The following is a 57,671-nucleotide window of genomic DNA, read 5'->3' as shown; positions in this document are numbered from 1 at the left end:
ACCAATCATGTCGGCAATATCAGTGGCTTTGGCAAAGTTAATCTTGATGATTTCCGACTTAAGCTCACCCAGCTCTTCTTCCAAACGAGATTTCTCTAGCGCTTGTTGCTCTCTAAGGTCGAGCTCAGCTTTAGGTGCCACCAAGATAACGTTGCCATCAACACGCTTATCTAGCCCCTTAACTTGCAAGATAATGTCGAGAACTTGCTGCCAAGGCACACCATCTAAACGTAAAGTCAGATTACCCGCGACTGAATCAGAGACAACGAGATTGAAATCGTTGTAATCAGCAATAAGCTGCAGAACATTTCGTACAGGGATATCTTGGAAGTTAATCGATATCACCTTGCCTTCTTTTTCTAAAACATTTTTCTCTATTGTCACTTCATCGATAGTAGGCTTACTTATCACTACCTCAATAAAGCGACCTTTTAAGTTGTATTCATATTGATAGTCACCAGCGATCGTTGCCAACAATCGAGTACTGGGCGTTTCCTTGTACACCTCAATACCTTCGACTAAGGTCGCGAAGTCCTTCACATCCAGTAGGTAAAGCTTATCGTCATCGACCTGAGTATTGAGTAACTCGATACTTAAACCTTCCTGAGCACGTTGAACATCCACCACAGCAGTGCTGGTTGCCAATTCGATAATGATGACGGCGTCTTTCCCCTTGTTGACCCTAAAATCAATATTATCCAATTGATTAGGCAAGCTCTCAGCATAGCTGAATACGCTAACCCCCAACATCACAGACACAACTAGGCTTTGCAGCCCTTTATTTATTAACTTACTTAGTCCTTTAATCATATTTACATCTCATATCCACATCATGTGACATTGGTTTACTTCAGAGCGAGCCTAACGTTGCGCTTATGCCAACAACCTAAGCCATCTGGAAGGGTTTCATTAATCTGTACGTACTGGCTCGTCACCTTAGTAACTCGACCATTGTTTAAGCCAATAAACTGACCTTTTTTCACATTGACCACGTTCCCTTTTGGGGTTTGTACTAACCCTGAAACGCTTGTTCCACTGCCCATTACGCCTCTTAAACGCAGCTTACTCAGCGGGTATTTTTCTAGCTTGCCATTGCGAGAGCGTGCGCTCGGCTGCCAGCAGTCTTTCTTCACCAAGGGTTGATTTTGCACCATGGCTTCTTTAGGAAGTTCAAAGGGAGGACGAAAGGTGCGCCGCTGATAAGTTGCCGCGACAAACTCCGTAGCAGGAATGAGGTGCTCTACCTCTTTTCTCGCCTTAGCTTCAACTTGCACCACAAAATCTTCTAACGACTCCTGGTTGGCTTTACAGCCTGAAAGCACAAGCAGTAACAATAGGGAAAAAAAGACGCTACTGAATTTCATCATTCACCTCCGATTTAAACTGGTAGGTATAAGCTCGAACCCTAAAATGTAGCGTGCTGCTTTCTTGGCTAACTCGCTGCCAATTCACGTCATCAAAGCTAATAATACGTGGCAGCTTTGCGATGGCTGCTGAGAAATCGCCAATCTCATGGTAGTCGCCGGTTAGCTCAATATTGAGAGGCAACCGATAGAGGAATTCTTTGTTCTGCTTTTGCCCCCAATCAATGCGCGTGAAGGTCAGCGCATTATCCAAACCAAGTTCATTCACTGAGGCCAACATACTGGCAAGTTCCTTTTGAACCGGCAGCTGCTCTAACAGATAGTCATAGCGACTGGTTAGCTCATCCAACTGACTCTGAAGCTTAGGCAAGGCTGCCACCTTATTCGCTTTTATCCTCAAGGTGGCTTTCAAGGTCTGCTCTTGCTGCTTCATCTGCTGCAGTTCATCATCTAAAGGCAGCACATACAGCCAAGTCCCAACACCTTGAATCAATACCATCAACAACAGAATCACGAGCAGCTGGGGCAACAGCGGCCATTCGGTGATCTCATCAGCATCGAGATCTTGCCAGCTCATCCTATTTTGCCAACTAATCCGATTTTGAACGTTAGCCATGATTCGCCCCCTTATCTTTTATGTTCGCGGTCGTGTTCTCTGCGGTTGCGTTGTCTAAAGAAACAGGGCTAAACACAAAAGAGACCTTGAAGGTCTGAAACTCTTTATTGAAGCGCTTGCGGTTATGGATAATAGAGTGCATCTCGACCCCTTTAAGAGAATCAGAACGCTCTAGATTGTCCAACATTGTGGCGAGACGAGCCGTACTGTCGCTGATACCTGCCATCTCAATCTCTTGACCATTCATCTTTATCTTGTCGACATACACACCCTCAGGAATGAGATCCGGCATTAGATTCATAAAGTCGGTGGTCTTATTGCGACCAAACTGCAACGATTCGACCACATCAAGTCGAGTCAGAATGGCTTTGTGTTCTTGCTCTGCGACTTTTAACGACTGAATTTGTCGGTCGAGCTCGGCAATATATTGATTGAGATAATTGAGGCGAGCTTGCTGTTTGGCTTGTTGACCTTGAAAATATTGGCCAACGGCCCATTGCCCAGTAAGAGCGATGATGACGCCAAGAATGACCAGATGGATAAAACGCTTTTTGTGCTGAGTACGAATTTCATCACGCCACGGCAGCAGGTTAATTTGATGCAACATGCTTCTCTCCTTGCCATTTGAGTCCACTCATCGCCATACCCGCGGCAATGCCAAAGTGTTGCCAGTCCATCGGCAGGCGGTGCCGCTTCGCCACTTTGTCCTCAAATAACGATAAAGGATTGAGCGATTCACAACTCATCTGAAAATGGCGCTCAAGATCTTCAGCTACCATCGGAATGCTGGTTCCTTCGCCCATCAGCCAGATCCCGGATATCGGCTCAAGCGCATTCACTGAGGAATAGAGTTGCAACTGTCGCTTAAGCTTTTCAACCAAATTGACAATAAACCGATGTGTGTCCTCTGCGTTGCCGAACACGCCTTCTGTATAACTGGGGCTGTCAGTACCGCGAAGATCTTGAGTACCAAAGGCGATGTCTTTATAGAAAGGTGCTGAATCCTGCGGGATAATGCCTAACGATGTTTGATCAACTCCCACGTCCACCAGCAACCAGTTACTTTTTTCAGGATAAAGGCGTGAAGCCAACTGCCAAATATTGAGCAGACCATGTGCTTGGGTGTCGATGACAACAGGTTTAAATCCGGCTTTATTTAAAGCATCCGCTCGACTGTCTACAACTTCCTTACGAGTCGCATATATCTGATAGCTAGTTGTCGATCCTTTACCAAATCGTTTGTCTTCCAGCTTTACAAAATCTAAACTCAGCTCCTCGATAGGAAAGGGAGATTGATGAGCAAAGGTTTGATAGATAGAAAACTCTTTTTCTCTGTCTTCTAACTCACTCTCTATTTGCAGTACTTTGCTGATCACCGTGTTATCGGGTACCGAAATGGCGACGTTGCGACAGCCAAAAGGCAGTCCTTTCCTAAGTTCTTTAAGTTTCTTAACAGTTTTCTGATACTCCAAAGTATAGTTAGCTGTAAAAATGTCGTCCGAAATCGGCAGCTCTTTGTATCCCACCAGGGCATACAACTCCCCCACGGGTTTTAGTACCACGGCTTTGATGCTGTGATGATTTATATCTATACCTGTAATTAATGATGAACCCATGTGACCTAGCTCCTGAAGTGCCAAGCATTTCGTTGATTATCTAGGGGTTGTGATTATTAGTTAAATAAGCGTTAATAAACGAAAGCTAAGTTTTTAACCTAGAGTACAAGGGTTTGCTGCTTATCAGCCTTAACTAATCAGGGATTATCCGGTGAAGTTCATAAAGCGATTATTCATATTTACATTGATTTGCATGATTCTTGGAGTCAGTACAATTTTCGGGTTTTATTATTACGTAAAACCAGAGTTGCCTGATGTTGCCACTTTGCGTGACGTAGAACTCCAAACGCCAATGCAAGTCTTCAGTCAAGACGGTAAATTGATCTCTCAATTTGGTGAAAAGCGTCGTAATCCCGTGACTTATGACGAGATTCCTCGCCACTTAGTTGAAGCTTTGATTGCTACCGAAGATAGCCGCTTCTACGAGCACCCTGGTATTGATCCAATTGGTATCACTCGAGCAGCACTCGTGGTTGCTATGTCCGGTTCAGCCAAACAAGGGGCAAGTACCATTACTCAGCAGCTTGCGCGTAACTTCTTCTTATCTAATGAGAAAAAGATCATGCGTAAAATCAAAGAGATCTTCATTGCGATCCACATTGAGCAACTTCTGAGTAAAGAAGAGATCATGGAGCTTTACGTAAACAAGATCTTCCTTGGCCACCGTTCATATGGTTTCGGCGCAGCAGCGCGTGTTTATTTTGGTAAGGATCTTCCTGAGCTCACCTTAAGTGAATTGGCTACGCTTGCGGGCATGCCAAAAGCACCTTCAACTATGAACCCTATTTATTCTGTTGAGCGTGCGACCAACCGTCGTAACGTGGTATTACGTCGTATGCTAGACGAAAAATACATCACTCAATCAGAGTACGATGAAGCTCGCAGTGAAGAGCTTATCTCGAAATATCACGGTGCCGAGATTGAACTGAGCGCGCCGTATGTAGCAGAAGTTGCACGAGCTTGGATGGTTGAACGCTATGGTGAAGCCGCTTACACATCAGGCATGAAGGTTTACACGACCGTTGATTCAAAACTGCAAAAAGCAGCGAACCAAGCCGCGATTAAGAACCTACTCGGCTACGATGAGCGTCACGGTTACCGTGGTGCTGAAAAAGTATTATGGCAAACGGCGCAATCAGCTTGGGATCATGAACAAATCGTTAAGCACCTTAAATCTCAACCAACCTATGGTGACTTAGTACCAGCAGTTGTAACCGCTGTTGATTCGAAAAGCGCTCAAGTTTGGGTTAAGAACCAAGGTGAAGGCACTATCGAGTGGCAAGGCATGAATTGGGCGCGTAAATTCCTAACGGACAACCGCCAAGGTCCAGCGCCTTCTCAAGCGAAAGAGATTTTGGCTGTGGGTGAGCAAATTTGGGTTCGCCATGAAGCAGTAACAGGCGATGAAGTATCTGAAGAGCCTACCGAAGAAACAACAACTGAACCTGAAACACCGATTGTATGGCGACTAAGCCAAGTACCGAATGCGAACACCGCATTTGTTGCAATGAACCCGAACAACGGCGCGGTATTGTCAATGGTGGGTGGCTTTAACTTTGTACACAACAAGTTCAACCGTGCAACGCAATCTATTCGTCAGGTGGGTTCTGGTATCAAACCATTTATCTACTCAGCAGCGATTGAGAAAGGCTTAACGCTAGCCTCACTGATCAACGATGCGCCTATCAATCAATGGGATAAGAGCCAAGGCACGGCATGGCGACCAAAGAACTCACCACCGACCTATGTGGGTCCAACTCGTTTACGTATTGGCTTAGCTCAATCTAAAAACGTAATGGCAGTACGTGTACTGCGCGAAGTGGGCTTGGATGATACTCGTAACTACCTAACTCGATTTGGTTTTGATATTGACGAAGTACCGCGCTCTGAAACCATTGCTCTGGGTGCGGGTAGCTTAACGCCAATGAAGGTAGCTCAAGGTTACTCAGTATTCGCTAATGGCGGCTACTACGTTGAACCTTTCTACATCAGCCGCATTGAAACACCATTTGGTGAGACTGAATTCCAAGCGACACCGAAAGTAGTGTGTAAAGACGATTGCCAACAGCCAATGACCTCAGATTCAATGGCTGATGAGTTTGCCGAGCAAGATGTGGATGCCCAAGTACAGTACGCACCCCAAGTGATCACTGAGCAGAACGCGTTCCTTGTTCGTGAAATGATGTACAGCAATATCTGGGGCGGCGGTGACTGGAGTGCTGGCACAGGCTGGAATGGTACAGGTTGGCGTGCTCAACCGCTGAAGCGTCGCGATATTGGCGGAAAAACCGGTACCACCAATGACTCGAAAGATACTTGGTACAGCGGTTACGGCCCTGGCATGGTTGCAACGGTATGGGTTGGCTTTGACAACCACAACCGTAACCTAGGTCGAACCAAAGCGAACTCTAACCTTGGTAAAAATCAAATTACAGGTGCAGAAGCGGGCGCTAAAACAGCAGAGCCGGCATGGGTTGATTTCATGGGCACAGCGTTAGCGGGTGTTCCGGCACAACGTAAAGAGCTTCCAGAAAATATCGTTCGCGTTCGTATCGACCGTGAAACTGGCTTACTGACCAACAAGTTTGATAGCTCATCAATGTTCGAGTATTTCGAGAAAGGCACTGAGCCAACCGAGTACATTACTGAACGTTTCAATGATGACATCTACTCAACGTCATCAGGTGAAGCAGTAGAAGAGCTGTTCTAGTTAGGGTTTGTTGAACCAAGTAACATGAACCAACAAAAAGGGTTGATATGTATTCATATCAACCCTTTTTTTGTGTCTATAATCAGAGCTATCTACGATTTAAATTACTAAACAGCTTTATCTAATTGAGTTCGGATAGCCTCAGCCAATTGCTCAAAGCGCCCCTTTAACGGAGAGCCCGGTCGGTAGGCAACAACAATGCGACGTGAAGGTGTTGGGTTCACCGCTGGAACGTAACACACACCATCTTTCTGTTTTTCCTTCGGTACCGATAGCTGAGGAAGCAAGGTAATACCTGCCCCTGCCGCCACCATGTTACGCAGCGTTTCTAAGCTGGTCGCTTTAAAGCGCTCATCATCTTTTGCACCCGCAGCAAAACAGAAGCCTAAGGCTTGGTCTCGCAAGCAGTGGCCATCGCCCAGTGCAAGTACGGTTTGTCCATTTAACTGCAGCATATCAACAGTGTCTTGCTTAGCCCACTCATGATCACACGGTACTGCGACGCTTAACGGTTCGTTATACACATCAATCTCTTTGAACGCCGCCGTTTCATCAACTGCAGCCAATACCAAACAATCAAGCTTGCCATCTTCAAGTTGACTCACTAGCTGATGGGTCTGCGCTTCATGCAGGTAAAGCTCAAGATCGGGAAAGCTATCTTTAAGATGAGGAATGATCTTAGGTAAAATATAAGGGCCAACGGTCGGAATAAAACCAATGTGCATCGGCCCCGTCATCGCTTCACCGTGTCCACTCGCCATATCTTTAAAAGTTTTCACTTCATTGAGAATACGCTTGGCTTGTTCAACAAGTTGTAACCCTGATTCTGTAAATATTACCTTCCTTGGACTACGCTCGGTTAACTGAAGTCCAATTTCATCTTCTAGTTTGCGTATTTGACCGCTTAGTGTCGGCTGACTGACAAAGCACGCTTCTGCCGCTTTTCGGAAGTGTTTATGCTCTGCGAGCGCCACCAAGTATTCAAAGTCACGAATGTTCATGATCAGTCTCTTACCTCAGGTTTTAATAAGAACAAGGGTTCTAATAGAAACATTTAAAAGAAAAATGCTCTTGATAGAATTTACCTATCAAAACCATAACATCAAACGATTAGAGCTATCAAAGGATTTGTCTAATAATGGGCTCAACGAAACGAAACAGAGCAAAGAAAAACGTTAAGCTCTGATAGAACAAAATTCAAAATACTATTTAAGGAAATCAATATGTTTGCATCTAAAGAAGGTCAATCAATCCCTCAAGTAACATTCCCAACTCGCCAAGGCGATGCATGGGTTAACGTAACGACGGAAGAGCTATTCAAAGATAAGACAGTTATCGTATTCAGCTTACCAGGTGCGTTTACACCGACATGTTCTTCAAGCCACCTACCTCGTTACAACGAGCTACATTCTGTATTCAAAGATAACGGTGTTGATGACATTCTATGTGTTTCAGTAAACGACACATTCGTAATGAACGCTTGGAAAGCAGACCAAGAAGCTGAAAAAATCACATTCATCCCAGATGGTAACGGTGATTTCACAGACGGTATGGGCATGCTAGTTGAGAAAAACGACATCGGCTTCGGCAAACGTTCATGGCGCTACAGCATGCTGGTTAAAAACGGCGTGGTAGAAAAAATGTTCATCGAAGAAGACGTACCAGGCGACCCGTTCAAGGTTTCTGATGCAGATACTATGCTTAACTACATTGCTCCTGAGCACAAAGAGCAAGAGTCAATCACAGTATTCACTAAGCCAGGCTGTCCTTTCTGTATGAAAGCGAAGCAGAACCTAATCGACAAAGGTTTGAACTACGAAGAAGTAGTACTAGGTAAAGACGCGACAACAGTAAGCCTACGTGCAATCTCTGGTCGCACAACGGTTCCACAAGTATTCATCGGTGGCAAACACATCGGTGGTAGCGAAGAACTTGAAGCTTTCCTAGGTTAATGACTTACTATCGATATAAGCTTAATCGTTAAGTTAACTAAGCAATATCAGCTAACCCACCCTCTTGTGGGTTAGCTATTCCAAACACTCTTATCTGAGCTTTGGAAAAGAATATAGCTTGTGACTCGCCCGTCTTTAACTAACCTATAGTTAGTAACAAGAAGCAGTTAGCAATAAAGGCAGAGCGACAAGCTAAACCTAATAAAACAGAATCACAAAACCTGCCCGTTATCCTGACTCTCAAAAAATCACCAGAGTTGGAGGGGTTCGTTCAAACTAAATTTAGCTATTGCGAGAAAATTATTATGAAACAAGTCAATGTAGATGTAGCAGTTATCGGGGGCGGTACGGCAGGTTTAGGTTCTTACCGCGCTGCAAAAGCACACACTGACAGTGTTGTGATGATTGAAGGCGGCCCTTACGGTACAACCTGTGCTCGTGTTGGTTGTATGCCATCTAAACTGCTTATTGCAGCGGCTGAAAGTGTACACCAAATTGAGAAAGCTCCGGCTTTTGGCGTTCACCCACAAGGGGATATCGTGATTAACGGCCGTGAAGTGATGGACCGAGTGAAGTTTGAACGTGACCGTTTTGTTGGTTTTGTTTTAGAAGGTGTTGATGAAATCCCAGAGCAAGACAAGATCTCTGGCTACGCAAAGTTCTTAGATGACAACACGCTACAAATCGATGACCACACAGTTGTGACGGCTAAGCGTATTGTTATCGCAACAGGTTCTCGCCCTGCATACCCTGCAGTTTGGAATGAACTTGGTGACCGTCTGATCATTAATGATGACGTATTCAGCTGGGATGATTTACCAGAATCAGTGGCGGTATTTGGCCCGGGCGTTATTGGCCTAGAGCTTGGTCAATCACTACACCGCTTGGGTGTGAAAACAAAACTGTTCGGTTTAGGTGGTCAAGTTGGCCCAGTAACCGACCCAGAGATCATGGCTTACGCAGACAAAGCCTTCAATGAAGAGTTCTACCTAGATGCCGACGTGAAAATCGAAAGCATGAAACGCATTACCACAGAATCGGGTGAAGCTCGCGTCGAAATCCAGTTCATCAATAAGCAAGGTGAATTAGAAACTAACATCGTTGAATACGTACTGGCAGCTACAGGCCGTCGCCCTAACACTGATAAGCTTGGCCTAGAAAATACCTCTCTAGAACTTGATGAACGTGGTGTGCCAGTTGCAGACCACTACACGCTACAAACATCGCTACCATCAGTATTTATCGCTGGTGATGCGAGTAACCAACTGCCTCTACTGCATGAAGCAGCAGACCAAGCGCGTATTGCCGGTGACAACGCAGGTCGTTTCCCTGAGATTCGTGCAGGCTTACGCCGCTCTAAAATCTCGGCGGTATTCTCTGACCCGCAAATCGCGATGGTTGGTGAAACGTACAAAGAGATCACCACCCGCCTAGGCACATGTGGCTGTTTCGCAACGGGTGAAGTGTCTTTCGAGAACCAAGGTCGTTCACGAGTGATGCTACGCAACAAAGGTATTCTGCACGTTTACGGCGAGCAAGGTACAGGCCGTTTCCTTGGTGCTGAAATGATGGGACCAAACGCAGAACACTTGGCGCACTTGTTAGCATGGGCACACCAGAACAAGATGACGGTTTCTGAAATGCTAGACATGCCGTTCTACCATCCAGTAATTGAAGAAGGTGTACGAACAGCGCTACGTGACCTGAATGCGAAACTGCACCTAGGTCCAGAGATGGTGAAACACTGTCTAGATTGTGGCCCAGGTTGTTAATCTCAGGTCGTTGCAAAACTAGCAGTTTGGTCTATTAACAGAGACTAGGTACTAAAAAGGAAAGCCATTGGCTTTCCTTTTTGTTTTTGGCAACGAGCAAACAAAGATTCCCGACCACGCTCCTTCGTCGCTACCGGCAATGACGACGCTGTGTGATACACAGTTAAGTCGAAGCCAAACCCGTCATTCCAGAACCGAGGAACGAGGTATCTGGAATCTCTTGAAGCCATTGCCGCCGCCAAAGGTTAGCTATTACTTCTCAGCAGCAATAACAGAGATCTCAACCAGTAGCGCTTCACGAGCCATATCACCCGTCACACATGCACGAGCTGGTGCGTGACCTTCAGGAACCCATGCATCCCATACTGCGTTCATCTCTTGGAAGTCTTTCATATCTTTCAAGTAAATCGTTGCTGACAGCATGTGCTCTTTATCGCTGCCTGCTTGCTCAAGTAGGGCTTCAACTTTATCCAGCATCGTCTGTGTTTGTTCTGTGATGTCTTTGGTCGCATCAGCACAAACTTGGCCACATAGGTAGATAGTGCCGTTGTGTTTAACAATACGGCTCATGCGTTGCTTCGTTTCTTGGCGCTCAATCATTTCGCTCACTTTCTCATGTCATAAGGATACTCAATAAAGAACAATACTAACCAATAAGCAGCCTTATGGCATGAAAAACACGCCATAAGTAACGCTAGTTTTTAACTTACAACTTTACCAGCAATGTTAATCGAGGGGTAATAACTCACCTTCATAAGTAAACCAGTCAATATCTAGCCGATAGTATTACTTATAGAAGACGTTGCCTTTAATGAATTTTCGATTAATCGTCTTTACGTTAAGTTCATCACTTTATATAGGTGAAAGTATAGACGTAAAGCTCTCCTTACTTTCTTTACGTCTATACTCAATTTATAAGTTATCAATTTAGGGTTAGTTATGGTTTCTAGAAGACGCTTAATTGCATACTCATTGCTGTCTACTCCAAGTGCAGCCCTTTTACTAACGACTATTGGCTGTAATGATGATAGTAATGAAACCGATGAGAGTGATGTAATTCAGTCTATAAAGCTTTTAGATCCGGATGAAAACGGAGCGATGCTGATTTCAGGCTTTTCATCTAAAATCATCGCTAAGTCAAGTGAAATGCCGAGTAAAAATTCTAGCTATTTGTGGCATAACTCTCCAGATGGTGGAGCCGTATTTTCGACTGAGGGTGGGTGGGTTTACGTATCAAATAGTGAAGAGTCTAACAACCTTGGGGGAGTTGGTGCTTTAAAGTTTAATACACAGGGTGAGTTAGTTGATGCCTACCAAATTCTATCCAACACAAACCGAAACTGTGCAGGGGGAAGTACCCCCTGGGGAACATGGTTGTCTTGTGAAGAGATTGATCAAGGGAACGTTTGGGAGTGTGACCCCTTAGGCGTCGAAGCACCTACTGTATTACCTGCCCTTGGTACTTTCAATCATGAAGCTGTAGCTGTTGATATCAATAATGATTTATATCTAACAGAAGACAAACCCGATGGAGGCTTTTACAAATATATATCTAATGATAAAACTAGTAACAAGCCTGATTTACAAAATGGAACTCTATACATTGCAATAAAAGATGACAACCAATTATCTTGGCAAGAAGTACCCGATCCAACAGCCACATTGAATGAAACTCGTTACCAAGTCAACTCTAGTGCAACCTTTAATGGGGGAGAAGGCATTACCTATGAAGATCGAGTCGTATACTTTGTGACTAAAGGAGACAATAAGGTATGGGCATATAATATTGATACTCAAAAAATTGAGATTTTATACGACGCTAGCATGTACTCTAATCCAGTACTTACCGGAGTCGACAATATTACGCTAGCTCCCAATGGAAGCCTGGTCATAGCGGAAGATGGCGGTAATCTTCAACTTGTAATGTTATCAAAAGCAGGAGAACTCTACCCTTTGATTCAGTTAGTAGGCCATGACAGCAGTGAAATAACCGGCCCTGCATTTTCACCTGATGGGAAAAGGTTATATTTTAGCTCTCAAGATGGAACGTCAGGGGAGCCTGATGGAGGCATTACATTTGAGATATTCGGTGATTTCTCAAGTCTACCATAATTATTTATAGAAGAACAAAAAAGAAAAAAGCCCCAGAACCAATCGATTCTAGGGCTTTCTTAGAAAATTCTAAGAAAAAGCAGTGGTACTTTAATAGACCGGAGTTTTCTTAGTTTGTTCCCAAAAAAGATCAGTTTTTTGATCTTTTTTTTAGGCGCTATAAAATCAATACTTTAAGCAACATTCACCTTAGCGATAACCTGCTCCACCAAGTTCACTTCCAACGCCACTTCATCACACGCATGTTGACGAGGGCACTGTTCACAATCTTTTAGTACCTTCTCAGGCAGTAGAGATTTCGATGTAGGTAAGAAATCATGTTTCATAAAGAACTCTGGAGTACGAGTCAGCACAAACACCTTCTTGATCGCCATTTGTCGCGCTTTATCAACCAAGTGCTGCACAATCGCGGTGCCCTGCCCTTGGCCTTGCCAGCCAGCTTCAACACCGAGCGAGCGAATTTCTGCTAAGCCAGAGTCATACACATAGAGTGATGCACAACCTGTCACCTCACCATGATGCTCTGCGACGGCAAACGAACCAATATCACGCACCAGTTCATTACGAGAACGAGGCAGGTTTTCACCCATATTCGCCCAGTAGGCCACCATGCCTTCCAACGCTTCAATATCGGTCAGACGAGCAGAACGAACCTTGACGATGGAAGTATCACGCTGTGATAAACGCTTCTCTGCTTGGTCAACCGCGTAAGCCACTTGTTGTGGTGATACACCACCTAGCGCACTACGTTTTTCAAGGCACGATTCAATAGTCAGGATGTCATACACATCCTCTTCAATCACCTCGGAGAACTCTTTCATCTCTGCGATGGTTAACTCTTCTAATGCACAGCCTTTAGCAATCGCCGCGACGACTGTTACACCAACAATGTGGTGAGCTTCACGGAAAGGAATGCCTTTCGCTACTAAGTAATCAGCCAGTTCTGTTGAGTTCGCGTAACCTTGTTTTGCTGCTTCAAGCGTACGTTCGCCGTTCACTTTAATGCCGTCAAAACAAAGAGCAGCCATCTCCATACAATCATTCCAAGTATCTAAAGCGTCGAACAGACCTTCTTTATCTTCTTGCATGTCTTTGTTGTACGCCAAAGGCAGAGCTTTCACTGTCATCATCATTGCGGCTAATGAACCGTATACACGGCCAGTTTTGCCACGGATAAGCTCTAGCGCATCCGGGTTTTTCTTCTGTGGCATCAGAGATGAACCTGACGTCACTGTATCGGCTAACTCGATGAAGTTTGATTCACCTGAGTTGTAGAAAATCATATCTTCTGCAAGACGCGAAAGGTGAAGCATTGAGATAGATGCAATCGACATCAGCTCCATCACATGGTCACGGTCAGAAACTGAATCTAGAGAGTTGCGCGTTGCACGATGGAAACCTAAGTTGTGAGCTAACTCTTCACGGTCCATCGGGTAAGCAGTTCCAGCAAGGGCACCAGAACCCAGCGGACATGTATCTAGACGCTTAATCGCATCATTCAAACGAGAATAATCACGCTCAAGCATTTCAACGTAAGCCAAGCACCAGTGAGCAAAAGTTACAGGCTGAGCACGTTGTAAGTGAGTGTAGCCAGGAAGTACGGTTTCTTGATGCTGAGAAGCAACGTTCACCATTTGGCTTTGTAGACGGTCCAGTGCCAGTAGCAACTGGTTACCTTGCTGACGACACCATAATTTCAGGTCGGTCGCCACTTGGTCATTACGAGAACGGCCCGTGTGGAGCTTTTTGCCCAAGTCACCGACTTTACCGATAAGTTGTTGCTCAACCCAACTGTGAATATCTTCTGCATCAGAACGTAGAATCTGTTCAGGATCTTCCATCACCTCAAGTTTTAGCTCATTTAGCGCTAACTCAAGCTTCTGTTGCTCTTCCTCGGTTAATACGTTGACCGACAGTAGAGCTTTAGACCAGGCAATTGAGCCCACAATGTCTTGCTCAGCCAATCGGTAATCAAAACGAAGAGAATCGTTAAAATCTTTGAACCGGGTGTCTGCTGCTTGGGTAAATCTACCGCCCCATAATGCCATTGTGTATCTCCTAATTGCACAGTGCTCACTGTTTTTGCAAATGATAATTCTGATTAAGATTCAGTATTTTTCTGATGGTTTAAACTTACGGCAATTCAAAATGAAAATAAAGTATTAATTCATTATTTTCACATATTTATTCACCACCAGCTCGAGCCATTGATTATTTTAGTGTGGTTCGCGAATTATATGCCATTCAATGATAAAAACCGAAGATGATTTATTAGACTAATAGATTGCAAAAAGCCCATTCACTAATCAATAGTGGATGGGCTTTGCGTAATAATGTCTATTTTCTAGCCTTCGATTACTAGTAAAAGGCTAGCTAACTCATGGTTAGGGTTACTTTTGGCTATTCAGAGCACGGATACGGCTTGATAGCGAGTAAAGACGGATGAAGCCTTCAGCGTGGCTTTGGTCGTAAACTTCATCTTCACCAAAGGTTGCAAACTCTTCTGAGTACAGGCTGTTGTCAGAACGTTTCTGAGTCACCGTTGCATGGCCTTTGTAAAGCTTAATAACCACTTCACCATTTACGTCTTGTGCTAGTTCATCTGTTGCCGCAAGAATTGACTTACATAGCGGAGTGAACCAACGTCCATCGTATACAAGGTGAGAAGCTTTAACACCTAGCTCTTCACGGAATTCGAATGCCGCTTTATCAAGAACCAGTTGCTCTACTGCACGCAGTGCTTCCATCATGATTGTGCCACCTGGAGTTTCGTAACAACCACGAGACTTCATACCAACAAGACGGTTCTCTACGATATCGATACGACCAACACCGTGCTTCGCACCTTTCTCATTTAGATAAACCAGTGCGTTGTATGGCGTCATTGTTTCACCATCAACCGCTACCACTTCGCCTTTTTCAACTTTAAGCGTCACTGTTTCAGATTCGTTTGGCGCTTGCTCTGGGTCTACAGTCCAAGCCCAGCAATCTTCATCCGGTGCGTTCCATGTATTTTCTAGAACGCCACCTTCTGTAGAAATGTGCCATGCGTTTGCATCACGAGAGTAGATCTTAGTCAGAGAAGCAGTACAAGGGATGTTACGTTCTGCTAGGTAATCCAGACACTCTTCACGGCTCACTAGATCCCACTCACGCCAAGGTGCGATTACATGTAGGTCTGGTGCCAGTGCAGCAAATGCACCTTCAAAACGAACTTGGTCGTTACCCTTACCTGTACAGCCGTGACATAGTGCGTCTGCACCGACTTTACGTGCCACTTCAACCTGAGCTTTCGCAATGATTGGACGAGCCATCGAAGTACCTAGCAGGTATTTACCTTCGTAGTAAGCGCCCGTTTTTAGCGTTGGGTAGATGTAGTCAGCCACCATCTCTTCTTTAAGGTCTGCGATGTAACACTCAGAAGCACCAGAAGCTTTTGCTTTCTCTTCAATACCAATCAACTCTTCGTCGCCTTGGCCTACATCTGCAACAAATGCGATAACTTCGCAATCATAGTTCTCTTTCAACCATGGAATAATTACTGATGTGTCTAGACCGCCAGAGTAGGCTACTACAACTTTCTTTACGTTAACTTTGCTCATTTTCTTTCTCCTAGTTTCCATACTGCACATGGCGGTCAGCGTTGGAAATGACTTCATTATTATGTGTTAAATTTATTTGTCTAAATTCTTTAAGTAGTAACTCGTCGTGAGGTCTACTGAGGTAAAAACTGCGTTCCTATGCTTTTACCTGAAAACAGTTGTGTTAGCTTTTCTGGGTATCGCCAAGTAGCAACTTCGATTGGTCGTCCAAGGCCGTTAGCGGCTTCTAGTGCGGCTTGAACCTTAACGATCATGCCGTCGGTAATCACTTTCCCTGTAATAAGGTCATCAGCTTGCTGTTGATTGAGGCTTGGAATTAGGTGGCCTTTGCCATCCAACACACCACTTACATCAGAAAGCAGCACCAGTTCAGCATCAAGTGCGCCTGCAACGGCAACCGCAGCTTGGTCGGCATTCACATTCATCAGTTGGCCTTGCTCAGTCAGACCAATGGAACTAATGATTGGCAGTGCGCCCGCATTAAGAATCGCTTGCAGAACGGTTGAGTCGCCCGGCTCCGCTTTTCCTACCGCGCCCAGTTCAGGGTTCAGTTCGCTTACTTTGCATAAACCACCATCAGCTAGGCTCAAACCAACGGCGTTGATACCGTCTTTAATTGCCTGACCTTGAAGTAGTTTGTTGGCCGTGCCTGCTAGTGCACCAGCGATCACTGGGATCTGATCATAAGGAGTAACACGTAACCCTTCTTTCTTAACGGTTTCGAGGTTCAACTTATTCATTAAATCATCAACAAGGTAACCGCCGCCGTGAACAATCACGATTGGTCGTTGTGCCTGTTGTTGGTAAGCAGAGATAGCACCAAATAACTTGCTAAGTGTTTCACCACAAGATAGCGCAGCGCCACCTAACTTTATGATTAATGGTTGATTATTAAGGCTCATATCTAGATTCCCTTACACTAACGCAGTCAATGGCGCAAAACCATAACGTAGATTTAAACACTGCATCGCTTGGCTAGATGCACCCTTTAATAAGTTATCAATCGCTGAAACAACGATGATGTGCTGACCTTGAACCTTCCAACCTAAGTCGCAGAAAGGCGTCTGTTCTACATCTTGAATTCTTGGCAATGTCTCTTCGAGTAATCTCACCGCAGGTTTACCTTGGTAAGCTTGCTCAAAGGCATTTTGTATCTGTTTTTCTGTCACGCCTTCAGCCAATTTCATGGTGATGGTCGCCAAAATACCGCGCTTAAAGTTGCCGAGGTGCGGGGTGAAAATCACATCACACCCTAGGTGTGCAGCCATTTCAGGTTGATGACGGTGATTGAACACGCCATAAGCTTGCAGACTCACTTCGCAGAAGCTGTTAACCATCGTCGCTTTGCGACCTGCACCAGTAACGCCGCTAGTCGCGTTAATTACTGGCCATTGGTTCTCATCGAGTAACTTGGCTTCAACCAAAGGCTTAATCGCCAATTGTGATGCGGTTGGGTAACAACCCGCGACTGCGACAAGTTGAGCTTCTTTGATCTCTTGCTCATTCCATTCCGCTAAACCGTAAGCCGCTTTGTCTAGCCATTGTTCGTGTTGATGTTCAAAACCGTAAAACTCTTTATAGAAGTTTTCGCCTTTAACTCTGAATGCACCCGATAGGTCGAAGACTTGGCAATTGTTCTCAAGGAAGATTGGCGCGAGGTCGTGGCTGACTTCATGCGCGGTCGCTAAAAAAATCACATCAGACTGTTTAGCCACTTCTTGCGGATTTGTTAAAGGTTGCACTGGCATATCAATCAGGCCAGCTAACTTACCGTGTAGTGCAGCGATAGGTTTGCCCGCGTCTACACTATTGGCTGAGACATATAAACCTGATAGCGTGAGCTCAGGGTGTCTGTTTATCATTAGAGCCAGTTCTGCTCCTGTATAGCCGCTTGCGCCAATGATCGTGGTTTTCAACATCTCAACACATCCATTCTTGAGGTAAGTTACATTTCAAATTTGACTATTCATACTTAATTTTTAGCTATATTTGATTTCTTATGCATTAAATATGATTTAATATGTGTTTTACCGACTTATGGTTTTCCTGTCAATAGTAGAAGTGAAGATATTATGCAATTACCGAGTTTCCTTGAGGTCTATAAAGGCCTAATTTCCACCGACTCCATTAGCTCAACCGATCCAAGCTGGGATCATGGCAACGAGAAAGTGATCGAAAAAATGGCTCAATGGTTTAAAGACGTAGGCTTTAGCGTTGAGGTAGTGGAAGTCGAACCCGGCAAACATAATATGGTCGCAAAGATGGGTTCGGGAGAAGGCGGCTTATTGCTTGCAGGACACAGCGACACCGTGCCATTCGATGAAGGACGTTGGAATTTCGACCCTCACGCACTAACAGAACACAACAACCGCTTCTACGGATTAGGCACCGCCGATATGAAAGGCTTTTTTGCTTTCGTTTATGAAGCCGCAAAGAAGATGGATTGGAGCAAACAGACCAAGCCGCTCTATGTATTAGCAACCTGTGACGAAGAAACCACCATGCTAGGTGCACGTCATTTCACCGAAAATGCACCGTTTAAACCGGATTACTGCATTATTGGTGAACCAACCAGCCTAGTGCCTATTCGTGGACATAAAGGTCATGTTGCCAATGCCGTGCGAGTAACCGGTAAATCAGGTCACTCTTCAGATCCAGCATTAGGTGTTAACGCCATCGAGATCATGCATGAAGTGCTGTTCGCTTTAATGCAGCTGCGTGACAAGCTAGTCAAAGAGTACCATCACCCAGGATTCGCCATTCCAAGCCCGACGCTAAACCTTGGTCATATCCACGGTGGCGATAGTGCCAACCGTATCTGTGGCTGTTGTGAGCTGCATTATGACGTTCGTCCTTTACCGGGCATCAGCTTAGATGGTTTGGATAACATGCTGCGCAGCGCACTTAAAGAAGTCGAAGCAAAATGGCCGGGCAGAATTGAGATTACTCCCCTGCATGAGCCAATTCCGGGTTATGAGTGCCAGCACGATCATCCATTTATTGGTGGCATGGAATCAGTTTGTGAGATTGAATCGCAAACCGTGAACTACTGTACAGAGGCACCTTTCCTTCAAGAATTATGTCCAACCTTGGTGTTAGGCCCAGGCTCAATTGACCAAGCTCACCAACCGGATGAGTTCTTAAGCTTCGATTTTATTGACCCAACAATTGATGTTCTGAGTAAATCTATCCGTAAATATTGTTTCTAGTTATTACTTTTCAATCCGAACATTCACATAAAAGCCACCCTAAAAAGTGGCTTTTATTCTGCCATCCCTGATATAGCCGCAATCTTGTAATTAAATTTCACTTTTTCCCTAAGTTTTGAAAAATTTACTTCTCCCGCATTTTTAAACCTAATAATTGCAAACTTAGAATGCTTTATTTGACTAGATACAGCACTTTTCGCTAGATTGTGTACTTAACAAGGAACAATGGATGTAATTTTTTTACGAGGCAGGATGACAATGAACGAGAAATACGCCGCTCTCAAGAGTAACGTAAGCATGCTAGGACGCTTGCTAGGTAACACAATCCAAGATGCACATGGTGACGTTATCTTAGAGAAAGTGGAGACTATCCGTAAACTTTCCAAATCCGCCCGCGCAGGCAACAAAGCTGACCGTGACAGCCTAGTTGAAGAAATCAAAAACCTGCCGAACGAACAACTCACTCCTGTTGCTCGTGCATTTAACCAATTTCTCAACCTCACCAACATGGCAGAGCAATACCACACGATCTCTCGCCACTGTGAGGAGCATGTTTGCGAACCAGACGTGCTGCAATCTCTATTTTCCAAATTAAACCAAAACGACATCAGCAAGCTAGATGCAGCTCAAGCTGTTCGCGACCTGAACATCGAACTCGTTTTGACTGCTCACCCAACAGAAATCACTCGTCGCACCATGATCAACAAGTTGGTTAAGATCAACGAGTGTCTGTCTAAATTAGAATTAAGCGACCTATCACACAAAGAGCGAGTGAAAACCGAACGTCGCCTAGAGCAGCTTATTGCTCAAGGTTGGCACTCTGATGTGATTCGTCAGCAACGCCCAACACCACTTGATGAAGCAAAGTGGGGCTTTGCAGTTGTAGAAAATTCTCTTTGGGAAGCTGTACCTGATTTCCTACGTGAAATGGATGGCCGACTAAAAGGTTACCTTGGTGAAGGCTTACCAATCGATGCTCGCCCAGTACACTTCTCATCTTGGATGGGTGGCGACCGCGATGGCAACCCATTCGTAACGCACACCATCACCAAAGAAGTACTGCGCCTATCTCGCTGGAAAGCCGCTGACCTGTATCTAGGTGACGTGAACGAGCTGATTACCGAACTGTCGATGACCAAGTGTAATGACGCCGTTCGTGAATTGGCTGGCGATGAGCACGAAGCTTACCGTGCAATCCTTAAGAGCCTACGTACTCTGCTGAACAACACGTTAGAAGTGCTTGATGCAAAACTGCACGATGCTGAAGTACCGAAGAAAGAAACACTACAGAACATCGACCAACTTTGGACACCACTTTACGCGTGTTACCAATCTCTGCACGAATGTGGCATGGGCGTCATTGCAGACGGTTCTCTGCTTGATACTCTACGTCGTCTAAAAGCATTCGGTGTGCATTTAGTTCGTCTCGATGTTCGTCAAGAAAGTACACGTCACTCAGATGTGCTGTCTGAATTGACTCGCTACCTAGGCATTGGTGATTACGACCAGTGGAGCGAGCAAGACAAAGTCGCTTTCTTAACTAATGAATTAAGCTCAAAACGCCCACTGCTACCGCGCGACTGGGAGCCATCTGAACAGGTCAAAGAGGTTTTAGACACCTGTAAGGTCATTGCTGCTCAACCTCGTGAAGCCTTTGGTGCTTACGTGATCTCTATGGCTCGTACAGCATCGGATGTACTGGCTGTTCACTTGCTTCTGCAAGAATGTGGTTGCCCGTACCGCATGGACGTATGTCCATTGTTCGAAACGCTGGACGACTTGAACAACTCAGAAGCCGTGATGAAACAGCTAATGAGCATTGATTTATACCGTGGCTTTATCCAGAACCACCAAATGGTGATGATCGGATATTCTGACTCAGCAAAAGACGCTGGCGTAATGTCTGCTGGTTGGGCGCAGTATGATGCAATGGACAAGTTGGTTAAGGCTTGTGAAGAAGAAGGTATTGAACTGACTCTATTCCACGGCCGTGGCGGTACAGTTGGTCGTGGTGGTGCTCCGGCGCACGCTGCTCTTCTTTCTCAGCCACCTAAAAGCTTGAAAGGCGGCTTACGTGTAACTGAGCAAGGCGAAATGATCCGCTTTAAACTTGGCTTGCCAGATGTTGCAGTGAATAGCTTCAACCTATACGCAAGTGCGATTCTAGAAGCGAACCTTCTGCCACCACCAGAGCCAAAACAAGAATGGCGCGACCTAATGGAAGTGCTGTCTGAAGTATCTTGCGAAGCTTACCGTAACGTCGTTCGTGGTGAAGAGAAGTTTGTTCCTTACTTCCGCCAAGCGACGCCAGAGCTAGAGTTAGGCAAGTTGCCTCTTGGTTCTCGTCCTGCGAAACGTAACCCGAACGGCGGCGTAGAAAGCCTACGTGCGATTCCATGGATCTTCTCATGGAGCCAAAACCGTTTGGTACTTCCTGCATGGTTAGGCGCTGGTGAAGCGATCCAATACTCTGTCGATCAAGGCCATCAAGCGCTACTTGAAGAGATGTGTCGTGAATGGCCATTCTTCTCTACTCGTCTAGGTATGTTGGAAATGGTGTACTCGAAGTGCAACATGGAAATCGCTAAGTACTACGACCAACGCCTTGTTGATAAAGAACTGCTGCCGTTAGGTGAATTACTGCGTGAGCAATTGCAGAAAGACATCAAAGCGGTGCTGAATGTAGAAAATAACGAGAACTTGATGCAAAGCGACCCTTGGGGACTTGAGTCAATTCGTCTACGTAACATCTATGTTGAGCCGCTAAACATGCTTCAAGCGGAACTGCTTTACCGTACTCGTAAGTGTGAAACACCACCAGCAGAACTAGAAGAAGCGCTAATGGTGACGATCGCAGGCATTGCAGCAGGTATGCGAAACACTGGTTAATTAGTGATTCCATCTATAAAAGAAACAAAAGGTCGCCATGTGCGGCCTTTTTATTTCGCCAAATAACCACTAGTGAGTATTTTGTCAGTTTTTTGGGTTATTTTGTCCATGTATTCTACTTTATGCTTATTATTTAGATATACTACTGCTCCGCTGCAGAAACACTCCAAAATAATAATCTGCGGCACTCGACCAATAAACTGGTCAACCTAGGTGATAAACGGCTTTGTAAGGTGACATAACCAACGATTGAGTTGGTGCTACTTGAACATAACCAATATAACGTGCCATAGAAGCACACTTGTTGTTCAAGTATTTGTTTACTGTTTACCATTTGGATTTCAGACATGTCATTACCACACGTAATTTTAACCGTTTTAAGTACACGCGATGCTACTGGTTACGATATCACAAAAGAATTCTCCGCAAGCATTGGTTACTTCTGGAAAGCTAGCCACCAACAAGTTTACCGCGAGCTAAATAAAATGGCTCAGAACGACCAGGTAACTTGCGTACTTGAGCCTCAAGAAGGCAAACCTGATCGTAAAGTTTACTCTATCACCGATGCTGGCCGTGGCGCGCTAGGTGAATGGTTTGAACAACCAACTGCACACCCAACCGTTCGTGACGAGTTCTCAGCTAAGTTAATCGCTTGTGCTGTACAACCTTCTGATGCGTACCGTGTACAACTTGCTGAACTAGTAGAAGAGTCTCGCAAACTGGTTTCTCACTACAAAGAAATCGAAGCGGCTTACTACGCAACGCCATCGACACTAGACAAGCAAGCACGCCTAGAGCGTCTAACGCTTCGTCGTAACCTACTGATCCGTGAAGCATGGATTGTATGGGCTGACGAAGTACTGCTTGAACTTGGCGCTCTTGCTTAAGTTAAGCTAGAAACTAGAAACTAGAAACTAGAAAAGCAAAAGGCTTGAACTCTTAGAGTCCAAGCCTTTTTTGTATCTATAGGATTTGAAATGTTACTACCAGAAGCTTTTACAAGCGCTTGGGCTTTACTTACAGCGCAGCAACCTGTGGGCGAACACCTAGCGTATGGCAAAGTGCATAAGTCATTTCTGCACGGTTTAGCGTGTAAAAGTGGAAATCTTTCACACCTTCACGGCTTAGCGTACGAACCATATCGATCGCTTGGCTAGCACCGACTAACTGACGAGTTGTTGGATCATCATCCAAGCCTTCGAACTGCTTCGCCATCCAACCCGGTACTTTTACGTTATTCATCGCAGCAAAACGAGACGCTTGCTTGAAGTTAGAAACTGGCAAGATACCCGGTACAATCTCTACGTCAACGCCAGCCGCCACACAACGGTCACGAAAACGTAAGTAGCTTTCTACATCGAAGAAGAACTGAGTGATTGCACGATTTGCACCCGCATCCACTTTACGTTTTAGGTTAATAAGATCAGATTGAGCGCTTTTTGCTTCAGGGTGAACCTCAGGGAATGCCGCTACTGATATATCAAAGTCGTGACGAGATTTAAGCAGCTCGACTAAATCAGACGCATACATATCTGGCGCACCGCCGCCTGCTGGAATATCACCACGCAACGCAACAATACTTTCAATGCCATTTGCCCAGTAATCGTCGGCAATTTGAATCAGCTCTTCGCGGCTAGCATCAATACACGTTAAGTGTGGTGCAGCAACTAAGCCTGTTTGGTTCTTAATTTCTTTAATGATTGAGTGGGTACGATCACGCTCACCCGAGTTTGCACCGTAAGTTACCGATACAAATTTAGGTTGAAGTGTTTTAAGACGGTGAACAGAATTCCACAGGGTCTCTTCCATCTTCTCACTGCTTGGTGGGAAAAATTCAAATGACACATTGATGTTGTCAGAAAGCTCTGCAATATTCTGATTTAAAGCGTCGATATGACTTGCGTGTGTGTATCCCATCTTACTCTCCCTGTGGCAAAAGCAACCACTAAATAATCTCAAATCCCTAACGACGTTTAGACGTCTATATGTCTTCAGAATGAATTGAATACGATTTAATGTCAACAGATCCATTATGAATTTTTTTCAAGTAGATAGTGAGAAAAGCTCAAGCCGATAGGTGGGTCGCAAAGAAGAAATAATGTAGAAAAAAGACTGAAAACACATCGTGCTTTCAGCCTTATTTATCTTAGTGGATAGTATGCTATTTACGCATTTAAACAATTAATCTGAGTATTAAAGCAATTGATCTGACTATTAAGCCAATCGCTCTAAGTATTAAGCCAACCGCTCTCAGTATTAAAACAGGCTAGACATTCTGTTTAGGTCAGATTGAATTGCACCAGCTGTCACTTCACGACCAGCACCTGGGCCACGAATAACCAATGGATTATCTTTGTACCATTTGCTCTCAATCGCAAAGATGTTGTCGCAAGGTAATAAGTTCGCCAGGGCGTGCTCTTTCGATAGCGCCTCAACGCCTACCGTTGCTTTGCCATTCTTCTCTAAACGCGCGACGTAACGCAAAACCTTCTGTTGAGACTGCGCTTTATCTAAACGCTCGGCCAACTCTTCACTCAGTACAGAAGCTTTATCAAAGAAGTCATCCACTGACAGATCTTGTAATTCTTCAGGTACCAATGATTCTACTTTGACGTTTTCAGGCTCAATATCTAAACCCGATTCACGCGCCAGAATCACTAGCTTACGCATCACGTCAGAGCCATCGAGGTCAGCACGAGGATCCGGTTCCGTCAGGCCTTGTTGCCACGCTAAATCAACCAACTCGCTGAATGACACCGTGCCATCAAACTGTTGGAATAACCAAGATAGAGTGCCCGAGAATATACCTGACAGAGCAATAATATCGTCACCGCTTTCGCGCAGGTCACGTACCGTGTGGTTAATCGGTAAGCCAGCACCCACTGTCGCATTGTACAGCCAATGACGGCTGATCTTAGCGAAAGCATCTTGTACCTGATGGTAATACTCGCTTGATGCAGAACCTGCCACCTTGTTAGCCGAGATCAGGTGAATACCTTGTTGTGCGACTTGCAGGTATTTTGCAGCAAGCACCGGGCTTGCCGTAACATCTAACACAACCGCTTCATCGTAGCCCTGAATAGAACCCAAACGCTCTAGCCAGTCGTTGCCGTTATTGGCAATCGCTTCATCATCAAAACGCTTGCTCACAGAAGTCGCATCAATGCCTTGATCATCGAACCAATAAGTTTGGCTATCAATCACCGCAACCAATTCAAAGTTCATTCCACGACGCTTTTCAAGTTCCGCTTTTTGCTCAGCAAACAGGCTTAACCAACTTGAACCAATATTGCCCTTGCCACATAAAGCAATCGCAACACGCTTCTGCGCTTGGAACAGTTGAGAGTGAATGCCTTTCACTAGGCTTGATGTTTCACTCTTACGAATCACAGCCACTAAGCTCAAGCCTGAGTTTGCTTCTGAGATAAACTCAACCGGTGAGCTCTTGAGTTGTTGGTAGAATCCATAACAATGGTTCGGGTTCTTAGTCACACCAGCACCCACCGCCGCAATCAGAGAGAAGCCTTCTTTAAGCTTAATTTCCGCTTCAATCGCGTGGTCTTGTAGATATTCTAAAGCGCCACCAGCGATCTCTTCTGTATAAGCAAGGCGCAAACAGTGCTGATCGGGTTCAAGCTCATAAGCAAGCGGCTCAAGTTGAGCTCGTTTAAGACCTTCAAGAACTTCACTTTCTAAGCGGTCAAAATCATGGCCATGACCAAAGGTCAGCTGAACGATCAGAACTTCATCCAGAGAGGTAATGATTTTTGCGCCACGACCCGATGCCAGTACACGCTCTATCTGTGTAGAGCCCGCCTCCGGCTGGTAGCTGCAGCGCAAGCTGAGATCCATAGCACTTTGAGCCACAGGCTGTAGCGTTCGGCTATGGAGCACTGGAGCCGCCAGACGAGCGAGTTCACTCGCTTCATCAAGGCGAAGCAGAGGCAACAAACACGCATCCGAAACCAAACGAGGGTCAGCGCTGTAAACGCCTGCCACGTCACTCCAAATCGTCACACGTTCAACTTCAGCCAAAGCGCCAATCACGGTTGCTGAGTAATCTGAACCGTTACGACCAAGCAGTACTGTTTCACCTTCGCAGTTCTGAGCCATAAAGCCCGTAATCACCACTCGGCAATGCGTATGCTGAGCCAAAACTTCTTTAATCAGAGGATAAGAACGCGCGCGATCCACTTCGGGTTGAGCACCCGCTTCTGCACGTAAAAAGGCACGCGCATCTTGAGCAACTGCTTGTAAGTCATGTTGGCACAACAGAGCAGCTAACAAACGTGAAGACCAAACCTCACCGTGTCCTAACACCTGTGCTTTTTGCGATTCGCTTAGAGGAGCAGTTAGCTCACCTAAAGCAGTAAATTCTTGTTGAATAGTGGCCGTTAGCTGAGCCGCAGACTCATCTTCAAGCAGCGCTTCAATCAGCTCAAGCTGGAACTGACGAAGGGTTTGTAGACATTCATGCGCAATACGACCATCTTTGTCGAGCGCTTCAACAAACTCAATCAAGCGGTTAGTTGTTTTACCCGCAGCCGATACCACGACCAAGTCAGTAGCTGACGAGTATTCTCTAAGAATATTGACCACGCGTTGGTAACACTCAGGGTTCGCTAAACTGCTGCCACCAAATTTATGTAGCTGGCGAAAGGTTGTCATTATTAAACCTCCCCTTCTGCGATAAAGCCTTGTGTTTTTTCAAACGCTTGCTTGAGATCATCAATCAAGTCTTCTGCATCTTCAAGGCCAACAGAAAGGCGCAGTAATTGTTGAGAAACACCCGCTTCTGCTAATGCTGCTTCGCCCATAGCACGGTGAGTCATCGACGCTGGGTGACAAATCAGGCTTTCAACACCGCCCAATGATTCAGCCAAAGAAAATAGCTCTAATTTATCCACAAAATATTTAAGTGCTTCAAAAGATCCCGAAAATTCAAAGCTCAGCATGGAACCAAAGCCCAACTGCTGTTTCTTCGCGATCTCGTGACCCGGATGTTCAGGAAGGCTTGGGTGGTAAATCGTACCCACCAGATCTTGTTGTTGCAGAGCCGTCAGAATTTCACGTGAGCTCTCTTCGTGAACGCGCATACGTGCACCTAGCGTACGAATACCACGTAGCGTCATGTAGCTATCAAATGGTGTGCCGGTTGCACCAATACAGTTACCCCACCATGCTAGCTCTTCAGCGTGCTCTTCTGTCTTAGTAACTACAACACCACCAATGACATCTGAGTGTCCGTTGATGTACTTGGTGGTTGAGTGGATAACAAAATCCGCACCCAGCTCTAAAGGCTTTTGGAACACAGGCGTCAAAAACGTGTTGTCGACAGCAACCAGAGCACCTACTTCTTTCGCTTTACGGCAAGTTTCTGCAATATCAACCACACGAACCAATGGATTCGATGGCGTTTCGATTAAGATTAACTTTGGCTTAAGCGCGATCGCAGCATCCAGTGCGGCTTGATCCGATTGATCAACAAACAGAACTTTGAAGTCACCTTTGAGTGAGCGTGTGTTAAACAGACGGTAAGTACCGCCATAGCAGTCGTGCGGTGCAATAATAAGATCATCGCCACCTAAGAAAGCGGATACCCATAAGTTAAGTGCCGACGTACCACAGTTAGTAACAACCGCGCCTTTACCAGACTCAAGCTCAAATAGTGCCGTTTCTAATAGACCGCGGTTTGGGTTACCAGAGCGGGTATAATCGTACTTTGGCACTTCACCAAAAGCGGGAAACCCATAGTTAGTCGAAAGATAAATAGGTGGGACAACGGCATGGTGTTGCGTGTCTGACTCGATACCAGTACGTACTGCGATGGTTGCTGGCTTCCGGCTGCTCATAGGTGCTTCCTTACAAGTTTTGCGTCTGAGAATCACAGCTGCTTGTCGGCATTTTGTGGCTGTGTTAGATATATGTTACTCACTTTACTTTCATAAACGTGAGACGTCAACACTTCCGGACGTCTATATGTCTTTGCTTATGGCAGTAAATCCCGCTAAAATCAGCACTATTAATTTATTCTAACAACTAAAGTGATGAAGGTACGCAATGGCCGACTGGAATGGTGAATACATAAGCCCATATGCTGAGCATGGAAAGAAAAGCGAACAAGTAAAGAAAATTACAGTTTCTATCCCTCTAAAAGTGTTAAAGGTTCTTACTGACGAGCGCACTCGCCGCCAGATCAACAACCTACGCCATGCAACAAACAGTGAGCTACTGTGCGAAGCCTTTCTACATGCGTACACTGGCCAACCACTGCCAACGGATGAAGACCTTCGTAAAGATCGTCCAGACGACATCCCGACTGAAGTCAAAAAACTGATGACAGAGATGGGCATCGAGTTCGAAGCGTTTGACGAAGAATAAAAACAACTCAGTCACCGCCTTCATTATTGATTCGCTATAGCTGAACCCTATTTGTCACATCACCCACTACGTTATCTGTAGCTGCGCTGTGAATGATAGACATAAAAAAACCGACTCCTATGAGTCGGTTTTTTATTATTCTTTTTCGCTCAATAGAGCAACAGCTACTAAGCTATTAAGCTACTAAGCTACTAAGGCATTAAGGCATTAAGGCATTAAGGCATTAAGGCATTAAGGCATTAAGCCATATAGTTAGCAGGCATCTCAATTCGAGCAACGCCAGACTCAACAGCCGCTTCAGCAACTGCTTTTGCAACGCGAGGAAGCAGACGCGGGTCCATTGGCTTAGGAATGATGTAACCCTTACCGAACTCCAGTGCAGTCTCGCCCGCAGCTGCCAATACTTCAGCTGGAACTTCTTCTTTCGCTAGTTCACGAATCGCTTTAACCGCCGCTAGCTTCATTTCGTCATTGATTTCGCTCGCACGCACGTCTAGTGCACCACGGAAAATGAATGGGAAACAAAGTACGTTGTTTACTTGGTTAGGGTAATCACTACGGCCTGTACCCATGATTAGGTCAGAACGAACTTCGTGTGCAAGCTCAGGCTTGATCTCTGGATCTGGGTTTGAACATGCAAACACAACCGGCTTATCAGCCATCAGCGTAAGAGCCTTAGCTGGTAGCAGATTAGGACCCGATACACCCAAGAACAGATCAGCGCCTTCGATAACATCTTCAAGCGTGCGCTTGTCGGTGTTATTTGCGAACAGCTCTTTGTATTCATTCAAGTCATCACGACGAGTGTGGATCACACCTTTACGGTCAAGCATGTAGATCTTCTCACGCTGAGCGCCACACTTAATCAGTAGCTCCATACAAGCAACCGCTGCTGCGCCAGCACCTAAACAAACGATCTTACACTCTTCCAGTTTCTTACCTTGAAGCTCAATCGCATTCAGCATACCTGCTGCCGTAACAATCGCAGTACCGTGTTGGTCATCGTGGAATACAGGTACATCACAACGCTCAATCAGGCGACGCTCGATTTCAAAACAGTCTGGTGCTTTGATGTCTTCTAAGTTAATACCGCCAAATGTATCTGCGATATTCGCAACCGTATCAACGAACTCATCGATTGTGCGGTGTTTTACTTCAATATCGATAGAATCTAAACCAGCAAAACGCTTAAACAGTAGCGCTTTACCTTCCATAACCGGTTTAGAAGCAATAGGACCAAGATTGCCTAAGCCAAGAATTGCAGTACCGTTAGAGATAACTGCAACCATGTTGCCTTTACCTGTGTACTTGTAAACGTTATCGACGTTCTGTGCGATCTCGCGAACAGGCTCAGCTACACCTGGGCTGTATGCCAGTGCTAGGTCTTCTGCAGAGTTTGCAGGCTTCGTCAGTTCTACGGCAATTTTGCCTGGAATTGGGAACTCATGATAATCAAGAGCTTGCTGACGGAATTGTTCTTGAGGCGATAACGCTTGAGAGGATTGATCTTGGCGGCTGTCTTCAGACATAGGTGTAGGTTCCTAGGATATTATTATTTGGGGGATCTTGTTCATGTTAATGGATGTACTTCAAAGTTCCTAGGTGGTTGAAGCATCTGTATCATTAAAAAACGAGATTTCACTACTAATAAGACCAGTGGGCAGTTGAAATTACTATCGCCTGCTCAACTTTAGAGCGAATTTCGAGGAAAGAGTGTTGGGATAAGTGATTAAGTAAGATTTACGTCAGTAACCTATTACTTTAACTGACCTAATAATGAAATACGATTCAGTACTTTCTCAATTTACAGGCAACAAAAAAGGACACCGAAGTGTCCTTTTTATGTCTAAATAGCGAGAATTACTTCTTGCTAGAAAGAGCACCGAAACGCTTGTTGAAGCGATCAACACGGCCGCCTGTATCTACGATACGTTGCTTACCAGTGTAGAACGGGTGACATTTGTCACATACGTCTAGGTGGATTGATTCTTTTGCTAGCGTTGAGTTGAACTCAAACGTGTTACCGCAAGAACAAGTTGCAGAAACTGCTTTGTATTCTGGGTGGATACCAACTTTCATGGGAAAACCTCAATTAGGCCGTGTCGCCATCCGATTCTAAGCCGGACACCACACGTAGTTAAAAAATAAATAAAGACACCGCTGTATCACTAAACCGCGATAAAGCCATACCTTTAAGGCGCAGTATAGTAATGAATCTATAAAGCAGGATCAACTGATTTGATACATTTTTCACCAATAGCCTCTTTATTTCCTTTGTCACTTTAAGATTTAAGGCTTAAGTGGTCTTCATTGGTTCTACTCTCTGAGCTGGTCCAAACTGCTTCTCGAATTTAACCGCCTTATCCTTTAGACTGTCCGCTCTCGTCAACTCAGATAAAGTCGTCCATTTATGCGCCCAATGATTGCCCGCGTGGCACTGCCGGTTCCACTAGACAAACAGTTCGATTACAAGATTCCTAGCCACCTATTTCCTATAATTGGTGGACGAGTTTCTGTGCCTTTTGGACGACAAACCTTAACAGGTATTGTTACGGCTCTGGTTAACGAATCTGAATTCGAGTTAGACAAACTCAAGCCCATTAAAGCCTTACTAGACAACCAACCCGTTTGGCCGGAATCGGTCTACTCACTCTTGGTATGGTGCAGCCAGTTCTATCAGTATCCACTAGGTGAAACCTTGGCCAACGCACTACCAAGCGCCTTACGAAAAGGCAAAGCTGCCGACTTCGCGACGCTTGTTGAATGGCAATTGACCCCATCAGGTAGAGATCAACTGATGCAGGGCTTTGGCCGTGCCGTCAAACAAGCCAAAGTAATGCACATGCTTGAGCACGGCCCAGTTCCCCATCAAGAATTCATTGATGAAGAAGTGAGCAGCGCGGTACTTAAGACGTTGGAAGAGAAAGGCTGGATTGAATCAGTAGAGAAAAAGCCGAAGCGCCAGCCGTGGTCAGTTGAGCTCGAAAACGATCAAGATAAGCCAAAACTCAATGAAGAGCAGGCTATAGCAATAGCGACAGTAAATAGTCAAACCGACTTTGGTTGCTTCTTGCTAGAGGGTGTAACTGGCTCAGGTAAGACCGAAGTCTACCTGAATATGATCAAGCCGATTCTCGACCAAGGTAAACAGGCGTTAGTGTTAGTGCCCGAGATCGGTCTAACCCCTCAAACGATTAACCGCTTTAAGCGACGCTTTAATGTTCCAGTTGAGGTTATCCATTCCGGTTTAAATGATTCTGAGCGACTAAATGCTTGGTTATCGGCGCGTGATAAAATAGCGGGCATTGTGATCGGTACTCGTTCAGCTCTGTTCACACCGTTCGCGGATCTGGGCATTGTCATTGTCGATGAAGAGCACGACGCCTCTTATAAGCAGCAAGATAGCCTACGCTACCACGCTCGTGATGTTGCCATCATGCGTGCTCATAAAGCGCAGATTCCGGTTGTGTTAGGCTCGGCGACTCCGGCCTTTGAAACGCTGCACAACGCTCAGATCGGTAAATACAGTTACCTCACCCTGACCTCACGCGCAGGTGTCGCGCTGCCGACCACCAATAAAGTGTTGGACGTTAAGGGTGAATATCTAGAAAGTGGCTTGTCTGCGTCGTTGATTGCTGAAATGCAAAGACACCTCAAAGCAGGCAACCAAGTGATGATGTTCCTCAATCGTCGTGGGTTTTCTCCCGCACTGATGTGTCACGATTGTGGTTGGACAGCAGAATGTAAGCGTTGTGATGCCTACTACACCTATCATCAATACAGCAATGAGATGCGCTGCCACCACTGTGGCTCGCAGCAGCATATCGTGCATCATTGCCAAGGTTGTGGTTCAGCGAATTTAGTAACAGTGGGGGTTGGTACCGAACAGTTAGAGGCTCAACTGGGTCAACTATTCCCTGAATACAAAACCATCCGTATTGACCGAGACAGCACTCGCCGCAAAGGCAGTTTAGAAAGCGCGTTAGAATCGATTCGTAAAGGTGAATACCAAATTCTTATCGGCACACAGATGCTTGCTAAAGGGCACCACTTCCCTGATGTCACACTTGTGGCATTGCTGGACGTTGATGCCTCTTTATATAGCAGTGACTTCCGCGCCTCTGAGCGATTGGCTCAATTGTTTACTCAAGTCGCCGGTCGAGCAGGACGAGCCAGTAAGCCGGGGGAAGTTATCTTACAAACTCACCATCCAGAACACGGCTTATTACAGGCATTACTGCACAAAAACTACAACCACTTTGCTCAGACTGCATTAGCAGAGCGTAAACAAGCGATGTTGCCGCCTTATACCTTCATGACTCTGTTTAGAGCGGAAGCCAATGACACTCGCTTAGTGGAAGAGTTTTTGCGTCAAGTACGCCACACATTGGAATCGCATCCGTTATTTGACCAATATTGCATGGTGCTAGGGCCAACCCCTGCACCACTAGCCAAACGAGCAGGTAAATCTCGTTGGCAGCTTATTTTACAAACACAGACTCGCTCGTTGATGCAAAAGCTATTAATAAGTGCCAAGCCAGCAATTAATATGTTACCTGCTGCGAAAAAAGTCCGTTGGTCACTCGATATTGAGCCGCAAGATCTGAGCTAAACCCACTTGGGTTAAAACTAATGATAAGTTTGTTCACAAATATTTCATACTTCTCGTGAGCAACTTCACACTAGTCATGTGATTTTTGTTAATCTAGCCGTAACTTTACACGGGTGAAACGAATAAAATATTGCAATAAAAAAAGTGTTAGCAACACTTTCACAATATCTATTCGATTACATTTATTATTCATGCCTTAGATACTTAGGCAACAAAGGAATTAAAAAGAGGGTTTAATTTATGGCGACAATGAAGGATGTTGCCCAGCTAGCAGGCGTTTCAACAGCCACGGTATCACGTGCATTGATGAACCCTGAAAAAGTCTCGGTTTCTACTCGTAAGCGAGTTGAGACAGCAGTACTTGAAGCTGGATACTCACCCAATACATTAGCTAGAAATTTACGTCGCAACGAATCAAAAACCATCATCACTATTGTTCCTGATATCTGTGACCCTTATTTCGCAGAGATCATTCGTGGTATCGAAGATGCCGCAGTAGAAAATGACTACCTCGTTCTACTGGGTGATAGCGGCCAACAGAAGAAGCGTGAGTCTTCATTTGTTAATTTAGTATTCACTAAACAAGCTGATGGCATGCTACTGCTTGGTACCGACCATCCGTTTGATGTCAGTAAGCCTGAACAAAAAAACTTACCGCCGATGGTGATGGCATGTGAGTTCGCCCCTGAGCTTGAACTCCCTACCGTACACATCGATAACCTGACCTCAGCATTTGAAGCAGTGAACTACCTAGCTCAGTTAGGTCACAAGCGTATCGCACAAATCTCTGGGCCAGTATCAGCAACGCTTTGTAAGTTCCGCCAACAAGGCTACCAGCAAGCGCTACGTCGTGCAGGAGTCTCCATGAATCCAGCCTATAGCACTGTCGGTGACTTTACCTTTGAAGCAGGAGCTCAAGCAGTTCGTCAATTACTCGCTCTTCCTGAACAACCGACCGCTATCTTCTGTCACAACGATGCGATGGCCATTGGCGCGATTCAAGAAGCGAAAAAATTGGGCTTACGCGTTCCTCAAGACCTATCCATTGTTGGCTTCGATGATATCCAATTCGCTCAATACTGCGATCCACCGCTAACGACTATTTCTCAGCCTCGTTATGAGATTGGACGCCAAGCGATGCTGATGATGCTCGACGTACTTAAAGGCAACGATGTACAAGCGGGGTCACGCCTGCTTGAAGCTAAATTAGTCGTTCGAGGCAGTACTGCGCCACCTCGAATGTAGTTCTCATAAATACCCTTATAACTCTGCGGCACATTTTGATGTGTCGCTTCCATTTCTGCACTATTATCCTCACTCAATCTGGATTACCATTAGGGCAGAATCAGCAACTATTGAATTGTCTTGTGGCTAATAGAGATTATGTAAAGCGCGGTCGTGGCACGAAAAAACCGACCAAAAAACAAGCCCCTCGCCGTAAACCATGGCGTAGTGGTCTTTTGGCGATCCTCCTCGCCGGTGGTTTTGGTTACGGACTTTACCTATTGAGTAATGACCCTGAGCCGCCAGCACCGACTCCAGTGGTAACTAAACCAAAGCCTAAGCCGAAACCAACAAAAGTCATTCCGCCGCCTCCAGAGGAGAAGTGGGACTACGTTGAAACCTTGCCAAGCCGCGAGATTGAAGTAAAAGCCAAAGAGCAACAGATCTCGAAGATCCCTTACATCATGCAATGTGGCGCGTACAAAACCTCAAGCCAAGCTGAAGCACGTAAGTTGGATATTGCCTTCCAAGGTATCTCAAGCTCAATCCGTAAAAAGGATGGAAGTAGCTGGTATCGTGTGGTTCTAGGACCATACAAATTGAAGCGTGATGCAGAGCGAGATCGCCATAAGCTGCAACGAGCGAAAATCGAACCTTGTGCTATTTGGAAAGACACCGAGTAGTTATAGATTTAGCTGCAGAAGCAGAAGCAGAAGCAGAAGCAGAAGCAGAAAAGCCAAACACCGAAAGCCTCCCATTGTGGAGGTTTTCTTTTATTCACACCCTTTTGCCAAATTTCCTTACAACTTCCGCCGATAAGTTGCGCGACATCACTCGACCTTCCTTGAATTATCCGAGCACCATCCTCATATACTTTTTATACCCAAAGATAAGAAATATTAAGAGGCCCTACTCGTGACTACCATTGTATCTGTACGTCGTAATAATAAAGTCGTCATCGCGGGTGATGGACAAGTATCTCTAGGCAACACCGTAATGAAGGGCAATGCCCGTAAAGTACGTCGCCTATACAACAACAAAGTACTGGCTGGTTTTGCTGGCGGTACCGCAGATGCTTTCACGCTATTCGAAAAATTTGAAAGCAAGCTGCAAATGCACCAAGGCCACCTAACCAAAGCTGCCGTTGAGCTGGCGAAGGATTGGCGTAGCGACCGTGCTCTACGTAAATTAGAAGCACTGCTAGCAGTAGCGGATGAAACTGCTTCATTGATCATCACAGGTAACGGTGACGTAGTTCAACCAGAGAACGACCTGATTGCTATCGGTTCGGGCGGTAACTTCGCTCAAGCAGCAGCCACTGCACTATTAGAAAATACAGATTTAGATGCGCGTGAAATCGCAGAAAAGTCGCTGAACATTGCGGGCGATATCTGTGTATTCACCAACCATCACCACACTATTGAAGAACTAGAAAGCACCGTTGAGCTACCAAAACCAGAGTAACGACCGCTTCCATCAATAACGTTGTATTCAACAGTGATTAAAGAATTAAGGAAAAACCATGTCTGAGATGACTCCTCGCGAAATTGTTCACGAACTCAATCGCCACATTATCGGCCAAGACAACGCTAAGCGCTCAGTGGCTATCGCTCTTCGTAACCGCTGGCGTCGTATGCAGCTTGAAGAAAGTCTGCGTGTTGAAGTATCACCAAAAAACATCCTGATGATCGGCCCAACGGGTGTAGGTAAAACTGAAATTGCTCGCCGTCTTGCGAAACTAGCAAACGCGCCTTTCATCAAGGTAGAAGCGACTAAGTTCACTGAAGTGGGCTACGTAGGTAAAGAAGTTGAAACCATCATCCGTGACCTAACGGACGTTGCGATCAAGATGACACATCAACAAGCGATGGAAAAAGTACAATACCGCGCTGAAGAACAAGCTGAAGAACGTATTCTTGATGCCCTTCTACCACCAGCGCGTGATGCTTGGGGTCAGAACGAGCAATCAACTGAAGACACAACCGCTTCAAACACTCGCCAGATTTTCCGCAAGAAACTGCGTGAAGGTAAGCTAGACGACAAAGAGATCGAAGTTGATGTAGCGGCGCCACAAATGGGTGTTGAAATAATGTCACCTCCAGGCATGGAAGAGATGACTAACCAGCTACAAGGCATGTTCCAAAACCTCGCTGGCGACACCAAGAAAAAGCGTAAGATGAAAATCAAAGACGCATTCAAAGCACTGACAGAAGAAGAAGCCGCAAAGCTTGTGAACCAAGAAGAGCTAAAAGAGAGCGCGATCTTCAACGCTGAAAACAACGGTATCGTATTCATCGATGAGATCGACAAAATCTGTAAGCGTGGCGACAGCTCTGGCCCAGACGTATCCCGTGAAGGTGTTCAACGTGACCTGCTTCCCCTTATCGAAGGCAGCACAGTATCAACTAAGCACGGTATGGTTAAAACTGACCACATCTTGTTTATCACTTCAGGTGCATTCCAAGTGGCTAAGCCATCAGATCTGATCCCTGAACTGCAAGGTCGTCTGCCAATCCGTGTCGAACTTGAAGCGCTATCAGCACACGACTTCAAACGTATTCTTACTGAGCCAAAGGCATCACTGACTGAGCAGTACATTGCCCTGATGAAAACAGAAGATGTCGGCATTGAGTTCACTGAAGATGGCATCAACCAAATTGCTGATGCAGCATGGCGTGTCAACGAAACTACAGAAAACATCGGTGCGCGTCGTCTGCACACAGTCATGGAGCGCCTAATGGATGAGATTTCATTCGACGCAACAGACCGAGCAGGCAGCAAATTGGTGATTGATGAAGCTTACGTAATATCTAAGCTTGGCGAACTCGTAGAAGACGAAGACCTAAGCCGCTTCATCCTGTAGCACACCAAACTCCAACTTATTGCTCTATCTCAAAGAAATAGCAGCTAATAAGCGAATTCAAGGCCCACTTTCGAGTGGGCTTTTTATTACCCGAAAAATGGGCGTATACTCAAATCACAGTATGAAACGAAGACTTACAAAGAATTAGACCTACGATGAAACAATCTCTACTGATTTGGCTTGATGCCGCACGCCCAAAAACTCTGCCTCTCGCACTTGTCTCTATTCTTACAGGAAGTAGTTTAGCGTTCGCCGGTGGTCACTTTTCTTTATCAATCGCACTATTGGCTTTTTTAACCGCCACTCTATTACAGATTCTGTCGAACTTAGCCAATGACTATGGCGACGCGGTAAAAGGCACAGACAACGAAAACCGTCTAGGGCCAACACGTGCAATGCAATCTGGCGCGGTGACCGCGCAAACCATGAAGCAAGCCATCATCCTCAATATCGTGTTTACCATGATCGCAGGGCTGATTCTTATTTTTCACGCCTTAACCTCGATTGAAAGCATCTTATCTTTCATCGCGTTAGGCGTATTAGCCATAATGGCTGCCATCGCTTACACCGTGGGAAATAAACCTTATGGTTATATTGGCCTTGGCGACTTATCGGTATTTATCTTCTTCGGTTTGTTAGGCGTTTCAGGCACATACTTCCTACACACTGGTCATGTAGAGCCAAGCCTGTTTCTGCCTGCACTAGGCTGCGGGTTGATGGCGGTTGCGGTGCTCAATATCAACAACATGCGTGATATCGAAAACGACAGCGAATGTGGTAAGCGCACCATGGCGGTTCGCCTAGGGCAGCGCAAAGCCAAGCACTATCATTTTGCACTGCTTGGGCTCGCCCTTGCCTCTTTCGCTATTTACCTTCTGATTCAAGAAAAACCGGCCTGGATCAGCCTGCCGTTTTTACTGAGTATTATTATTGTTTATAAGCACGGTAAGGCCGTTTGGGAAACCGAAAAGCCAGCGCAGATTGCACCCATGATGCCCGTGATAGTAAAATGTTCACTGGTCACTAACCTATTGTTTGCAGGGGTTGTCGTAGCTCAAACTCTATTGAGTTAAATGAGACTAATCATTGCAAAGGGATCAAGCACCGATATACTCAAAGTAAGCTCATTGTTCAAAAGGTATACTAATGGAATACAACACTTCAGCACTGTGCGACATATATTTGGATCAAGTCGATGTCGTGGAGCCAATGTTCAGCAACTTCGGTGGACGTGCATCCTTCGCAGGACAGATCACGACATTAAAGTGTTTTGAAGACAACGCTTTAATTCGCTCCGTATTAGAGCAAGATGGTTTGGGACGTGTGTTGTTAATCGATGGTGGCGGCTCACTGCGTAAAGCGCTGATCGATGCTGAGATTGCTCTACTTGCTGAAGACAATGAGTGGGAAGGTATTGTGGTTTACGGCTGCGTTCGTGAAGTCGATGAGCTAGAAGACATGAACCTTGGTATTCAGGCTTTGGCTTCTATCCCTGTTGGTGCGATCCAAGAAGGTGTCGGCGAATTAGATGTACCTGTGAACTTTGGCAGCGTGACCTTCTTACCGGAAGATTATCTCTACGCAGACAACACTGGCATTATTCTTTCGGCAGAGCCTTTGGATGTAGAACTCGATCTGGATGTTGAAGAAGAAGAGGCCGAGTAGCTCACTCAGCTTCAAATAATAAAACAAGCCAAAGAACACAAACGAAAACGCCCGCTACTCAGTAGCGGGCGTTTTTTAAATCTGAAGAGTAGATTACTCTACGTCATCCATTTTACCAAGAAGGTTACGGATGCGATCTTGCCATGCTGAATGCTCTTCCTGCATTTGCTGAGTTTTTTGCTCTAGCTCGTGACGGCTTGCTTTAAGCTCACCAGCTTCTGTTGCTAGTGCTTGTTTCTCTTCTTTAAGCTCTTCCACTTCCATTTGAAGAAGTGCAATTGTATCTACTGCTGTTTGAATTTTTGCTTCTAGCTGCTCTAGTACTTCAAAAGACATTCTGGCCTACCTTTAAGTTATCCGTTTGATGGTGAAGGTTCACTCCACTTATTTCCCCATTCTACTCAGCAGAGCAAGGATAAACACTCAATATATTCGATATTTTGCGCCATTCGATGAAAAAAACAGCGCTTTTTACCGAATATTGACGTGAACGATTACCACCACGACGGCAAACCGATTATTTTGATGAATAATAACTGTTTTCCACTGCGAATTGATCGAGAGCAATCTCCAAAAAACAAAAAGGCAAACGTTTCCTTTGGGATATGATAAAATTCGCCGCGAAATTTCTATTCCCCCTTTGATAATTTTGGAGTCCGCATGAAACGCGATTTAGCAATGTCATTCTCTCGTGTCACAGAAGGTGCAGCACTAGCTGGTTACAAGTGGCTTGGTCGTGGCGATAAAAACGCTGCAGATGGCGCTGCTGTAGAAGTAATGCGTAGCCTACTAAACAAAACCGAAATTAGCGGTGAGATCGTTATCGGCGAAGGTGAAATCGATGATGCACCTATGCTATACATCGGCGAAAACGTAGGTGTGGGCGGCGACGCTGTCGACATAGCCGTAGACCCAATTGAAGGGACACGCATGACAGCAATGGGTCAATCAAATGCATTGGCGGTATTGGCTGCAGGCGAAAAAGGCAGCTTCCTTAAAGCGCCTGATATGTACATGGAAAAGTTGGTTGTAGGCCCTGGCGCTAAAGGCGTGATTGACCTAGAACTGCCACTAACAGAAAACCTAGAAAACATCGCTAAAGCACTAGGTAAAACACTCGATACTCTAGTAGTAACCACATTGGCTAAGCCTCGTCACGATCAAATCATCGCTGACATGCAAGCCATGGGCGTTCGTGTATTTGCTGTGCCAGACGGTGATGTTGCAGCTTCTATCTTAACATGTATGCCAGATAGCGAAGTAGACGTAATGTACTGCATCGGCGGCGCGCCTGAAGGTGTCGTTTCTGCTGCTGTCATTCGCGCACTCGACGGTGACATGCACGCTCGTCTTCTTCCTCGTCATGAAGTAAAAGGCGATACAGAAGAGAACCGCAAGCACGGTGAGCTTGAACTAGAACGTTGTGCAGAAATGGGCGTAACGGCGGGCATCGTACTGAAGATGGAAGACATGGCACGCAGCGATAATGTTGTGTTTTCAGCAACGGGTATTACTAAGGGTGACCTTCTAGAAGGCATCACTCGCACAGGCAATATCGCAACCACAGAAACACTGCTTATCCGTGGTCGCTGTCGTACGATTCGCCGCATCAAATCTATCCACTACCTAGAGCGTAAAGACCCAGAAGTAATCGGTCACATCCTGTAAACCAAAACTAGGTTCAACAAAACGCACGAAGGCTGATACCAAGTATCAGCCTTTTGTTTTATTGGCCATCAATAATCTGTGCATTTCACCGGCCTCATAGTAAATGGTTTGCTTTATAAATACCTTGCCTCATAATGGTAAAGTTCATGAGGCAGAGATAGTATGAAAACAAGCGACAAAATCTTACAGACCATTAAGCGTCAAGGCGCGGTAACCGCGAAACAACTGTCAGAAGAATTTGGCATGACGACAATGGGTGCAAGGCAACATCTGCAAAGTCTGGAAGATGACGGTACTCTTGCGTTTCATGATGTGAAAGTAAAAGTGGGTCGTCCGACTCGCCATTGGTCCTTAACTCAACAAGGCCACAGCCAATTTTCAGACCGACACGGTGAACTCACTATTCAAGTAATTGATGCTGTAGAAAATCTGTTTGGTAAAGAAGGGTTGGCTAAGGTTGCTGCCGAGCGTGAACAACACACCCTTAAGCAGTATCAATCTGCACTGTCTGGTTGTGATTCACTCATGAGTAAGCTTGAAAAACTCACCCAACTTCGTGAAGATGAAGGCTACATGGCCGAACTTCAAGAACATGATGAGCACTACATCTTAATTGAGAACCACTGCCCCATCTGCAAAGCAGCAACTCGTTGCCCTAGCCTATGCCAATCTGAGCTCAATGTTTTCACTGAGCTGCTCAAAAATGAGTGCCATGTAAGCCGCACTGAACACATTATTGCCGGCGAAAGACGCTGTACTTATACCTTAACGCCCACGCCTTTATCGTAATACCAAGCGCTAAGAGCTAGTACTAACCCACCGATTCCGTCTCAATGTTGAGAAAATGACGATAGATTAAAATTTGTACAGGTTTCTTTCTTAAGCTTAAAGTATATGAAACATGCTTAATGCTAAGGAAGGAATCATGGCACAGCCACAGCCAGATCAAAATCTGCCCCCGTTTGATGAACTGGTCCAACTCGCAAAAAGCGATCCTAAAGCATTCAATCAATTCAAACACGACATGTGCGAGCAGATGATTTGTTCGGCCTCAGAAACCATGCAAGACAGGCTGCGCGCTCAGCAAAGTCACATCGATTTGGTGGTCGGTCGCTGTAAAAACCCACATCATGTTAATGTCGTGCTCATGCAAGAGCTTCGTTGTCAGTTCTGTAAATTCCAAGATGCACTCGAAGGTCGCTGTAGTTTTGAAGAATCTAAACCGGAAAATGTAGTTCCTTTTAGGCCGAATACAGAACCTAAAATGTATTAAAAGTGCAAAAGTATTAAAAAGAAAAAAGGGAGCGCGATGCTCCCTCTTATCTATTTATTGTTAATATTTACATGGATCTTCGCCATAGTCATTACGGCCTTCTGTGCCTTTCAACAAACCACACTCAATCAAAATCCATAAACCACACACTAACGCCGCAACGGTGGCTGCCATATGGATTGGTGATACCGGCTCTGTGGTAGTCGCGGCCATTGGCGAAGCCAAACGACCTAGCACTAGCGGCACATTCAACAGTAACCAATAGTTCGACTTGTTGCGGTCGTGCCAGCGCTTAGCGGTGACCGCAAGATCTGGGATCACTAGCAACAATAGGAAGACTGGCAGCAGAATGTAAGAGTAAGCAGGGAACAACACAGAGATACCAGAAGCAAAACCAGTAATCGCTACATAGTAGAAAATATTCCAAATCCAGTAAGTCTTACGACCAATTCTCCCTTTGAAAGAGAGCAGTAAATCTTTCATCGACATCTTAAAACACTCAAAAAGTTAATACGCTACCAAAAAGTTAGCAGCAAATAGTTAGTGAATCACTTTTAGTTAGTTGATTATTTTTAGCTAGTTAATCACTTTCTGAAAGCAACTTTTATCCATATCCCGTATGTTGACCGTTAGGCTACGGATATGGCTTGCCTGTTCTTGTAAGGTTTGCATTAACAAACGCGACAATTCTCTTTTCTGTTCTTCAGTACGTCCAGAAAGTAACTCGAAGCTAATATGAACAAAATCCACATTGTCCTCTTCATCACCGACCAACCAGTTATGACAGCGCAGTGAACGAGACTTCACAGAAGGTACATCAAACAAACCACAGTTTAATGTAACTTGATGAAGGTCTTCCAGTAAACCTTGGATATTCACTCGCTCATCCACTGAATTTGAGTACTCTAGAACTAGATTCGGCATTATTACTTCCTATTGTTAACGCAATCGTTTGTCCCTTAATAGCAACTAACGATGAAAAATCCGAGAAGTTAGCTATTATTCTGTCTGCCGGATCACTGATATTTGCTCAAAATCTACTCTGACCATTGAGTAAGATCCAAGAAAGTCATGACCACAGTCATGATCTGTTGATATTATTCTGTTATATTATTTCGTAATAAAGTTTACTTTTTTACATTCGATTTATTTAAATACTTTGGAGATATTCCTATGCGTCATCCTGTAGTTATGGGTAACTGGAAACTAAACGGCAGCAAAGAAATGGTTGTTGATCTACTAAACGGTCTTAACGCTGAACTTGAAGGCGTAACAGGCGTAGACGTAGCAGTTGCTCCACCAGCACTTTTCGTTGATCTTGCTGAGCGTACGCTTACTGAAGCGGGCAGCGCTATCATTCTAGGTGCTCAAAACTCTGACCTAAACAACAGCGGTGCATTCACTGGCGACATGTCTCCAGCAATGCTTAAAGAGTTCGGCGCATCTCACATCATCATCGGTCACTCTGAGCGTCGTGAATACCACGCTGAGTCTGACGAATTCGTTGCTAAGAAATTCGCATTCCTAAAAGAGAACGGCCTAACTCCAGTTCTTTGTATCGGTGAATCTGAAGCACAAAACGAAGCAGGCGAAACTGTTGCTGTATGTGCTCGTCAACTTGACGCTGTTATCAACACTCAAGGTGTTGAAGCTCTTGAAGGCGCTATCATCGCTTACGAACCAATCTGGGCTATCGGTACTGGTAAAGCAGCTACAGCTGAAGATGCACAACGCATCCACGCTCAAATCCGTGCACACATCGCTGAGAAATCTGAAGACGTTGCTAAGAAAGTTGTTATCCAATACGGCGGTTCTGTTAAGCCAGAAAACGCAGCAGCTTACTTCGCACAACCAGACATCGACGGTGCTCTAGTTGGCGGCGCAGCACTTGACGCGAAAAGCTTCGCAGCTATCGCTAAAGCAGCAGCTGAAGCAAAAGCTTAATTTAAACTTCACCGTTTAGATTAAATGAAAGGTCAACTTAGGTTGGCCTTTTTTGTGCCTGCCGTTTGTGAAAACTCAAACGACAGGCACAAAAAAACCGCTGATAAATCAGCGGTTTTTAATATTTTTAAGCGAACGCTAAACGTGGCTTAGAACAACTCTTCTGCAACGCGGAACAACTCAGAACGGTCTGGGTTCTGCATGTTCTCGATACAGTCGATGATATCGTGGTGAACAAGAGCTTCTTTCTCGATACCAACACAACGACCACCTTGACCTTCTTGAAGAAGGTGAACCGCGTAGTTGCCCATACGAGAAGCTAATACACGGTCAAATGCAGTAGGACGACCACCACGTTGAATGTGACCAAGAACGGTTGCGCGAGTCTCACGACCTGTTGCCGTTTCAATCTCTTTAGCCAATTCGTTCGCGTCCATCATTAGCTCAGTTAGAGCAATAATTGCGTGCTTCTTGCCTTTCGCAATACCATCTTGGATATTGCTGATTAGCTGATCTTTATCTAGGCCAGTCTCAGGTGTAATGATGTACTCACAACCACCCGCGATTGCTGACATAAGCGTAAGGTCACCACAGTGACGGCCCATGATTTCAACAATAGAAATACGTTGGTGAGAAGAAGACGTATCACGTAGACGGTCGATTGAATCGATAACAGTGTTAAGCGCAGTTAGGTAACCGATAGTGTAATCAGTACCCGCGATATCATTATCGATTGTGCCAGGAAGACCGATACATGGGTAACCCATCTCAGTCAGTTTCTTAGCACCCATGTAAGAACCGTCACCACCGATAACAACAAGTGCTTCGATACCGTGCTTCTTAAGGTTCTCGATGCCTTTCTCGCGAACAGCAACGTCTTTGAACTCAGGGAAACGTGCAGAACCTAAGAAAGTACCACCACGGTTGATCACATCAGATACGCTTGAACGGTCAAGCTTCTCGATACGGTCTTCCACAAGGCCTTGGTAGCCGTCGTAAATACCGTAAACTTCAATGCCAACTGATAGCGCAGTACGAACTACACCGCGAACTGCTGCGTTCATACCTGGAGCGTCACCACCACTGGTCAAAACACCGATCTTCTTAATCATGCTCACCCTCGATTTTTGGGAATCTATTATTCAATTCTTGTTCTTGCTGATTGTATATCAACAAGATTTTAAATCTATATTTGTACGTTATGTTACATTTCCTCAACAGGAATAGCACTTAAATCACGTAAAATTATGTAACATTTCTACTTCTGTAAGAGTATTACAGTTTTACTCAATAACTTTGTTGATTCACATCAGAATCAACATTAATTGTTACTAAGGTGTTTTTTGAATCACCGAAGAGTCAGTAATTTTTACTCACTTTAGTTCAAAAGCCACTCGCTTGCCATTTACTGCCTAATTTTTAGACACGTTACCATGAGTGAAATTTCTGTTGTTTCTCTGGTCCAAATACCACCGAATACGGATCTTGATGAATTAATACATCAGCATCAGGGAAAACGGAGATAAGCTTATCCTCTACTTCGTCAGAAATGCGATGAGCTTCAATCAGTGGGATATTGTCTTCGAGTTCTAAATGCAATTGAATGAACCGCACAGGACCTGAACGGCGCGTTCTTAATTGATGTACGCCAAGTACCCCTTCCACACTCAACGATGCCTCTTTAATTTGCTTGAGCTCTTCATCGGGTAGCTTGTGATCAAGTAGAGATTGCACCGCTTCCATCGCCATTTGGTAAGCACTGTAAAGAATGTAGATGCCGATACCAATCGCGAATACCGAGTCTGCTTGACCGATACCAAACCAGCTCAGTGCTAGCGCCAGCATGATAGCCGCATTCATATAAAGGTCAGATTGATAGTGCAGTGAGTCAGCCGCAATCGCTTGGCTGCCCGTTTTGCTCACAACGTGTTTTTGGAATCGAACTAAACCGAAGGTCATGACCATTGCGAATAAACTGACATAAATACCAATTTCAGGAGAGTTCAGCTCATGCGGTCGGAAGAAACGTTCAATACCGTTAAGAATAAGGAAACAAGCGGAACCAGAAATAAACATCGCTTGTGCTAATGCAGCAAGAGATTCGGCCTTACCATGACCAAAGGTATGTTCTTTATCCGCTGGCTGCAGAGAGTAACGAACTACGACAAGGTTGACGACAGAAGCGGCGATATCCAACAACGAGTCAACAACAGAAGCTAATAAACTGACGGAGCCTGTCACCCACCACGCCGCAACCTTCACAACCAATAATATGGAAGCAATGATGGTGGCAGCCCAAGCGGCGAGCGTAACTAAACGTGCGTATTCTTGTTTCATAAATTGGCTATAAAGTGACTGATAGCACAAAGTATAACCTGCAAACAATCAATTGAATATGACAGCTAGGATGTAAAACATTCATTTCTAGGGATCAAAAAAAGCGGCACGCGGCCGCTTCTTTCTAAACACTTTCATTCAATCCGACTTTCTCAAGCCATGAATTACTTGTCTTTGTTCATGCGTTTTTCCATTTTTTCAGCACACTTAGTCATGCGCTCTTGCTGGATTTCTTTCAGTTGAGTCTTTTGCTCAGCCGTTAGTACGCTCATCATTTGGTGTTGTTTCTTAAGCATTGCTACGCGACGCTCAGTTTGCTTCTCAACCATTTGGCTTGCTAGGTCGTTTGCTGCTGCTTCATCGAAGTTGTCAGCCAATACCAATGCTTGAACTTTCTCTTGGTGCGCTTTCATTTTTGCCATTTTGTCGGCTTTGTTGCCAGCGTGTTTTTCTTTCATCTCTGCACGATTCGCTTCGCGCATTTCTTTCAATTCTGTTTTTTGTGCATCAGTTAGGTCTAGTTGACGCATCACTTTCTTATCGAAGCCACCACATTTACCGTGCATGCCTTTATGGTCGCCTTTATCACCGCCGCCATATGCGAACGCGCTTGCTGTACCAAACATTAGTGGAAGTGCCGCAGCTGCTAGTACAAGTTTCTTAGTCATTTTCATAATTGTTGCCTCAATTCGGTATAATCAGTCATGTGTTGCGTTTGTTTTCAGCGCTTAGATATAGATTAGTCTTTCCCTCGTAAAGTGACGTTTAGAAAGCGTAAAGAATCGTAAAGAGTGAAAGTTGACGAATAATTAGCAGTATTATTAACCTAACTAAATGATTAAGGCTTCCCAATGGCGAACATTCTTCTTATTGATGACGACACCGAGCTAACCGGCTTACTTAAAGACATACTGAGCTTTGAGGGATTCACAGTTTCCGAAGCTAACGACGGCTATGCGGGGCTGGAAACTATCAATGATGAGATAGATTTGATTCTTTTAGACGTGATGATGCCACGCCTTAACGGTATGGAAACACTAAAGAAACTGAGAGAAAATTGGGAAACACCAGTACTGATGCTGACAGCTAAAGGTGAAGAGATCGACCGTGTTATCGGCCTTGAACTTGGCGCGGATGATTACTTACCTAAGCCTTTCAGTGACCGAGAGTTGCTTGCTCGTATTCGTGCCATCTTACGTAGAACGCAGAGCAACACCACACCTAAAACGGCCAGTGATAAGATTCAATATCAAGACATTGAAGTTTTCCCGGGTAAGCAAGAAGCGTATTGTAATGGCCAGCTTATCGATCTCACCACCACAGAGTTCGCTTTGCTGAGTCACCTAATCCAAAACCCCGGGCAAGTGATCACCAAAGAAGCATTGAGCTTAGATGTATTAGGCAAAAGGCTAGCAGCGTTTGACCGTGCGATAGACATGCACATATCCAACCTACGTAAAAAAATTCCAGAACGCAGTGACGGTAAATCTCGCATCAAGACATTACGAGGCCGTGGCTACTTATTGGTAGAGGAAGATTAATGCGTATCCCTAAAATCACCAGCTTATATGGACGTATCTTTGCTATCTTTTGGTTCACCATGTTACTGGTGCTTTTGTCGGTACTGTCACTTCCCCATTTAGACCCGCGAGTGGCGCGCGATGTGCCTGCCGATCATCTCGATAAACTCGAACGTATCGCTAAATTCACAGAAAAGCGCTACGTCAAAGAACCGAATCTAGGAAAAATTGTTTTCCAACTTGAAGCACCACGCAGCCGCAAGGATTCTCGTTCTCGTATCTATCTAACCGATCTTGAAGGTGCTGTTCTCACCTCGAAAAGACATTCAGACTATAAGCTTAAGGCGATTCGAAACTTTGTTACCTCGATTGATAACCCTGAGATGCCGAAGCAAAAGCTCTACGGACACTATATGGTGGCAGGACCCGTGCCGATTACACTCGCAGGTGAAGAACTGTTGATGTATGCCGGAGTGAAGTGGAACCAACCTCCTCCATTTTTGCTGCGCTTATTTGATAGACCTTTACAGCTATTGCTTGCGGTCATGCTAGCAAGTACCCCACTGCTATTATGGTTAGCTTGGGCATTGAGCCAACCAGCCCGTAGGCTTGAACGCGCAGCACAACGTGTAGCGAAAGGCCAATTCGAGGTCGATCCAACACTCGAAAAAGGCACATCAGAATTCAGACAAGCGGGTGAAAGCTTTAACCAGATGGTGGAAGCGGTAAACCAGATGATCTCAGGGCAACAACGTCTGCTCTCTGATATATCACACGAGCTACGCTCGCCATTGACCCGCCTACGCATGGCGAATGCACTGGCGATTCGTAAACAAGGGGAGAGTCAAGAACTCGAACGCATTGATACCGAAGCACAGCGTTTAGAACAGATGATCAGTGAACTACTGACACTCTCTCGTATGCAAGTCGACAGCCACATTACTCGTGAGGTTCAGCCTATTTCGAGCTTATGGGAAGAGATCTTAAAAGATGCAGAATTTGAAGCTGAACAGATGGGTAAATTACTGACGTTTTCAGAGATCCCAGAGCGTTCTATTTCGGGTAATCCTAAGCTGCTGATGAGTGCCTTGGACAATATTACGCGCAATGCTATCTATTACGGGAAAGACCAAGTCGATGTGCAATTCGATGTTGTCCAAGATCGGCTGACGATTTGCGTCAATGACAACGGTGATGGTGTACCTGATGATGAGCTAGATTCTATCTTTAGACCCTTCTACCGAGTTTCAACCGCTCGAGATCGTAACTCCGGTGGCACAGGGCTTGGCCTAACGATTACAGAGAGTGCGATTCGCCAACACAGTGGAACCATCACGGCAAGCCGTAGTCAACTCGGTGGATTACAACTCAAAATCACCCTGCCTATCCTGCCTGTGTAATACCCCCACAAAGATCACAGTTGATAATGATTTCCATTATCATTATGGTAAGTCCTCTAATTACGGAGGATTTACCATGTCACACTCTTTTCCTGATCTACCCTACGCTTACGATGCCCTAGAACCTTACATTGATGCTAAAACGATGGAAGTGCATTACAGCAAGCACCACAGAACTTACTACGATAAGTTTGTTGCGGCGATTGCTGGCAGCGATCTTGAACAGCAATCTCTGACTGAGATCTTCGCTAACACCTCTCAGCACAGCCCTGCCGTGCGTAACAATGGCGGTGGTTACTACAACCATATCTTGTATTGGAACTGCATGGCTCAAAACGGCGGAGGCGAACCGACGGGTAAACTTGGTGAGGCGATTAAAAGTACATTTGGAGATTTTGAGACATTCCAAGATCAATTCGCTCAAGCGGCTATTAACACCTTCGGCTCTGGCTTTGCTTGGTTAGTGGTAGAAGAAGGGCAACTTCAAATCATCTCAACCACGAACCAAGACAATCCATGGATGGATACTGTTGCCAGTAATGGCGAACCCATTCTTGCACTCGATGTTTGGGAACACGCCTACTACATCAGCTACCAAAATCGTCGTCCTGATTACATCAATGCATGGTGGAACGTAGTGAATTGGAATGCAGTATCTGAAAACTACGCGCAGGCACTAGCGAACCAAGCTTAAGCTGAGGGTGGCGAACTGTACTCACTCAGCTTGCCACCGTATACTCTGGCTATCTTTGATTATTCTTGTGAACCAACATGTTTGATATCGCTCTATACGAACCAGAAATCGCGCCCAATACGGGTAACATCATTCGCCTATCAGCTAACTGCGGCGCAAACCTGCACCTTATCGAGCCGCTTGGCTTTGATTTTGAAGAGAAGAAAGTTCGTCGTGCGGGCTTGGATTACCACGACCTTGCGCGAGTTAAGCGTCACAAGAATCTAGAAGCCTTCCTTGAGTATCTAGAGAATGAACGCGAGGGTGATTTCCGCATCTTCGCTTGCACCACCAAAACCACTGGTCACCACGTGGATGCGAAATTCCAACAAGGTGATGTGTTGATGTTTGGCCCTGAGACTCGAGGCCTACCTGCGGAGTTCATCGAAAGCATGCCAATGGAACAACGCATTCGTATTCCAATGATGCCAGACGCACGCAGCCTAAATCTCTCTAACGCGGTTGCTATTATCGCTTTCGAAGCGTGGCGACAAATGGGCTTTGAAGGCGCGGTATAACCCAATCTCAGTAAATTAATCTCAGTAAATAACCGCTCACTCGGCCTGTTACCTGTTCCTGCTAGCAATTGTACATAGCAGGTACATGTAATAAAAAAGGCTCTTACCATTATCACTTTCTTGCGAAGGATAACGATAAGAGCCTTTTCTGTTTTCCCCTCTCTATATAAAGAAGAGAGAAAAACAAAGAAGATAAAAAACGGATTAGTTTAAGCGGTTACGATCGTTGTCGTCGTCTTTCTTCTCAAACTCACCCTCGAAGGTGTTGCCGTCTTTTGATTGATCAGATGGACCTGAATTGAATGGGTCTTGTCCAAATGGGCTCTGACTAAAGCCAGCTTGGCCACCCGCATGGAAGCCGCCAGACATATTGGTCACCACCATTTTTTCCATCATTTTCTTGGCAATCATCGCTCTTGGTGCAGGTAGCAATACCAACATGCCGAGTGCGTCCGTCATAAAGCCCGGAGTCAGCAGCAATACACCAGCAACCGCAAGCATCACGCCTTCAAGAATCTGTTGTGCTGGCATTTCGCCTTGTTGTAATCGACCTTGCACAGACATAAGTGTTTGAATGCCTTGGCTACGAACAAGCGATGCACCAACAAATGCAGTAATCAAAACCAACGCAATAGTTGGCCACAATCCTAAGAAGCCACCAACTTGAATAAATAGCCCAATCTCAATGATGGGTACGAAGATAAATAGTAATAATAAGATAGGAAACACACGCCCTCCTTTGTTACATCCAGTTTACGCTGAAAGCCCTATCAATCTCAAATTTATCCTGTAAATAAGCGTGTTTATTGACCGAGAATAACTTTGCAAAATATTGACGAAACAAAACCGAAAAAGGTGATCAACTTAATATTTTTATGCGCTAAGTACAGTATCATGTGCCACATAAGTCAGGACGGATTTATCAGCCCAATATTCTAGCGAACGGAGTATTTGCACACAGAATAGGCTAATAACTAACTATATAATCAGAATAATTCTCTAAGGATCCTGTTATGGCTAATCTATCAGAAGCTCAAGTTGAAGCTCCTCAAGCTACTCGTCTCGAAGAAGATCTACTAGGTCAACGTCATGTTCCGGCTGATGCTTACTACGGCATCCACACTCTACGCGCAGTTGAAAACTTCAACATCTCAAATGTAACGATCTCAGATGTACCTGAATTCGTTCGCGGTATGGTGATGACAAAGAAAGCAGCGGCTTTAGCAAACAAAGAGTTAGGTGTAATCCCAAGCGAAGTAGCTAAGTACATCATCGAAGCTTGTGACCTCATTCTAGACACTGGCAAGTGCATGGATCAGTTCCCATCGGATGTATTCCAAGGTGGTGCTGGTACTTCTGTAAACATGAATGCTAACGAAGTAGTGGCAAACGTGGCGCTTGAACTTATGGGCAAAGAAAAAGGCCAATATGAGTTCATCAACCCAAATGACCATGTAAACCGCAGCCAATCAACAAACTGTGCTTACCCAACGGGTTTCCGTATCTCTGTTTACAACAGCGTTCGTAAACTGATTGACGCTATCGAGTACCTAAAAGGTGCATTCGAGCTTAAGAGCCAAGAATTCAACACAATCCTGAAGATGGGTCGTACTCAACTTCAAGATGCAGTACCTATGACGGTTGGCCAAGAGTTCCACGCTTGGGCTGTAACCATCAATGAAGAAATCAAAAACCTAGAATACACTTCAAAGCTTCTGCTTGAAGTTAACCTAGGCGCAACGGCTATCGGTACAGGTCTGAACGCAGCACCGGGTTACCAAGGCCTAGCAGTGAAACACCTAGCAGAAGTAACTGGCCTAGAGTGTGTTGCGGCTGAAGATCTTATCGAAGCAACGTCTGACTGTGGCGCATACGTAATGACGCACGGTGCACTTAAGCGTCTAGCGGTTAAACTGTCTAAGATTTGTAACGACTTACGTCTTCTTTCTTCAGGCCCACGCACTGGCTTTAACGAACTAAACCTACCTGAACTGCAAGCGGGTTCTTCAATCATGCCAGCTAAAGTAAACCCAGTTGTGCCTGAAGTAGTAAACCAAGTTTGCTTTAAAGTTCTAGGTAACGACAACACGGTTTCTTTCGCAGCAGAAGGCGGTCAGCTTCAACTGAACGTAATGGAACCTGTTATCGCACAAAGCATGTTTGAGTCTCTAGACATTCTAACAAACGCATGTGTGAACCTACGCGACAAGTGTGTAGACGGCATTACTGTGAACAAAGAAGTGTGTGAATCTCACGTATTTAACTCTATCGGTATCGTCACTTACCTAAACCCATACATTGGCCACCACGAGGGTGATGTTGTTGGTAAGATCTGTGCTGAAACAGGTAAAAGCGTTCGTGATGTGGTTCTAGAGCGCGGGTTATTAACCGAAGAAGAACTTGATGACATTTTCTCTGTTGAAAATTTGATGCATCCTCAGTATAAAGCAAAACGCTACGAATAACGTTAGCGAAAAGGGCTCCAAACGGAGCCCTTTTTTAGGCTCCAATACGGTTAACCATGTTACTTTTGTGGATTTCCGTTGGTTACACTTTTGCGAAATAGAATCTAAACCATAGAACTATTATGTGAACATTCCAGCGGCGAATGTTCACATAATAAAATCTAAAATGAGGTGTTACTTATGATTGCAGTAGAACTATTTGTCGTCCTGCTCTTTATCTTTTTGGGGGCCAGAATTGGCGGTATCGGTATTGGTTTTGCCGGTGGTGCTGGTGTTATTGCCCTTTCACTGATTCTTGGCGTTCCAACAAGCCAGTCTTTCATCCCGATCGACGTAATCTTGATCATCATGTCGGTTATCACCGCAATTGCTGCTATGCAGGTTGCTGGTGGTATGGACTGGTTGGTACAAATTGCAGAAAACTTTTTGCGTAAACACCCTGAACGCATCACCTTTTATGCACCGATTGTGACCTTTGTAATGACACTAATGGCGGGTACTGGTCACACAGCATTCTCTACGCTTCCTGTTATTGCAGAAGTAGCAAAAGGCCAAGGTGTTCGTCCTTCTCGTCCACTGTCTATCGCTGTTGTCGCTTCTCAAATTGCGATCACAGCTTCGCCAATCTCGGCTGCCGTTGTCGCTTTCGCAGCAATGCTGGCACCCTTTGGTGTTGATTACCTAACGCTATTGATGGTTTGTATCCCAACAACCTTCATCGCTTGTATGGTTGGTGCGGTTGTTGCTAACTACATGGGTAGCGAACTGAAAGACGATCCTGTTTACCAAGAACGTCTAGAGAAAGGCCTAATCAAACTGGCGACAGAAGAGAAACGTGAAATTCTACCAACAGCGAAGAGAGCGACTTACATCTTCCTAGCGGCAATTGGGTTCGTGGTTTGCTACGCAGCCGCTATCTCTAGCTCTGTTGGTCTAATTGAAAATCCTGCTCTGGGTCGTAACGAAGCGATCATGTCTGTGATGCTAGCAGCAGCAGCGGCAATTGTGATGTTCACTAAAATTGATGCTGCGAAGATTTCGTCTGCTCCTACATTCCGCTCAGGTATGACAGCGTGTGTATGTGTACTTGGTGTGGCTTGGTTAGGTTCAACGTTTGTAAACGCACACGTTGCTGAAATCAAAGACGTTGCTGGTGCTCTACTGGCTGACTACCCATGGATGCTGGCTCTTGTTCTGTTCTTCGCTTCTATGCTGCTTTACTCTCAAGGCGCAACAACCGTTGCACTAATGCCTGCAGCTCTAGCCATTGGCGTAGCACCACTAACAGCCGTTGCTTCTTTTGCTGCGGTAAGTGCGCTGTTCGTACTTCCAACTTACCCTACGCTACTGGCAGCGGTTGAGATGGATGATACAGGTTCAACCCGTATCGGTAAGTACGTATTTAACCACCCATTCTTCATTCCAGGTGTGGTAACAATCAGTACTGCGGTAGCACTAGGCTTCGCATTTGGCGGTCTGTTTATCTAACATTCGCTGATGATTAAAAATTTAAAAGGAAGCTTCGGCTTCCTTTTTTGTTTTCTACTCAAGGTATTATTTGATACACGTCAAATAACCATTATAAAACTCAAAAACCAACCAAAAATAAAGTTTGAATAAAATTCCATGATTATTCAAACCATTGTCCATGAATGCCTACCCAGTCATTCCCCTTTCGATTCCCCCTCATCCCTATCGAATATTAATCCAAGCTAACTAACCAAAAAACCTTGCTGATTTTCTGTAATTTCACCACGACTTTATGGGCAACTATTTTTGTGAACAGCACCAAATTTAAATAACTAGGTAAGGAATAAAATAGCCACAGCTAAATTAAATCTATTTCATTCGGATTGGTAAATATAAAAATAACTTTAATTTAAAGTCAGCAACTCTATATCGCTGGGTACTTCATAAATGTAAGTGTATTTACAATCTATAAATCATTAGTCGCTAATTCACGTCACTTTTATTTAAGATGATGTAAGGAGATAGCCATGACAACTCAAACGATACCAAGCGAAACAAAAAAGGGCGGCTTCTTTGCCAATTTTAAATTCCCTTCTGCTTACACCATTTTATTTATTCTTATTGCGCTCGTAGCGCTCCTTACCTGGATTGTTCCTGCAGGCCAGTACGACCGTGCAATGAACGAAGAACTCGGTCGAGAAGTTCCCGTAACAGGAACCTACCAAGCGGTAGAAGGTAATCCTCAAGGCGTAATTGACGTACTGCTTGCGCCTATTGACGGCTTCTACGATCACAATAGTTATGAAGCTGCAGCAATCGACGTTTCACTGTTCATTTTAATCATTGGTGGCTTCTTAGGACTAGTAACCAAAACGGGTGCCATTGATGCTGGTATCGAACGCGTTACCGCCCGCTTAGAAGGGCGAGAAGAGTTGATGATACCAATACTGATGGCACTGTTTGCCGCTGGCGGTACCGTCTACGGCATGGCGGAAGAATCACTGCCATTCTATACATTACTAGTACCTGTAATGATGGCTGCTCGCTTTGACCCTCTAGTTGCGGCTGCGACGGTATTGCTTGGCGCAGGGATTGGGGTGCTAGGTTCAACCATTAACCCATTCGCGACCGTTATTGCTGCCAACGCCTCTGGTATTCCATTTACCGACGGTATCGCGCTGCGTATTGGAATGCTGATTATTGGTTGGGGTATCTGTGTCGCCTACGTCATGCGCTACGCAAGAATGGTACAAGCCGATCCAACAACATCGATTGTTTACGATAAGTACGAAGAGAACAAAGCGCACTTCCTTGGCAACGCAAGTGGTGAAAAACTGGAGTTCACCGCGACTCGCAAACTGATCCTGGCCATTTTTGGTGGCTCATTCGCTGTGATGATTTACGGTGTATCTGTTGCTGGATGGTGGATGGCAGAGATCTCCGCGATGTTCTTAGCAGCGACTATTATTGTCGGTATAGTGTCTCGTATGAGCGAGGAAGAGTTCACAACTAGCTTCATAGACGGTGCTCGAGACCTACTGGGCGTTGCGCTTATCATAGGTATAGCACGTGGTATCGTAGTCGTAATGGACCGCGGTATGATCACCGACACAATTCTTTTCTCGGCAGAACAAATGGTGACTGGCCTTTCTTCAGTTGTCTTCATTAACGTGATGTTCTTCTTAGAAATTCTACTGTCATTCTTAGTACCTTCGACCTCTGGCCTGGCAGTACTGACTATGCCAATCATGGCTCCATTAGCCGATTTTGCAGGCGTAGGTCGTGACCTTGTTATCACCGCTTACCAATCTGCATCTGGCTTGGTCAACTTAATCACTCCAACCTCTGCAGTGGTAATGGGCGGCTTGGCGATTGCTCGTGTCCCTTACGTGCGCTGGGTTAAATGGGTGATGCCATTGATCGGAATCTTGATGGTGTTCTGCATCGTTGTACTAAGTATTGGTGCGCTTATCTAAAAGCTACACACCACCTTCTCGTTCAAAGCCGCTTTCTTAGCGGCTTTTTTATTGCTATCGCCCCCAGAGCCAGTCCCCAAAATGAACTGACCCCCAATAGTTGGACTCCAATTATTGGGGGTCTTTTTATGTCCAAATATAGCCGAGAGCTAAAATGTATCATTGCTAAACAATGTTTAGGTGGCGCGTCATCTCGCGATTTAGCAAAACAATATTCAATTTCTTCGAGACAGATACGGTATTGGGCTCAAGTCTTTGCCATCCATGGTACTGATTCATTTTTACCCACTAAGCATGCTGCTACTGCTCAGACAAAACGAAAAGCATTGAATTTAATGTGGACGAATGAATGGTCTCTCACGCACACTAGCGCAGTATTAAATCTCTCATCCCCTGGAATACTCTCTGTCTGGCTCAAACGATTTAATGAGCTCGGTATCAAGGGGCTCAAAATACGCCATAAAGGAAGCCCCTCAATGAAACAGCAACCTCAACGTACCACTAAGCCTGATAATGAAATGACACTTGAGGAGCTAAGAGAGGAGTTGGTCTACTTACGAACTGAGAATGCCGTTCTAAAAAAGTTGGAAGAGTTGGAGCAGGAAAAAAACCGTCGAACAAAGAAAAAGCGGTCATAGCTCTAACTCTTAAAGGCAAGTATCCATTGAAGCACTTACTGCAGACTCTACAGCTGGCAAAAAGTGTCTTTTATTATCAGGCTCAAACGAGCAAGCGCCCAAATAACTACGAACGTGAGCTGCGGTTGATAAAGTCAATTTATCATGAGCATAAGGGTCGATACGGCTACCGCCGTATTCACTTGGAACTAAAAAATCAGGGGTTCGCACTTAACCACAAAACGGTTCAAAGGCTTATGGCTCAGCTCAATCTTAAATCGACGGTCAGGATTAAAAAGTATCGTTCATACCGAGGAGAATCTGGAACAGCTGCTCCTAACGTGCTTGAAAGAGATTTTAGTGCGACTCAACCCGATGAAAAGTGGGTAACGGATGTCACGGAGTTCAAAGTCAAAGAGCAGAAAGTATACTTGTCTCCCGTGGTCGACTTGTTTACTCAGGAAGTGGTTGCTTATAGAGTGGCCAAAAATGCCTGCTTGCCGCTTGTCACGGATATGCTGACGGAAGCCATATCAACGCTTAAACCCAACTCAAAGCCAATTATACATAGCGATCAAGGTTGGCAATATCGCCATCGACAGTATCAGGAAAAGGTAGCGGAGAGTGGGTTAACGCAAAGTATGTCTAGAAAAGGTAACTGCTTGGATAATGCCGTTGCTGAAAACTTTTTTGCTTTACTCAAAACAGAGATGTATCACAATCAAAGCTTTGAAGATGCAGATGCTCTGATAGAGCAAATTAAAGAATACATCGAGTACTACAATACGAAACGTATAAAAGTGAAACTAAAAGGCCTGACTCCGATAGAATATCGAGCTCAGGCCTTGAAAGCCGCTTAACAGAAATGTCCAACTTTATGGGGTCACTTCAAAACAACCTCACGAGCTGCACACACTCTATTTAAAGCCTCTCTATAGTTAACCTCATCAGCCAACCTTAAACAATCCAAGAACACCTTCGACAAAGCGTAAATCAACGTTTTAATATTGATGCTAAGGCTAATAAAAAACCATCCATTACCTACCATTATATTTAGAGAAATATTTAGTCATATATTCGAGTTAATTATATTTAAAGTTATTTAGTTAGTAATAACAAAAGGAAAAATACCACCTGTTTTTATAGAAAAACGACTTAAAACA

The 57,671-nt window shown here is 45.1% G+C and carries 52 protein-coding genes (1 of these 52 only partly in view); 29 read left to right on the top strand and 23 right to left on the bottom strand.

Annotated features, from left to right (window positions below; all coding sequences use genetic code 11):
• The 5 genes in view from OCV44_RS01285 to pilM are tightly spaced (at most 35 nt apart) and all read right to left on the bottom strand, a layout consistent with a single transcriptional unit that may run on beyond the window.
• Positions 1-810, bottom strand: the start of a protein-coding gene (locus OCV44_RS01285; protein WP_139685159.1) for a type IV pilus secretin PilQ. 909 nt of this gene lie to the left of the window's left edge; only the first 810 of its 1,719 coding nucleotides appear in the window; the start codon lies at positions 808-810; its stop codon lies beyond the left edge, outside the window.
• Between the two features lie 35 nt (positions 811-845).
• Positions 846-1,367: a pilus assembly protein PilP gene (locus OCV44_RS01280; RefSeq protein ID WP_390903455.1), complete on the bottom strand. Its 522-nt coding sequence runs from the start codon at positions 1,365-1,367 to the stop codon at positions 846-848.
• On the bottom strand, positions 1,351-1,980 hold the full coding sequence (gene pilO / locus OCV44_RS01275) for a type IV pilus inner membrane component PilO (RefSeq protein WP_139685158.1): 630 nt from the start codon (positions 1,978-1,980) through the stop codon (positions 1,351-1,353). Before pilO ends, OCV44_RS01280 begins: the two co-directional genes overlap by 17 nt.
• Positions 1,973-2,587 carry a PilN domain-containing protein gene (locus OCV44_RS01270; protein ID WP_139685157.1) on the bottom strand — a complete coding sequence of 205 codons (615 nt, stop codon included), beginning with the start codon at positions 2,585-2,587 and terminating at the stop codon, positions 1,973-1,975. The genes pilO and OCV44_RS01270 overlap by 8 nt, the downstream gene beginning before the upstream one ends.
• Complete coding sequence (gene pilM / locus OCV44_RS01265; protein WP_139685156.1) at positions 2,571-3,596, bottom strand: type IV pilus assembly protein PilM; 1,026 nt, start codon at positions 3,594-3,596, stop codon at positions 2,571-2,573. The genes OCV44_RS01270 and pilM overlap by 17 nt, the downstream gene beginning before the upstream one ends.
• A 151-nt stretch (positions 3,597-3,747) precedes the next feature.
• On the opposite strand from pilM, the gene OCV44_RS01260 reads away from it, so the two are divergent.
• Positions 3,748-6,306, top strand: a complete 2,559-nt coding sequence (locus tag OCV44_RS01260; RefSeq protein ID WP_170213728.1) for a penicillin-binding protein 1A — start codon at positions 3,748-3,750, stop codon at positions 6,304-6,306.
• 107 nt (positions 6,307-6,413) lie between these two features.
• On the opposite strand, the gene oxyR is transcribed toward OCV44_RS01260, so the two are convergent.
• Entirely contained in the window at positions 6,414-7,307 is an 894-nt protein-coding gene (gene oxyR / locus OCV44_RS01255; RefSeq protein WP_009848900.1) for a DNA-binding transcriptional regulator OxyR, read from the bottom strand.
• Between oxyR and OCV44_RS22230 the strand changes: the two genes are divergently transcribed.
• The 3 genes from OCV44_RS22230 to OCV44_RS01245 all read left to right on the top strand — a co-directional run bounded on the left by OCV44_RS22230 (position 7,306) and on the right by OCV44_RS01245 (position 10,030).
• Complete coding sequence (locus OCV44_RS22230) at positions 7,306-7,485, top strand: hypothetical protein (protein ID WP_017099997.1); 180 nt, start codon at positions 7,306-7,308, stop codon at positions 7,483-7,485. The two genes, oxyR and OCV44_RS22230, sit on opposite strands and share 2 nt — an antisense overlap.
• 44 nt (positions 7,486-7,529) lie before the next feature.
• Complete coding sequence (locus OCV44_RS01250; protein WP_009848898.1) at positions 7,530-8,258, top strand: glutathione peroxidase; 729 nt, start codon at positions 7,530-7,532, stop codon at positions 8,256-8,258.
• A gap of 305 nt (positions 8,259-8,563) precedes the next feature.
• Positions 8,564-10,030 (top strand): dihydrolipoyl dehydrogenase, encoded by a 1,467-nt coding sequence (locus OCV44_RS01245; RefSeq protein ID WP_009848897.1) that lies wholly within the window; start codon positions 8,564-8,566, stop codon positions 10,028-10,030.
• Positions 10,031-10,282: 252 nt separating this feature from the next.
• On the opposite strand, the gene OCV44_RS01240 is transcribed toward OCV44_RS01245, so the two are convergent.
• Entirely contained in the window at positions 10,283-10,630 is a 348-nt protein-coding gene (locus OCV44_RS01240; RefSeq protein ID WP_004729674.1) for a RidA family protein, read from the bottom strand.
• 339 nt (positions 10,631-10,969) lie between these two features.
• Between OCV44_RS01240 and OCV44_RS01235 the strand changes: the two genes are divergently transcribed.
• A complete protein-coding gene (locus OCV44_RS01235) occupies positions 10,970-12,142 on the top strand; it encodes an alkaline phosphatase PhoX (RefSeq protein WP_139685155.1) in 1,173 nt (390 codons plus the stop codon).
• A gap of 173 nt (positions 12,143-12,315) precedes the next feature.
• Here the strand turns inward: OCV44_RS01235 and argH are convergent, their stop codons facing one another.
• From argH to argC, 4 genes are all read right to left on the bottom strand, one after another.
• Positions 12,316-14,190 carry an argininosuccinate lyase gene (gene argH, locus OCV44_RS01230; protein ID WP_139685154.1) on the bottom strand — a complete coding sequence of 625 codons (1,875 nt, stop codon included), beginning with the start codon at positions 14,188-14,190 and terminating at the stop codon, positions 12,316-12,318.
• Between the two features lie 342 nt (positions 14,191-14,532).
• Positions 14,533-15,744, bottom strand: a complete 1,212-nt coding sequence (locus OCV44_RS01225) for an argininosuccinate synthase (RefSeq protein WP_009848894.1) — start codon at positions 15,742-15,744, stop codon at positions 14,533-14,535.
• Between the two features lie 113 nt (positions 15,745-15,857).
• Entirely contained in the window at positions 15,858-16,646 is a 789-nt protein-coding gene (argB, locus tag OCV44_RS01220) for an acetylglutamate kinase (protein WP_139685153.1), read from the bottom strand.
• Positions 16,647-16,658: 12 nt separating this feature from the next.
• Complete coding sequence (gene argC, locus OCV44_RS01215) at positions 16,659-17,663, bottom strand: N-acetyl-gamma-glutamyl-phosphate reductase (protein WP_139685152.1); 1,005 nt, start codon at positions 17,661-17,663, stop codon at positions 16,659-16,661.
• Positions 17,664-17,816: 153 nt separating this feature from the next.
• On the opposite strand from argC, the gene argE reads away from it, so the two are divergent.
• The 3 genes from argE (at position 17,817) to OCV44_RS01200 (ending at position 22,729) form a co-directional block, all read left to right on the top strand.
• Positions 17,817-18,953, top strand: a complete 1,137-nt coding sequence (gene argE / locus OCV44_RS01210) for an acetylornithine deacetylase (RefSeq protein ID WP_004729680.1) — start codon at positions 17,817-17,819, stop codon at positions 18,951-18,953.
• A 252-nt stretch (positions 18,954-19,205) separates the two neighbouring features.
• The gene (gene ppc, locus OCV44_RS01205) at positions 19,206-21,842 is read left to right on the top strand and encodes a phosphoenolpyruvate carboxylase (protein ID WP_211349764.1); all 2,637 of its coding nucleotides are present in this window, start codon (positions 19,206-19,208) and stop codon (positions 21,840-21,842) included.
• 347 nt (positions 21,843-22,189) lie between these two features.
• Positions 22,190-22,729, top strand: a complete 540-nt coding sequence (locus OCV44_RS01200; RefSeq protein ID WP_009848889.1) for a PadR family transcriptional regulator — start codon at positions 22,190-22,192, stop codon at positions 22,727-22,729.
• Positions 22,730-22,859: 130 nt separating this feature from the next.
• Here the strand turns inward: OCV44_RS01200 and metF are convergent, their stop codons facing one another.
• The 3 genes from metF to OCV44_RS01185 form a co-directional block, all read right to left on the bottom strand.
• Positions 22,860-23,759, bottom strand: a complete 900-nt coding sequence (gene metF, locus OCV44_RS01195; RefSeq protein ID WP_009848888.1) for a methylenetetrahydrofolate reductase — start codon at positions 23,757-23,759, stop codon at positions 22,860-22,862.
• Between the two features lie 339 nt (positions 23,760-24,098).
• Positions 24,099-26,510 carry a bifunctional aspartate kinase/homoserine dehydrogenase II gene (locus OCV44_RS01190; RefSeq protein ID WP_139685150.1) on the bottom strand — a complete coding sequence of 804 codons (2,412 nt, stop codon included), beginning with the start codon at positions 26,508-26,510 and terminating at the stop codon, positions 24,099-24,101.
• Positions 26,511-26,512: 2 nt separating this feature from the next.
• Complete coding sequence (locus OCV44_RS01185; RefSeq protein ID WP_029223036.1) at positions 26,513-27,694, bottom strand: O-succinylhomoserine (thiol)-lyase; 1,182 nt, start codon at positions 27,692-27,694, stop codon at positions 26,513-26,515.
• A gap of 208 nt (positions 27,695-27,902) precedes the next feature.
• Between OCV44_RS01185 and metJ the strand changes: the two genes are divergently transcribed.
• Positions 27,903-28,223 carry a met regulon transcriptional regulator MetJ gene (gene metJ, locus OCV44_RS01180; protein WP_004729686.1) on the top strand — a complete coding sequence of 107 codons (321 nt, stop codon included), beginning with the start codon at positions 27,903-27,905 and terminating at the stop codon, positions 28,221-28,223.
• 239 nt (positions 28,224-28,462) lie between these two features.
• Here metJ and OCV44_RS01175 read toward each other — a convergent pair whose 3' ends face one another.
• Both OCV44_RS01175 and rpmE read right to left on the bottom strand, forming a co-directional pair.
• Complete coding sequence (locus OCV44_RS01175; protein ID WP_139685149.1) at positions 28,463-29,752, bottom strand: malic enzyme-like NAD(P)-binding protein; 1,290 nt, start codon at positions 29,750-29,752, stop codon at positions 28,463-28,465.
• A gap of 331 nt (positions 29,753-30,083) precedes the next feature.
• Entirely contained in the window at positions 30,084-30,302 is a 219-nt protein-coding gene (rpmE, locus tag OCV44_RS01170) for a 50S ribosomal protein L31 (protein WP_009848884.1), read from the bottom strand.
• A 331-nt stretch (positions 30,303-30,633) separates the two neighbouring features.
• Between rpmE and priA the strand changes: the two genes are divergently transcribed.
• The 7 genes from priA (at position 30,634) to rraA (ending at position 38,587) form a co-directional block, all read left to right on the top strand.
• Positions 30,634-32,835, top strand: coding sequence for a primosomal protein N' (priA, locus tag OCV44_RS01165; RefSeq protein ID WP_139685148.1), 2,202 nt, complete (start codon positions 30,634-30,636; stop codon positions 32,833-32,835).
• Positions 32,836-33,075: 240 nt separating this feature from the next.
• Positions 33,076-34,080, top strand: a complete 1,005-nt coding sequence (gene cytR / locus OCV44_RS01160; RefSeq protein ID WP_086048605.1) for a DNA-binding transcriptional regulator CytR — start codon at positions 33,076-33,078, stop codon at positions 34,078-34,080.
• A 122-nt stretch (positions 34,081-34,202) separates the two neighbouring features.
• Positions 34,203-34,742: an SPOR domain-containing protein gene (locus OCV44_RS01155; RefSeq protein WP_139685147.1), complete on the top strand. Its 540-nt coding sequence runs from the start codon at positions 34,203-34,205 to the stop codon at positions 34,740-34,742.
• Between the two features lie 232 nt (positions 34,743-34,974).
• Positions 34,975-35,523 carry an ATP-dependent protease subunit HslV gene (hslV, locus tag OCV44_RS01150; RefSeq protein ID WP_004729692.1) on the top strand — a complete coding sequence of 183 codons (549 nt, stop codon included), beginning with the start codon at positions 34,975-34,977 and terminating at the stop codon, positions 35,521-35,523.
• A gap of 58 nt (positions 35,524-35,581) precedes the next feature.
• A complete protein-coding gene (gene hslU, locus OCV44_RS01145) occupies positions 35,582-36,922 on the top strand; it encodes an HslU--HslV peptidase ATPase subunit (protein ID WP_139685146.1) in 1,341 nt (446 codons plus the stop codon).
• A gap of 155 nt (positions 36,923-37,077) precedes the next feature.
• Positions 37,078-37,995, top strand: coding sequence for a 1,4-dihydroxy-2-naphthoate polyprenyltransferase (locus tag OCV44_RS01140; RefSeq protein WP_086048603.1), 918 nt, complete (start codon positions 37,078-37,080; stop codon positions 37,993-37,995).
• 73 nt (positions 37,996-38,068) lie between these two features.
• Entirely contained in the window at positions 38,069-38,587 is a 519-nt protein-coding gene (gene rraA, locus OCV44_RS01135) for a ribonuclease E activity regulator RraA (RefSeq protein WP_139685145.1), read from the top strand.
• A gap of 93 nt (positions 38,588-38,680) precedes the next feature.
• On the opposite strand, the gene zapB is transcribed toward rraA, so the two are convergent.
• Positions 38,681-38,923, bottom strand: coding sequence for a cell division protein ZapB (gene zapB, locus OCV44_RS01130; protein ID WP_009848877.1), 243 nt, complete (start codon positions 38,921-38,923; stop codon positions 38,681-38,683).
• Positions 38,924-39,247: 324 nt separating this feature from the next.
• Between zapB and glpX the strand changes: the two genes are divergently transcribed.
• The 3 genes from glpX (at position 39,248) to OCV44_RS01115 (ending at position 41,528) form a co-directional block, all read left to right on the top strand.
• Entirely contained in the window at positions 39,248-40,255 is a 1,008-nt protein-coding gene (gene glpX, locus OCV44_RS01125; protein ID WP_086048602.1) for a class II fructose-bisphosphatase, read from the top strand.
• 162 nt (positions 40,256-40,417) lie between these two features.
• The gene (locus tag OCV44_RS01120; RefSeq protein WP_139685144.1) at positions 40,418-41,044 is read left to right on the top strand and encodes a helix-turn-helix transcriptional regulator; all 627 of its coding nucleotides are present in this window, start codon (positions 40,418-40,420) and stop codon (positions 41,042-41,044) included.
• A 136-nt stretch (positions 41,045-41,180) separates the two neighbouring features.
• Positions 41,181-41,528 (top strand): DUF3135 domain-containing protein, encoded by a 348-nt coding sequence (locus tag OCV44_RS01115; RefSeq protein ID WP_139685143.1) that lies wholly within the window; start codon positions 41,181-41,183, stop codon positions 41,526-41,528.
• A 60-nt stretch (positions 41,529-41,588) separates the two neighbouring features.
• Here OCV44_RS01115 and OCV44_RS01110 read toward each other — a convergent pair whose 3' ends face one another.
• Positions 41,589-42,017, bottom strand: a complete 429-nt coding sequence (locus OCV44_RS01110; protein ID WP_139685142.1) for a DUF805 domain-containing protein — start codon at positions 42,015-42,017, stop codon at positions 41,589-41,591.
• Positions 42,018-42,104: 87 nt separating this feature from the next.
• Positions 42,105-42,452 carry a 5-carboxymethyl-2-hydroxymuconate Delta-isomerase gene (locus OCV44_RS01105; RefSeq protein WP_004729703.1) on the bottom strand — a complete coding sequence of 116 codons (348 nt, stop codon included), beginning with the start codon at positions 42,450-42,452 and terminating at the stop codon, positions 42,105-42,107.
• A gap of 249 nt (positions 42,453-42,701) precedes the next feature.
• On the opposite strand from OCV44_RS01105, the gene tpiA reads away from it, so the two are divergent.
• Positions 42,702-43,472, top strand: a complete 771-nt coding sequence (gene tpiA / locus OCV44_RS01100) for a triose-phosphate isomerase (protein ID WP_012604968.1) — start codon at positions 42,702-42,704, stop codon at positions 43,470-43,472.
• 149 nt (positions 43,473-43,621) lie between these two features.
• Here tpiA and pfkA read toward each other — a convergent pair whose 3' ends face one another.
• The 3 genes from pfkA to OCV44_RS01085 form a co-directional block, all read right to left on the bottom strand.
• Positions 43,622-44,584 (bottom strand): 6-phosphofructokinase, encoded by a 963-nt coding sequence (gene pfkA / locus OCV44_RS01095; protein WP_009848871.1) that lies wholly within the window; start codon positions 44,582-44,584, stop codon positions 43,622-43,624.
• Positions 44,585-44,900: 316 nt separating this feature from the next.
• The gene (gene fieF / locus OCV44_RS01090) at positions 44,901-45,809 is read right to left on the bottom strand and encodes a CDF family cation-efflux transporter FieF (RefSeq protein ID WP_009848870.1); all 909 of its coding nucleotides are present in this window, start codon (positions 45,807-45,809) and stop codon (positions 44,901-44,903) included.
• A gap of 164 nt (positions 45,810-45,973) precedes the next feature.
• Complete coding sequence (locus OCV44_RS01085; protein ID WP_139685141.1) at positions 45,974-46,483, bottom strand: CpxP family protein; 510 nt, start codon at positions 46,481-46,483, stop codon at positions 45,974-45,976.
• 177 nt (positions 46,484-46,660) lie between these two features.
• Here OCV44_RS01085 and OCV44_RS01080 point away from each other — a divergent pair, with 177 nt between their 5' ends.
• The 4 genes from OCV44_RS01080 to OCV44_RS01065 all read left to right on the top strand — a co-directional run bounded on the left by OCV44_RS01080 (position 46,661) and on the right by OCV44_RS01065 (position 49,980).
• A complete protein-coding gene (locus OCV44_RS01080) occupies positions 46,661-47,350 on the top strand; it encodes a response regulator (RefSeq protein WP_139685140.1) in 690 nt (229 codons plus the stop codon).
• On the top strand, positions 47,350-48,729 hold the full coding sequence (gene cpxA / locus OCV44_RS01075; protein WP_139685139.1) for an envelope stress sensor histidine kinase CpxA: 1,380 nt from the start codon (positions 47,350-47,352) through the stop codon (positions 48,727-48,729). Before OCV44_RS01080 ends, cpxA begins: the two co-directional genes overlap by 1 nt.
• Positions 48,730-48,805: 76 nt before the next feature.
• Complete coding sequence (locus OCV44_RS01070; protein ID WP_139685138.1) at positions 48,806-49,423, top strand: superoxide dismutase; 618 nt, start codon at positions 48,806-48,808, stop codon at positions 49,421-49,423.
• A gap of 77 nt (positions 49,424-49,500) precedes the next feature.
• Complete coding sequence (locus OCV44_RS01065; protein WP_061023596.1) at positions 49,501-49,980, top strand: tRNA (cytidine(34)-2'-O)-methyltransferase; 480 nt, start codon at positions 49,501-49,503, stop codon at positions 49,978-49,980.
• A gap of 204 nt (positions 49,981-50,184) precedes the next feature.
• Here the strand turns inward: OCV44_RS01065 and OCV44_RS01060 are convergent, their stop codons facing one another.
• Positions 50,185-50,709: an FxsA family protein gene (locus OCV44_RS01060; RefSeq protein ID WP_139685137.1), complete on the bottom strand. Its 525-nt coding sequence runs from the start codon at positions 50,707-50,709 to the stop codon at positions 50,185-50,187.
• Between the two features lie 284 nt (positions 50,710-50,993).
• Here OCV44_RS01060 and aspA point away from each other — a divergent pair, with 284 nt between their 5' ends.
• From aspA to OCV44_RS01035, 5 genes are all read left to right on the top strand, one after another.
• Positions 50,994-52,445 (top strand): aspartate ammonia-lyase, encoded by a 1,452-nt coding sequence (gene aspA, locus OCV44_RS01055; RefSeq protein ID WP_009844714.1) that lies wholly within the window; start codon positions 50,994-50,996, stop codon positions 52,443-52,445.
• 180 nt (positions 52,446-52,625) lie between these two features.
• A complete protein-coding gene (locus tag OCV44_RS01050) occupies positions 52,626-53,933 on the top strand; it encodes an anaerobic C4-dicarboxylate transporter (protein WP_009844713.1) in 1,308 nt (435 codons plus the stop codon).
• A gap of 509 nt (positions 53,934-54,442) precedes the next feature.
• Positions 54,443-55,891 (top strand): YfcC family protein, encoded by a 1,449-nt coding sequence (locus OCV44_RS01045; RefSeq protein WP_139685136.1) that lies wholly within the window; start codon positions 54,443-54,445, stop codon positions 55,889-55,891.
• A 128-nt stretch (positions 55,892-56,019) separates the two neighbouring features.
• Positions 56,020-56,529, top strand: a complete 510-nt coding sequence (locus OCV44_RS01040; RefSeq protein WP_139686330.1) for a helix-turn-helix domain-containing protein — start codon at positions 56,020-56,022, stop codon at positions 56,527-56,529.
• Positions 56,526-57,368, top strand: coding sequence for an IS3 family transposase (locus tag OCV44_RS01035; RefSeq protein ID WP_139686331.1), 843 nt, complete (start codon positions 56,526-56,528; stop codon positions 57,366-57,368). Before OCV44_RS01040 ends, OCV44_RS01035 begins: the two co-directional genes overlap by 4 nt.
• The last annotated feature ends 303 nt before the right edge of the window (positions 57,369-57,671 follow it).

This window comes from Vibrio tasmaniensis (genome assembly GCF_024347635.1).
Lineage (GTDB): Bacteria > Pseudomonadota > Gammaproteobacteria > Enterobacterales > Vibrionaceae > Vibrio > Vibrio tasmaniensis.
The sequence above is the reverse complement of the archived record's forward strand: the minus strand, read 5'-3'. Positions and strand labels throughout refer to the sequence as shown.

What these genes read in the sequence shown, in the direction of transcription:
- OCV44_RS01120 (WP_139685144.1), top strand. Translation starts at nt 40,418, where the DNA reads ATGAAAACAAGCGACAAAATCTTACAGACCATTAAGCGTCAAGGCGCG.
- OCV44_RS01110 (WP_139685142.1), bottom strand. Translation starts at nt 42,017, where the DNA reads ATGTCGATGAAAGATTTACTGCTCTCTTTCAAAGGGAGAATTGGTCGT.
- metJ (WP_004729686.1), top strand. Translation starts at nt 27,903, where the DNA reads ATGGCCGACTGGAATGGTGAATACATAAGCCCATATGCTGAGCATGGA.
- fieF (WP_009848870.1), bottom strand. Translation starts at nt 45,809, where the DNA reads ATGAAACAAGAATACGCACGTTTAGTTACGCTCGCCGCTTGGGCTGCC.
- aspA (WP_009844714.1), top strand. Translation starts at nt 50,994, where the DNA reads ATGGCTAATCTATCAGAAGCTCAAGTTGAAGCTCCTCAAGCTACTCGT.
- rpmE (WP_009848884.1), bottom strand. Translation starts at nt 30,302, where the DNA reads ATGAAAGTTGGTATCCACCCAGAATACAAAGCAGTTTCTGCAACTTGT.
- OCV44_RS22230 (WP_017099997.1), top strand. Translation starts at nt 7,306, where the DNA reads ATGATCAGTCTCTTACCTCAGGTTTTAATAAGAACAAGGGTTCTAATA.
- OCV44_RS01270 (WP_139685157.1), bottom strand. Translation starts at nt 2,587, where the DNA reads ATGTTGCATCAAATTAACCTGCTGCCGTGGCGTGATGAAATTCGTACT.
- ppc (WP_211349764.1), top strand. Translation starts at nt 19,206, where the DNA reads ATGACAATGAACGAGAAATACGCCGCTCTCAAGAGTAACGTAAGCATG.
- pfkA (WP_009848871.1), bottom strand. Translation starts at nt 44,584, where the DNA reads ATGATTAAGAAGATCGGTGTTTTGACCAGTGGTGGTGACGCTCCAGGT.
- OCV44_RS01065 (WP_061023596.1), top strand. Translation starts at nt 49,501, where the DNA reads ATGTTTGATATCGCTCTATACGAACCAGAAATCGCGCCCAATACGGGT.
- OCV44_RS01240 (WP_004729674.1), bottom strand. Translation starts at nt 10,630, where the DNA reads ATGATTGAGCGCCAAGAAACGAAGCAACGCATGAGCCGTATTGTTAAA.
- OCV44_RS01080 (WP_139685140.1), top strand. Translation starts at nt 46,661, where the DNA reads ATGGCGAACATTCTTCTTATTGATGACGACACCGAGCTAACCGGCTTA.
- cpxA (WP_139685139.1), top strand. Translation starts at nt 47,350, where the DNA reads ATGCGTATCCCTAAAATCACCAGCTTATATGGACGTATCTTTGCTATC.
- cytR (WP_086048605.1), top strand. Translation starts at nt 33,076, where the DNA reads ATGGCGACAATGAAGGATGTTGCCCAGCTAGCAGGCGTTTCAACAGCC.
- OCV44_RS01040 (WP_139686330.1), top strand. Translation starts at nt 56,020, where the DNA reads ATGTCCAAATATAGCCGAGAGCTAAAATGTATCATTGCTAAACAATGT.
- OCV44_RS01070 (WP_139685138.1), top strand. Translation starts at nt 48,806, where the DNA reads ATGTCACACTCTTTTCCTGATCTACCCTACGCTTACGATGCCCTAGAA.
- metF (WP_009848888.1), bottom strand. Translation starts at nt 23,759, where the DNA reads ATGGGATACACACACGCAAGTCATATCGACGCTTTAAATCAGAATATT.
- OCV44_RS01250 (WP_009848898.1), top strand. Translation starts at nt 7,530, where the DNA reads ATGTTTGCATCTAAAGAAGGTCAATCAATCCCTCAAGTAACATTCCCA.
- pilM (WP_139685156.1), bottom strand. Translation starts at nt 3,596, where the DNA reads ATGGGTTCATCATTAATTACAGGTATAGATATAAATCATCACAGCATC.
- OCV44_RS01050 (WP_009844713.1), top strand. Translation starts at nt 52,626, where the DNA reads ATGATTGCAGTAGAACTATTTGTCGTCCTGCTCTTTATCTTTTTGGGG.
- OCV44_RS01190 (WP_139685150.1), bottom strand. Translation starts at nt 26,510, where the DNA reads ATGACAACCTTTCGCCAGCTACATAAATTTGGTGGCAGCAGTTTAGCG.
- argC (WP_139685152.1), bottom strand. Translation starts at nt 17,663, where the DNA reads ATGTTGAAAACCACGATCATTGGCGCAAGCGGCTATACAGGAGCAGAA.
- OCV44_RS01085 (WP_139685141.1), bottom strand. Translation starts at nt 46,483, where the DNA reads ATGAAAATGACTAAGAAACTTGTACTAGCAGCTGCGGCACTTCCACTA.
- zapB (WP_009848877.1), bottom strand. Translation starts at nt 38,923, where the DNA reads ATGTCTTTTGAAGTACTAGAGCAGCTAGAAGCAAAAATTCAAACAGCA.
- OCV44_RS01115 (WP_139685143.1), top strand. Translation starts at nt 41,181, where the DNA reads ATGGCACAGCCACAGCCAGATCAAAATCTGCCCCCGTTTGATGAACTG.
- OCV44_RS01140 (WP_086048603.1), top strand. Translation starts at nt 37,078, where the DNA reads ATGAAACAATCTCTACTGATTTGGCTTGATGCCGCACGCCCAAAAACT.
- OCV44_RS01200 (WP_009848889.1), top strand. Translation starts at nt 22,190, where the DNA reads ATGTCATTACCACACGTAATTTTAACCGTTTTAAGTACACGCGATGCT.
- rraA (WP_139685145.1), top strand. Translation starts at nt 38,069, where the DNA reads ATGGAATACAACACTTCAGCACTGTGCGACATATATTTGGATCAAGTC.
- tpiA (WP_012604968.1), top strand. Translation starts at nt 42,702, where the DNA reads ATGCGTCATCCTGTAGTTATGGGTAACTGGAAACTAAACGGCAGCAAA.
- OCV44_RS01245 (WP_009848897.1), top strand. Translation starts at nt 8,564, where the DNA reads ATGAAACAAGTCAATGTAGATGTAGCAGTTATCGGGGGCGGTACGGCA.
- OCV44_RS01105 (WP_004729703.1), bottom strand. Translation starts at nt 42,452, where the DNA reads ATGCCGAATCTAGTTCTAGAGTACTCAAATTCAGTGGATGAGCGAGTG.
- oxyR (WP_009848900.1), bottom strand. Translation starts at nt 7,307, where the DNA reads ATGAACATTCGTGACTTTGAATACTTGGTGGCGCTCGCAGAGCATAAA.
- OCV44_RS01280 (WP_390903455.1), bottom strand. Translation starts at nt 1,367, where the DNA reads ATGATGAAATTCAGTAGCGTCTTTTTTTCCCTATTGTTACTGCTTGTG.
- argH (WP_139685154.1), bottom strand. Translation starts at nt 14,190, where the DNA reads ATGGCATTATGGGGCGGTAGATTTACCCAAGCAGCAGACACCCGGTTC.
- OCV44_RS01225 (WP_009848894.1), bottom strand. Translation starts at nt 15,744, where the DNA reads ATGAGCAAAGTTAACGTAAAGAAAGTTGTAGTAGCCTACTCTGGCGGT.
- argB (WP_139685153.1), bottom strand. Translation starts at nt 16,646, where the DNA reads ATGAGCCTTAATAATCAACCATTAATCATAAAGTTAGGTGGCGCTGCG.
- pilO (WP_139685158.1), bottom strand. Translation starts at nt 1,980, where the DNA reads ATGGCTAACGTTCAAAATCGGATTAGTTGGCAAAATAGGATGAGCTGG.
- OCV44_RS01235 (WP_139685155.1), top strand. Translation starts at nt 10,970, where the DNA reads ATGGTTTCTAGAAGACGCTTAATTGCATACTCATTGCTGTCTACTCCA.
- glpX (WP_086048602.1), top strand. Translation starts at nt 39,248, where the DNA reads ATGAAACGCGATTTAGCAATGTCATTCTCTCGTGTCACAGAAGGTGCA.
- OCV44_RS01185 (WP_029223036.1), bottom strand. Translation starts at nt 27,694, where the DNA reads ATGAGCAGCCGGAAGCCAGCAACCATCGCAGTACGTACTGGTATCGAG.
- OCV44_RS01045 (WP_139685136.1), top strand. Translation starts at nt 54,443, where the DNA reads ATGACAACTCAAACGATACCAAGCGAAACAAAAAAGGGCGGCTTCTTT.
- OCV44_RS01175 (WP_139685149.1), bottom strand. Translation starts at nt 29,752, where the DNA reads ATGTCTGAAGACAGCCGCCAAGATCAATCCTCTCAAGCGTTATCGCCT.
- argE (WP_004729680.1), top strand. Translation starts at nt 17,817, where the DNA reads ATGCAATTACCGAGTTTCCTTGAGGTCTATAAAGGCCTAATTTCCACC.
- priA (WP_139685148.1), top strand. Translation starts at nt 30,634, where the DNA reads ATGCGCCCAATGATTGCCCGCGTGGCACTGCCGGTTCCACTAGACAAA.
- hslU (WP_139685146.1), top strand. Translation starts at nt 35,582, where the DNA reads ATGTCTGAGATGACTCCTCGCGAAATTGTTCACGAACTCAATCGCCAC.